The sequence below is a fragment of the Nonomuraea sp. NPDC050202 genome (assembly GCF_040656115.1).
In the GTDB taxonomy this organism is placed as follows: domain Bacteria; phylum Actinomycetota; class Actinomycetes; order Streptosporangiales; family Streptosporangiaceae; genus Nonomuraea.
Genome location: NZ_JBFALF010000045.1, coordinates 1 through 56,292 on the forward strand (window position 1 = coordinate 1; position 56,292 = coordinate 56,292).

The window sequence follows — 56,292 nt, forward strand, 5'->3', positions numbered from 1 at the left end:
AAGGTGACGCGCTCGGCGCTGCAGAACGCCGCCTCCATCGCGGCGCTCTTCCTGACGACCGAGGCCGTCATCGCCGAGAAGCCCGAGAAGACCCCTGCTGCCCCGGCCATGCCGGGCGGCGGCGACATGGACTTCTAGGTCTTTTTCTCGCCGCAAGCACGGTGCCGGCTCGTGAATCCATGCTGAGGAGGTACGCCGAATGCGCCAAGTCCGGCCGCGCGGCCACGCACCTCAGCCCGTGCGGGCCGACCAGTGGGCGAGGGCGCTACGGACGGCCAGTGTGGTGGGGTGGACGGTGCCGACGACGCGCTCCAGGTCGGGCAGCAGGGCGGCGAACTGGTCAAGCGCTGCGCCCGCGTCCCCCGCCTCCCCGGTCCAGGAGGCGAGGGAGTGGCGGGCCTTCAGCGTGACGGGATGGTCGGCGCCCATGAGCCGTTCCAGGTCGGGCAGCAGGGCGGCGACGTGATCACGCGCGCTGGCCGCGTCCCCCGCCAGCCCCGTCCAGGAGGCGAGAGCGTGCCGGATGTTCAGCGTGACGGGATGGTCGGCGCCCATGACGTGCTCGGCGATGACGTGGATGGCGGCGAGCTGGTCGCGGGCGCCTGCCGGGTCTCCCGCCCGTCCCATCCAGGTGGCGTAGGTGTGCCGGACGCGCAAGGTCATGCCGTCCTCGTCACCGAGGACCTTGCGCATGAGCGGGAGCAGCATGACGTACTGGTCACGTACGGCGGCGGCGGGCACCCCTGACGCGCCCGACCAGTGCGCCAGCTCGTGCCGGGCGATCAGGGTGTTGGGATGTTCGGGCCCGAGCACGCGCCGGCAGACCGGCACCAGGGCGGCAGCCTGATCGCGAGCGGCGACGGGGTTCCCGGCCTGTCCCAGCCACCGGATGAGCTGACGCCGGATACTCAGGGTCCGCGGGTGCTCAGGGCCCAGGGTGCGGGCGCGGCGCTCATGGATCTGCAGGCTCAGCATCTTCGCCGTACGGTAGTCGCCGCTCACCCCCAGATACCAGGCGATCTTGCACATGTCGGGATTGTCGAGCGGCAGGAGCGCCCGCGCGTGCGGCAGGAGTTGCGCGAAGCGCGGCCAGTTGACCGTGTCCTCCGCGTCAGCCTCCTCCTCCGCACCGGCCGGGAGCACCCCCTGTAACAGGGCGCACGCGGCTCTTCGCCACGCGGCCCGGGCGGCGGCCGGGAGGTTGTCGAGGGTGACCGCCTGCACCAGCCGATGGATCGAAACGTGATCGGCGGCCGGGATCCTGATCAGGCACTGTCGGCGGAGGAGGCTGATGGCGCGGTTGACGTCCAGCGTGGTGCCGGGGAGCGACCGCAGGACGTCGAGCGTCCGGCTGCGGTGGGTTCTGAGCTCGTCGGTGACGAGCAGGTCCTGAGGTCGACCTGCTTCCAGCGGGGTGAGGAGCAGCCGGTACGGGATGGCGTCCGGGGCGTAGCAGGCCAGGAGCCGGATGAGGGAGATCGCCTCAACGTTCGTCCCGGCCAGGGTGTCGAAGGCGAGCTGCCAGGTGGAGGCCACCCGGGAGGGGTAACCCCAGGGCTCCCCCTGGGCGAGGACGGTGCTGCGCTGATGCTGCAGGAGCCCGTGGTAGCCGGTGATCGTGGTCCCGGTGTCGGCCATGTAGGCTCCGGCCTGCTCCAGGGCCAGGGGCAGCGCTCCGAGCGCGGCGACCACGGCCGCCGCGCCGTCGCGGTCCTCCTGGCCGACGCGGGCCTGCAGGAACGCCATCGCGGGCTCGGTGTCCAGCACGTCCAGCTCCAGGCCTTGGTCGAAGGGCCAGGGGGCGGCCCGGCTGGTGACGAGGAGGTGCCCGGGCCCTGCCGGGGGCAGGTAGGCGCGCAGGGCCTCCGCGGAGGGCGCGTTGTCGAAGATCAGCAACCACTGGCCGGAGTAAGCGGCGAGCGCGGCGTGCACCTGGTCCACCGGGTCGGCCACGTCGGTCGGTTGCCGTACGGCCAGCAGCGCCGCGAGGTCGGCGAAGGCGGCCGACAGCAGGGCGGTGTCCTCGGCGGGCAGTTGCCAGACCAGCGTGTACTCGTGCAGGTATCGGTGAGCGTACTCGACCACCAGGCTGGTCTTGCCCACCCCCCCAGTCCGTGCACCGCGATCAGGTTCGGGGAGGTCGGTGCTCCGGTGAGGCGTTCGTGCAGCTCAACCAGGGTGCGATCGCGGCCGGCGAGCTGTGGCGGGCGGGGCGACAGGCGGACCGGCCGGGTGGGCGCCCGCGGGAGGGGCGGCTGCCGGACGGCCGCCGCGAGGTGACCGCCGGTGATGGCGATCTCGTCGGTGCCGCCCATGGTGCTGCTCCATGAGGGCACGCTCATCCCGCTCCGCCGCTGGGCCGCCAGGCGCAGTTGCGCGTACAACGTGGCCGTGGAGATGAGCAGCGCGCAGACGCCGGCGAACATGCTCACCACGCTGGCCCTCTTGTCGAGCATGTCCAGCACCACGCCGGGCTCGCCAAGGGCGTCGGAGAAGAACGCCCACACACCCACGCCCAGCAGTGTCAGCGACACCAGCGCCGCCGCCCTGGCCAGCACGCGGGGCCACCGGTGTTCGGCGGGCTCCGGTGGCGGAGGAGAGGCCGTCACCCCCTCAGCGTGAGCCCTGCTCCATCAAGAACACCAGTACGGCGTGGATACCGGTCGCGAAGAGCCCCGGCCGGGCAGGTGAGGATGCCCTTGGCGAAGCCGCGTACGTGGAAGCCTAGGTCGCGGTAGCCGGACATGTTCTCCGCGCCAGCGCCGAGCACCCCGATTACACCGGGGTCCGCGCGGCCACGGAGCCCGGGTGGGACCTCGGTGACCCGAAGGCGACGCGCGGCCCGATCCTGGAGCTGGCCGACACCGACGACCCGCCGGCGAGGTTGTTCTTCGGCAAGTCGTTCGAGCCGGTCGCGGCCGAGTACGAGGAACGGCTCGCCACGTGGCGGAAGTGGCAGCCGGTCACGCTGGCCGCGTTCCGTCAGATGCGGCTCAGGCGTCGAAGCGGCGGCGGGCGGATTCGATGTGGCCGAAGTACTCGTGGGTCCAGCCGCAGATCAGGTCGACCGTCGCCCGCAAGGCCTGGCCCGGCCCGGTGAGGGTGTACTCGACGCGCGGCGGCACCGTCGGGTACACCTTCCGCTCGGCCAGGCCGTTGCGCTCCAGCATGCGCAGGTTCTGGGTGAGCATCTTGTGGCTGATGCCCTCGACCTCATTGCGCAGTTCGCTGAAGCGCAGGGTGCGCTCGCCGAGAGCCTCGATGATCAGCAAGGCCCACTTGTTGGCGACGTCCGAGAAGATCTCCCGCGCCAGGGAGTCGGCGCGCCTCAGATCCGCCTCGTCCGACAAACCGCTGAGCTGCTTGGTCACCATCTGGTTCCCCAGTCACTGAAAAGTGCGTTCTTCCACGTCAGCGTCCACTCTCCTACAGTTCCTGAGTAACTACAAGAGAGCAATGGAGATCTCGTGGCTGTTTCGCTCATCAACCCTGACAGGCATGTCCAAGTCCCGCTCTACCACCACGTCGCCGTGGCGACCGGGAGCAGGCAGGTCCACATCGCGGGCCAGGTGGCCTGGGACGAGAACGGCGAGCTCGTCGCGCCGGGCGACCTCGCCGGGCAGGTCGCCCAGGTGTACCGCAACGTCGCCAAGGCGCTCGACGCGGCGGGGGCGACGTTCCACGACGTCGTCCGCTTCACGTGGTACGCCGCGGGCTGGAAGAGGGAGATGTACGACGCCTTCAACGCGGGCGTCGAACAGGCGGCACGCGAGTTCGACCTCGCCACGCCGCCTGCCGCGTTGATCGGCGTCGACGTCCTCTTCGAGCCGGGCATCCTCGTCGAGGCCGAGGTCACGGCGGTCATCGACTGAGCCGACGCGGGATGGCACCCTCGCCCGGCCGGCAGATCAGGGCGGGCCGGCGGATGAGGGCGCGCAGGTCACGCCTCCCGGATCAGGCCGGGCTGGTGAGCAGGGCGTGCAGGTCGCGGGCGTGGCGGACCAGCTCGCTGGTGCGGGGCCGGCCGGCCAGCTCGGCCACCACCGCCAGTTCGCCGCGCGCGGCCGCCCAACCGGCGACCTCGGCCCCGAGCCGCATCAGCCGCGTGTGCGCGCTGGTGGCCCGCTCCCCCGGACCCGGCAGGTACGCGGGCAGCAGCCCGGTCATCACCTGCCACACCTCACGGTGCGCACCCAGCCTGGCGGCTTCGGTGAGTGCGGCGATGGCGTCGGCGGGCCGGTCCTGGCCGCGTCTCAGCAGGACGGCCAGCTGACGGCCCAGCTCGGCGCCCGGCAGCCCGCCGGAGGCGGCCAGGAGCAGCAGTGGCCGCATCCCGTCGCCGCCGGGCCCCTCCAGCAGGTGGCGGGCCAGCAGCAGCGCCAGGCCGGGGCCGCCGGGGCCGTCGGCGAGCACCAGTCGGTCGAGGTCGCGTGCCGTGGGCTTGCTCATCGGCCAGTACGACATCAAGGCGTAGACCGAGTACGCGGCCGCCAGCTCCCGGTGCCCGGCGAGCACGGGCAGCAGCAGCTCGCAGATCTCGTCGCCCGGGCGTGGCACGAGCAGGCCCCCGAACAGCTCCGCGTACTCCGGCCCCAGCACGAGCTCGGCGCCGACGCGCGGATCACCCTGATGCGTCGTCCAGCGCAGCACCACCTCGGGGTCGGCCGGCCGGTCGGTGAGCCACCGGTGCACCCGGCGCCCGGCCGGCGCGGTGAGCCGCGCGGCCCGGCGCACCGCCTCGGCGGTCACGCTGCTGCGGCCCAGCCGTAGCAGCGCCTGCCCGAGGTCCAGCGGCAGCGCCTGCACGCCGTCGCGCTCGTAGCCCTCCAGCCGTTCGACCAGCGCCTCCGCGTCCAGCAGCCCGTTGGCCCGGGTGGGCGTGGCCAGCAGGTACGGCGGCATCCGGCCGTCCAGCAGCGACTGGTAGACCTCGGCGAAGCGGGCCAGCGGCATGAGCCGCCACACGGCGGCGTGTTCCGCCTTCGGGACGCGCCGCGCCGGGTCGGCCCGCCCGTCCGGCATGGCTCTGTGCTCGGCCCCCGGCTCGATCAGCTCGCGCGCCATGGCGGCGGCCCAGTCGGAGGTTTCCCACCACGGGACCCGCTGGTGCTTCCGGTCACCGCAGCGCGCGGCCAGCGGAGCCAGCTCGGCGGTCAACGAGTCCCGCTGCTCGCCCGACGCCAGCCGGACGAAGCCGTCGAGCCACCGCTCGGGCTGCATCCAGTCGAACTCGCGCAGCGAGACGCGGGCCAGGACATGGGCATGCGTGATCAGCGGCATCGGCCCCGGCTCGGGCACGGCCGGCAACGGCAGTGGCTGGAAGCGGGGGCGCGGCGGCTCGGGCACCGCTTCACCGCCGAAGACGCCGGCCAGCACGGCGCCCGGGCCGGGCGGCAGCATCGCCACGGTGTCCCTGATCGTCGCGGCCGCGTCGGGGCCGAAGCGCCCCGCGTGCTTGACGGCCAGCTTCACCGCCCGCTCCCGGGCCTCGGCCGACTCGCACACCAGCGCGGCGGCCAGCGCGGGCGCGTACGCGTCGACGTCCTCGGACGGCTCCTTGAGCACCCGGTCGAGCAGGGCCAGCCCGGCGCGTGCGAGCCTGCCTTCCGAGCGGAACAGCAGGCTCTCGACGGCCTCGGCCGGCGGCGTGGCCTTCGACCGGCGGAGCTGCCGTAACGCCAGGTCGGCGACGTTGGCCGCGGGGAGCGACAGCATCGCCGCGTAGTCGCGCACGTGTGGCGCGACCTCCTCGGCGGCCGGGTCGAGCAGGTCGTGCAGGGCCACGAAGAAGCGCAGGTCGGCGGCCTCGCCGCCGCGCAGGAAGCGGGTGCGGCAGCCGTCGAGCAGCGCCGCGCGCTTGATGCGGCCGTCGGCGGACAGCGTGGCCAGGGCGGGGCCCAGCTCGTGATCGCCACGCAGCAGCCGCCCCGCGCCCTCGGCCTCGAACAGCCTCGGCACCATGGCGTCGAGCAGTGGATCCGTGCTCAGCTCAGCCGGCGTCGCGGCGGCGATCCAGGCCAGGGTGAGCGGGTCGTGCCGGGGAGGCTCGGCCCCGGTCGCGCGCAGCAGCGCGAGCGCCAGCCGGACGCGCCCGTCGCCCGGCCTGGGCCGGGCTGCGCGCAGGCGCAGTGCCAGCCGGACGGCGAGATCCTCCTGCCAGGCGGCCGGCCTGGCGGCGACGACCTGGAGGATCGGCCGGACGTCGTCGAGGTCGGCCCGGGCCTCGCCGCGAACGAGCCGGGGCTTGTTGAGCCAGGTGGCGACGGCCGCGGCTCCGGCGATGGCGCCCGCTCCCGCCACCCGCATGGGCTCGATCCAGCGGACGCCCACGTGCTGGTGGTGCATCATCGCGAGCCCCTCGGGCAGCTCCCAGATGCCGATGCCCGCCTGCTCGGCCTGGACGGCCAGCTCGCGCCACCTGGCCTCGCGTTCCTGGTGGCGCTCGAAGGCGGCGCGCTCGCCGGCCCGCTCCGCCTCCGGCAGGTATCGGGGCAGCTCGCGCGCCACCTCGCGCCGCTGGGCGTCGTCGAACCCGGTCAGCAGGGCGGCGACGGCGGCAAGGTCCTCGGCGTCGATGGCCGCGCGGACCGCGTCCCAGGCGTTGGTCATGCCGGCGACAGTAGGGCACCCCACCGACAATCCCGCCCCGAGCGGTGACGCCCTCACCGTCAGCGGAGGTAGCCGTGCAGGAACGCGCGGACCCCCGAGGTCACGGTCTCGGTGATCTCCCGTTCCGTGGGTACGGCGCCCTGGTAGGACGGGTCGGCGACGGAGATCAGCAGCAGGAGGTGGACGGCGGCGCGGTCGGGGTCCTCGGCGTGCAGGAGGCCCTGCTCGGTCCATCGCCGCAGGTACCCGGCGAGCTCGCGGCGCACGCGGCGCGGGCCGGTCTCCTGCCAGGCGTCGATCGCGGCCTGCGGGATGTGCCCGGCCTCGGCGTTGATCTGCCGTACCAGTGCGAAGTGCTCGGCGTGCCCCTCGCCGACCGGTGCGGAGATCTCACGGCCGAAGTCGACGAGATCGGCCTCCAGGTCGGTCACCTTGCGCAGGTGGCGCTCGATCACGGCGAGCTGCGCGTCGGCGGCCCGCGCGGCGCTCTCCTGGATGACGGCCTGGAACAGCACGGCCTTGTCGGCGAAGTGGTTGTAGATCGTCCGCGTCGACACCTCGGCCGCGCGGGCGATCGCGTCGACGCTGGCCCGGGTGTAGCCGTCGCGGGCGAACACCGTCAACGCGCCGGACAGGATCGCCTTGCGCTTGTCTTCCCTGGTCACCGCAGCTCTCTCCCAAAAAATACATTGAGCGTTTTACTTTTTGCCACGCTCGTTGTACTTTACCGGACGTCGCGCACAAGAGCACGAGGAGACAGACATGATCAGGATCGCCATCGTCGTCGGCAGCACCCGTCCCCACCGCCGCACCGCGGTCACGGCCGACTGGGTCGCCGAGGTCGCCGCCCGCCACCCCGCCGTCACGACCGGCGAGGCCGCCTTCGAGGTGGTGGACCTCGCCGGCTACGGGCTGCCCGTGCTGGACGAGCCGGCGCCCGCCCTGTTCGGCGAGTACCGGCACCCGCACACCAACCGCTGGGCGGAGACCGTCGCCTCCTTCGACGGGTTCGTGTTCGTCACGCCGGAGTACAACCACTCGGCGCCCGCCGCGTTGAAGAACGCCATCGACTTCCTGTTCGCCGAGTGGAACAACAAGGCGGCCGGTTTCGTCAGCCACGGCGTGCACGGCGGCGTGCGCGCCGTGGAGCATCTGCGGCAGGTCATGACCGAGGTGCAGGTGGCCAACGTACGCACGCAGGTGGCGCTGTCGGCGTTCACCGACTTCGAGATCACCGACCCGGCCCAGCCTGGCGTGATCACCCCCGGCCCGCACCAGGAGCCGACCCTGGTGGAGCTGCTGGACGAGGTCATCGCCTGGTCCGGGGCGCTCAGGACGCTGCGCCACCAGGTGGCGGCGGCATGACGGGCCGCCGCGCGGGAACGCTGGCCGCGGTGCTGCTCGGCTTCCTGGCGCTGCCGATGCTGATGTCCGGCACCACCGTCGCGCTCCCCCTGATCGGCGCCGACCTCGGCGCTTCGGGAGCGGCCCTGCAGTGGGTGATGGTGGGGTACTTCCTGGCGGCCGCCGCCATGATGCTGGTGGCCGGATCGCTCGGCGACCTGTACGGCCGGCGCCGGGTCTTCGCCGCGGGAGCCCTCGTCTACACCGCGGGAGCGCTGGCCAGCGCGCTGGCCGGTGACATCCTGACGCTGAACGTCGCCAGGACCCTGTCCGGCGTCGGCGCGGCCGGGGTGATGACCGGTGGCGGCGCCGTGCTCGGCGGCGCCTTCACCGGCCGCGCCCGCACCCGGGTGTACGCGGCGATGGGCACGACGGCCGGCGTGGGCATGGCCATCGGCCCGACCCTGGCCGGGTGGCTGGTGGGCGCGCTCGGCTGGCGGGCCGCCTTCGCCGTCTTCGCCGGGGCCGGCCTGCTCATGCTGGCGGGTGCCGCCGCCATGGCCGATTCGCGGGCGGAGGACAGGCCGCGGGTCGATGTGGGCGGCGCGCTGGCCCTGATCGCCGCGCTCAGCTTGACCATGTTCGGCGTCAACCAGGCCGCGGCGGCCGGCTGGGCCGACGCCCTGGTCCTGGTGCCGCTGGTCGCGGGGCTGGCCATGCTGGTGATGTTCGTGCTGGTCGAGCGCCGGGTCCGCCATCCGGTGCTGGATCTGGGGCTGCTGCGCGATCGCCGCTTCGTGGCGTGGACGCTGGCCGGGCTGGTCCTGGCCGCCGGGCCCGCCGGGGTGACCGCGTACCTGCCGACCTATCTGCAGGGGGCGGGAGGCGTCTCCGTGCAGGCCGCTGGGCTGATCATGCTGGCGCTCACGACGCCCGTGCTGCTCCTCCCGCAGGTGGGCGGGCTGCTGATCAACCGCGGGGTGCCGGCTCGCGCGCTGGTCACCGCGAGCCTGCTGCTGATCGCGGCGGGGAACGCCTGGCTGACCACGCTGCGCCCCGACCTCGGAGTGGCGGGGCTGCTCGGCCCGCTGGCGACGCTCGGGACCGGGATGGGCCTGATGATCGGGATCACCGACGCGCAGGCGGTGAACCAGGTCGCCCAGGAACGGATCGGCATGGCCACCGGGCTGCTCAACACCGTGCGCGCGGGCGGCGGCACGCTGGCCACCACCCTGTTCGGCACCGCCCTCGCCACCGGGCTGCACGCCCGCGCCGACGATCCCGCACGCGCCGCGCGCATCCTCGCGGGCAGCCTCGCCAGCCCCGGCCGGGCCGTGGAGGCCTCCTGGCTCACCGGGGCCTGGCAGGTGGCGCTGTGGGGTGCGAGCGGGATCTGCGCGGTGGCCGCGCCGGCCGTGTGGGCGCTGCTCGCTCCGCCCCGCCCCGGCCGGCCCGCGGCCTCGGCCTCGGCCTCGGCCACCCCCGCTGCGCCCCGGCCACGGCCGTCGGCGCTGCCGTAGCCCGCCCGGCACCGGCAAGCCGGACCAGCCGAGGGCCTGGAGCAGCCGACGAGGCGGATCGGCCGGCGGTCTCACGATCAGCCGACGAGCTGGATCAGCCGGCGCGCCTCCTGCACCAGGCGGCTCGACCCCTTGCGGCCGGCGACCGCCGCCACCTCCGGCAGCTCCGCCCGTACTCGCGCGATCCTGGCCGCCCGCGCCCCCGCCGCCAGCAGATCGGCCGCCCCCGCGCGGGGACGCTCGCCCTCCTTGGGCAGCAGGCCCGCCAGCACGCCCGAGATCACCGCCCACACCGCCTCGTGCGCCCCCGCCTGGGTGGCGTCGTCGAGGACGGAGACCACCCGGTTGAGCTTGACGAGTTCGGCCGTGACCAGGGCCGTCACCGCCGCCGCCAGGGCCCCGGCCGGGGTCTCGCCGCGGGCGGCGAGGGTGAGGAAGGCGTCGGTGGCGGCGGCCCGCTCGGCCGGGTTGACGTGCCCCATGCCGCACACCAGGGCGTGGGCGGTGGCGGCGCCGAGGGGCCCGTCGCCGCGGGCGAGGGCGGTCAGCGCCTGCGTCTGCCGGTCGTTGGCGTCCATGGACCACGGCAGGTAACCGGCCAGGTGGGCCGCGGCCAGCTCCCGGTGGGCGGGGAGGGCGAGCGGCCACCAGGTCAGCGAGTACGTGTGTCCGTCCTGCACCTCGAACAGGGCGCGGATCTCCTCGGGCAGGCCCGGGGCCGGCGCGCCGAGCTCGGCCTCCAGCCGCGCGCCGTGTGCCGTCTCGCGCACGGTCACGGTCGCCTCGGGATCGGGCATGCCGCCGTCGCGCATCCACGCGGCGCACGTGCGGCCCGCCTCCGACGTGAGCCGGGCGGCCCGCTCGACGTCGGCGGGCGCGAACCGGCGGGGCAGCCGGAGCAGCGCCTGGGCCAGGTCGGCCGGCAGGGCCCGCACTCCGGCGGCCTCCAGCCGCTCCAGGCGGTCGAGCAGCGCGGCCGGGTCGAGGTGCCCGGTGCCCGCCGTGGGCGTGGCCAGCAGGACCGGATAGCCGGTGCCCTCCTCGAACGGGGTCACCAGCTCCAGGGCGCGGCGCCGGTAGAGCAGCTCCGGCGCGCCGGGAGCGTCGGGACGGCGCCGCCGCCCCGGTGCCCGCGCCGTCAGCTTCCTGCTCCGCTCGGGGGCGGCGAAGGCGAGGAAGGCCCGTGACACGGCGGTGAACAGGCTCTCGTGGATCTCGCCGCCATGGTGCCCGTACGCGCCCGGCGTGAACGGGTGCCACCACGGCCGCAGCGCCTGCCTGAGGCGTTCGGGGTCGCGGTGCGACCACTCGGCCAGGCCCGCGAGGAGGCGTTCGAAGGCCCACACGTCGGGCGGCCAGCGAAACCCCGCCAGCTCCAGGACGAGTTCCCCGGGTGAGGCGATGGGCGGCGGCAGCGGCGGGCACTCGCCCACCGGCAGCGGCGGGGCGGCGGGCGGGGCCGCCTCGGCGATGCCGCCCCCGTACGCCGCCGAGACCTGCTCCCGCAGCTCCGACGGCAGTTCCGCCGCCGCCTGCCGGACCGCCTCGCGCCCGGCGGGCCCGGCCTGCGGGGCGAGCCTGACGGCCAGGCGCACGGCGCGCTCCTGCAGCGCGAGCGTGTCCTGCGTGAAGATCGTCGAGAGGGCGTCCAGCACGGTGCCCACGCGGCCCGCCTCGCGCAGCACCGCGTCGCCCGCCCATGACACGGCCGCGCGCAGCAGCTTCTTCTCGGGCCGGAACGCCAGCGCCGCCATCGCCTCGGCGAACAGCTCCTCCTCCAGCCGTCCGGCCTCCTCCAGCCGCCGCAGCTGCGCCAGCGCCACGTCGGCCACCGCGACCGGGCCGGCGGGCAGCAGGCCCGCGTAGTCGGCGGCGTACCTGGCCGACTCGTCGATGTCGAGGTCGAGCCGGTCGTGCAGGCCCGCGAGCTCCGCCCGCGCCGCCGGGCCGTCGCGCAGCAGCCGCCTCACGACGGCGTCGATCACGGCCGCGCGGTCGAGCAGGCCGCCGTGGACGAGGTGCGCGACCGTCTCGACCACCTGCCAGAGCGGGGTCTGGGCGAGGGCGTCGATCTCGAGGATGCGGGGCCCGTACACGGCCAGCAGCGGGTCGCGGCCGGCCGTCTCCGGGCGCAGCCGGCGCAGCCAGCCCACGATGAACGGCTCGCCGTCCGGCGGCTCGGTGCCCGTCTCGCGGACGAGCGCGGCGGCGATGTCCCAGTGCCGCGGCTCCGGCAGGCGCATGCGGGCGGCGATGCGGCGGGCCACGTCGGCCTGCCACTCCACGGGCCGCCGCCGCAGCAGGCCGACGAGCAGCTCGGCTTCGTCGTCATCGAGCCATCGCGGCAGCTCGCGCCGGAACAGCCACGCCGCCACGGCCGACGCACCGCCCATGCAGGCCACGCCGGCCACCAGCAGCGGCCTGCCCTGCCTGGCCCACTCCTGCCACCCGGCGGTGCGCGCCGTGGCCGTCACGTAGCCGGGCAGCTCGGCCGCGACCTTCCTGCGGCCCGGCTCGTCGAGCGTGACCAGGTAGGCCGCCAGCCCGGTGGCGTCGCCTGCCGTGACCCTGGCCAGGGTCTCCTCCCAGGCGGTGGCGGGCGAGGGTGAGGGGCGGGCGCTCGAGTGCGCCACCAGCGCGTGTGCCATGACCCGGGACACTAGCGAGCGGCCACGACAATTCCGGGATCATGCGAGGCGAGACCGAAATGTGATATGATCATTTTGTCATGAACAGTCATGACACTTCCGTGCCGCGCACGATCCTCGCGGGCTATCCCGACAGTCCCGCCGCCCGGTTCGTCGCGGCCATGAACGCCGGCGATCCCACCGCGCTCGACCACGCCTACGAGGACGGCGCCGTTCTGGTCCCCGTGCCCGGCCATCCCGTCACCGGCCCGGCCAGGGTGGCCGCCAACCGGCAGCTCCAGAGCTTCGGCCTCCCGATCGAGGCCCGCCCCCGCCACGCGTACGTCGCGGGCGACATCGCCCTGCTCATCGTGGACTGGTCGATGCGCGGCACCGCTCGCGACGGCAGCGAGGTGGATCTGAGCGGCACGGCCACCGACGTCGTACGGCGCGGCGCGGACGGCCGGTGGCGCTACGTCATCGACAACCCCCACGGCACCGCCTAGGCCGAGCAATGAAAACCGTTGTCGGCAGCATGTCATACTAAATCCCCTCATTTGATCGCGCGTCGCGGGGAGGGTGATGACTCAGGCGGCGGAGCGGCGCGGCTCCGGGATGCCGTGGGCGTTCGTGGCGCTGGCCGGGCTGCTGGTGGCGGGCAGGTTCGTGCTGGCGCCGCAGGTGACGCATCCGGCGCTGCAAACCTGGGCCACGGTGTTCGTGGCGGTGTGCGTGCAGGCGCTGCCGTTCCTCCTGTTCGGGGTGGCGCTGTCGGCCGCGATCACGGCGTTCGTGCCCGCGTCCTTCTGGACGCGGGCGCTTCCCCGCCGCCCGTACGCGGCGGTGCCCGTCGCGGGCGTGGCGGGGGCGGTGCTGCCGGGGTGCGAGTGCGCGTCCGTGCCCGTCGCGGCGGGACTGATGGCGCGGGGCGTGGCGCCGCCTGCGGCGCTGGCGTTCCTGCTCGCCTCCCCGCGATCAACCCCGTCGTGCTGGTGGCCACCGCCGTGGCCTTTCCCGGGGAGCCCTCGATGGTGGTGGCGCGCTTCTGCGCCTCCCTGGCGGTGGCGGTGACGGCGGGGTGGATCTGGGCGCGGTTCGGGCGTGCGGAGTGGCTGCCCGCGCCGCGCGGGGCCGCCGGGCACCGGCATGGGCACGGTGGGCGGTGGGAGGTGTTCGTGGGGGCGATGTGTCACGATCTCATGCACGCGGGCGGGTTCCTGGTCGTCGGCGCGCTGGCGGCGGCGACGCTGAACGTGGTGGTGCCGCGCGAGTGGCTGACCGCCGTGGCGGGGGTGCCGGTGGTGTCGGTGCTGGTGCTGGCGTTCCTGGCGGTGCTGCTGTCGATCTGCTCGGAGGCCGACGCGTTCGTGGCGGCGTCGCTGACGGCGTTCTCGCCGACGGCGAAGCTGGCGTTCCTGGTGGTGGGGCCGATGGTGGATCTGAAGCTGATCGCGTTGCAGGCCGGCACGTTCGGCGGTGCCTTCGTACGGCGCTTCGTGCCGCTCACGCTGGCCCTGGCGATCGCCGTCAGCTTCGCGGCCGGGTGGGCGCTGCTGTGAGCGCATGGTGTCAGCCGTCGCCGGATGGGTGGGCGCTGCTGTGAGCGCATGGTGTCAGCCGTCGCCGGATGGGTGGGCGCTGCTGTGAGCGCATGGTGGCAGTCGTCGGGTGGATGGGAGCTGCTGTGAGCGGGCGGTCGCAGGCGAGCCTGCTGCTGGTGCTGGGAGCGACGCTGCTGGCCGTGTCGGCGTTCTCGCCGATGTACGCCAACTACGTCAGGCCCGGTTACCGGCCCGCGCTCGTGGCGACGGGCGTGGTCCTGGTGCTGCTGGCGCTGCCGGCGTTCGGCCGCCGGGAGCGCGCGCCGCGGGTCGCGTGGCTGCTGGCGGTGCCGGTGTTCGCGATCGTGGTGGTCGTCCCGCCGCCGCTCGGCTCGTACGCGGCCAGGAACGGCGTCGCCGCTCCCCCGCCCGCCACCGGCTACCGGGCGCTCGGGGAAGGCGTGACGGAGCTGACGCTGGGCGAGTTCACCGGCCGGGCCGCGTCGGGGGCGTCGCTGGCGGGCCGCCGCGTCAGCCTGACCGGGTTCGCGGTGCACGCGCCCGGCGGCTGGTACCTGGCCAGGATGCGGATGGCCTGCTGCGCCGCCGACGCGTTCGTGCTGGAGGTGGCCGTGGAAGGGGCCGGGGCGCCGCGCGAGGATGCGTGGGTCCGGGTGACCGGCACCTGGGTCCCGCGGGAGGAGCCCGCGATCAAGGCGGACGCGGTGGTGCCCGTCGCTCCGCCCGAGGAGCCGTACGAGCTGGTGTGAAGCGTTCTCCCGGGGTGATGCGCGCATGGCGCCGCGCTCATCGCCGCGCGTGCTCCGGCGCCGGGATCGTCCGCAGGAACGCCTCGATCGCCTCGTTGACCGCCTGCGGGTTGTCCTGGTTGGCGATATGGCCGGCGTCGGGGATGACGACCTCCTCGATGTTCTCGGTCGCGGCCCACCGGGGCATGGCCGAGGCGATGTTGCCGGTGCCGTCCCGCTCGCCGCGGATCAGGCACAGGGGCACCGGTGTGCGGTAACGGGGATCCGGGGAGAGGAACTCGACGGTTGCCCGCCACACCTGGAGGAACTCCTTCTTCGGCACCTGGCCGAAGGCCCGCCGGGCGTCCGTCCGCGCATACTGGGTGATCGCGGAGGCTTCGGCCATCAGCCGCGGGAGATTCCTGGCCGGCATCACCGACAACATCGGCGCGGCCGCCCGCACCAGCAGGCGTTCCTTCCAGGACAGCGGTGCCGTGTTCGACGTCGCGCCGATGACGACCAGGGCGCGGGCCAGGCCGGGATGCCGCTGGACGACGGCCTGGCTGAGGTTGCCCCCGAGCGACTGCCCGACGAGCACCGGCCGGTCCAGCGCCAGGTGATCGATCAGCGCGCAAAGGTCCGCCAGCGCCCGCTCGGCGGTGAACCGGACACCGGCCGGGCGCGACAGGCCGTGACCGCGCAGGTCCCAGGTGACGACGCGATACCCCCGGTCCCGCAGGTACTCCCGCTGGGCGTCGAACATCACGTGGTCGGCCCCGGCCCCGTGCGAGAACAGCAGCGGCAAGCCGTCACCGCCGCTGTCGGCGTAACGCAGGTCGCAGCCGTCGAGCGAGAGCGCGGACGGAAGATTCACCATATTCACAACATAGTGAACGAACGCCGGCGCGGACGCCGGCGGCCCACCGCGCGCCGCTCAGTGGCGCCAGTAGTCGCAGAACACGATGTGCCCTGTCAATTTAGGTTAGCCGCCGGCTCGTCGGACGAGCGGGCGGTCGTGCTGATCAACACCGTGACCGACCGCGACCGGCACGCCGGCGACATCACAGGTCACGTGATGACCCCGCTGCCCGGGACGGGCCTGCTGCACCTGACGTACGAGCTCGACGCCGACCTGCGTGCCAGCTACCAGATCCTCCCCTGCACCACGCTGCCGGGCACCGACAGGGACTCCTGGCTGAAGGTCATGCGCACCGCGCTGCCCGACCCCCGCAACCCCCGGACGGTCCCGAACTCCCCCGACCGCCACCCGGCGTCGCTGCTGGAGCTCCCCCAGGCCCCGCCCCAGCCCTACCGCGACGCCAGGCCCGGCGTTCCCCGGGGGCGCGTGACCGAGGCCGGGGTCGCGGGGCGGCGGGTGTGGGTCTACACGCCGCCGGAACACCGGACGGGGCCGTACCCGGTCGTGGTGCTGCTCGACGGCGAGGTGTGGGCCGGGCGCATCGGCCCGACCATCGACAACCTGATCGCCGACGGCCACCTCCCGCCCGCCGTCGTGCTCATGCCCGACTCCGTCGACCGGTCCACCCGGCACCGGGAGCTGGCCTGTCACGAGCCGTTCGTCCGCTTCCTCGCCGGCGAGCTGCTGCCGTGGGCGGAGCGCGAATGGCAGGCGAGCGCCGACCCCGGCCTCACCGTGATCGCGGGGCAGAGCTTCGGCGGCCTGACCGCCTCCTATGCCGCGTTCGTGGCTCCCGAGCGGTTCGGCAACGTGCTGTCGCAGTCCGGCTCGTACTGGTGGAGCGAAGACGACCCCGAGTGGCTGACCCGCAGATACGCGCGGGCTCCCCGGCTGCCGGTGCGCTTCCACGTCGAGGTCGGCGCGCTGGAGTGGATGCTGCTGGAGGAGAACCGCCGCTTCGCCGAGACGCTCGCCGAGGCGGCGATCGGGCCGCTGCGCCGGCAACTCCCCCGCGACCCGCTCCACGCCCGGTGCTGGTGGACGCCTTCGCCGTGATGGCCGCCCGCGCCGACGGACCGGGCCCGAACGGGAGGTCCGAAGTCCGCCAGCGCCGGCCGGGGGCAGGGGCGAGAGTGGTTGCCCATGAACAACACCGTGACGAACGAGCATGTCCGTATCGAGCCGAGCATCCTTTATTTCGGCACCCCCGTCGTGCTGATCTCGTCGTCGAACGAGGACGGCACCCCCAATCTGGCCCCCATGTCGTCGGCGTTCTGGCTGGGCTGGCGCGGCATGCTGGGGCTGGGAGCCAGGGCGAAGACCGCCGCGAACCTGCGCAGGACCCGCGAGTGCGTGCTGAACCTGCCGTCCGACGCGCTCGCGGCGGCGGTGGACCGGCTGGCGCTCACCACGGGCTCCGACCCGGTTCCCGAGCGCAAGTACGAGCGGGGTTACCGGTATGTGGGTGACAAGTTCGGGCACGCGGGGCTGACGGCCGTGCCGTCGGAGGTGGTGGCGCCGCCGCGGGTGGCCGAGTGCCCGGTCGCGATGGAGTGCGTGGTGGAGGCGGTGCATCCGGTGGCGGACGGCGGCACCCTCGCCTTCGAGGTACGGGTCGTGCGGGTGTGGGCGCACGAGGAGATCCGGCTCCCCGGGTCGGACGACCACATCGATCCCGACGCGTGGCGGCCGCTGATCATGAGCTTCCAGAAGCTGTACGGGCTCGGACCGCAGGTGCATCCGTCCAGGCTGGCGAGCATCCCGGAGCGGCTCTACCGGACGACCGACATCGACCGGGCCCGCTCGGAGGCCCCGGCGCCCTGAACCCCGCCCGGGCCACGGCACGTCAGGCGGGTGGGGTGACGTCCAGGACGGCCTTGCCCGCGACCCGCCGCTCCAGCAGCGCCTGCGCGGCCTCGGCGATGCGGCCCCAGGGGCCGCGCCAGCCGATCTCCGGCGAGAGCCGCCCCGCCGCGGCGAACCCGAGCAGCGTCGCGAGGTCCGGCCCGACCTCGTGAACGTCGCCGAACGTGCTCATCGTCTTGGCGGGCCCGATGGAGAACAGCGAGTACGGCTCGAACACCGCCGGCTCGCCGGACGCCCAGCCGATGTTCTGCACGCTGCCGCCGGGTGCCAGGAGCTGCCAGGCGGCGGCGAGCTGAGGCCCGCCCACGTTGTCGAGAATGAGGTCGACCTGCCGGTCGATGCCCTCCAGCCCGACCACGACCTCGTGGGCGCCCAGCTCGGCCAGGCCCTCGCCGCGTGCCGGCGAACCCACCGAGGCGATCACGTGGGCGCCGCCCAGCGCGGCGAGCTGCACCGCGTACCGTCCGACGCCGCCCGCGGCGCCGGTGACCAGCACCCGCCGGCCCAGGATGTCGCGGGTACGCAGCGTGCGCAGCGCGGTGAGGCCGGCCATCGGGAGCGCGGCGGCGTCGGCGAGGTCCACCTGGTCGGGCACCTCGGCGACCGCTGTGCTGTCCACGGCCATGCGCTGGGCCCAGGCTCCGGCCCCGAACGCGGCGACCCTGGTGCCTGCCGCCGGGCCGCTTCCGTCTGCGGCGGCGCGCACGACGACGCCGGCGGCGTCGTGGCCATGAACGGTTCCGGCCGGGCGGCGGCCCGCGAAGGCGACCTCGCCGCGGTTGAGCGAGATGTGGCGCACGGCGAGGAGCAGTTGGTGCGGCTGGGGTTCAGGGTCGGGAGCCGGGCCGAGGCGAAGGGAGCCGGGGGCGTTGGGGGTGACGATGAGTGCGCGCATGTGCGTTCGTCCTTCTTCTGCGGCGGTATGCGGACCGCTAGTCCGCTTGGCTGGACGGTAGCATAATCGGACCGATAGTCCGCATCGTTCGCGAGGGGTCCCATGGCCGGCCGCCGTACCGACGACACCGAGAGCACGGCGAGGGCAGCAAGCACGGAGGGCGTCACGCCGATGGAACGCACGGAAGGCATCACGCCGATGGAACGCACGGAAGGCATCACGCCGATGGAACACCGGGAACCCACGGACCCCACCGAACCAACCGAACCCGCCGAACCCACCGAACCCACGGAGCGCGGTGAACGCGGTGAACGCGCCGACGCGGCGCGGAACCGGCGGGCGGTGCTTCGCGCGACCGAGCAGCTCCTGGCGGAAGGCGGCGGGGACCACGTGTCGCTCGATCGGGTGGCCGCGCTGGCCGGGGTCGGGAAGGGCACGGTGTTCCGGCGGTTCGGGAGCCGGGCGGGGCTGCTGCAGGCGCTGCTCGAAGAGCGTTCGCGCGAGCTGCGCGAGGCGGTGGCGAGCGGCCCGCCGCCCCTCGGGCCCGGCGCGCCCGCGCGCGAGCGGCTGCACGCCTTCCTCGACGGGCTCGGCGCCATCGCCGAGGGCAACGCCGTCCTGCTGGCGGCACACGAGCAGGCGTGCGCGCAGGACAAGTACGGCGACCCGAGCTACCGGTTCTGGCATGCCCACCTCGGCGCCCTGCTCGCCGCCGAACGCCCCGACCTCGACGCGGACTTCCTGGCCCACGCCCTGCTCGCGCTCTTCGACGGTGACCTGATCCGCCACCTGGCGGCATCCGGCGACCCCCGCCGCTTCACCCGTTCCGTCCAGGAGACGGCGGCAGCCCTGCTCGGCCCGGCGGACTGATCCCGCCCGCGCCCACACCCACTCCCGGCAGGCCGGGCCGGCCGGCGTGCTGCCTGTCCGGCCTCGTCGCGCCACAGTCTCTCAAATGAAACATCTGTGCCGTTAATGTGCTACCGTTCTTAACGGGAGATCCGACCCGTTAAAGGATGGAATCATGGAATATCGGCAGTTGGGAGCGTCTGGTCTCAAGGTGCCCGCGCTGAGCTTCGGCGCGGGCACGTTCGGGGGCAGGGGTGAGCTGTTCGGCGCATGGGGCAACACCGACGTGGCGGAGGCCAGGCGGCTGGTGGACGTGGCGGTCGAGGCGGGGGTGACGATGTTCGACACCGCCGACGTGTACTCCGACGGCGCCTCCGAGGAGGTGCTCGGCCAGGCGATCAGGGGCCGGCGGGACGAGGTGCTCATCTCCACCAAGGCCGGGCTGCCCGTTGACGACACCCCCAACGGCGCCGGCACGTCCAGGCCCCGGCTGATCAAGGCGGTTGACGACGCGCTGCGCCGGCTCGGCACCGACTACATCGACCTGTTCCAGTTGCACGCCTTCGACGCGGCCACACCGGTCGAGGAGGTGCTGTCCACCCTGGGCGACCTGGTCGCGGCCGGCAAGCTCCGGTACGTCGGCGTGTCGAACTTCTCCGGCTGGCAGCTCATGAAGTCCCTCGCCGCGGCCGACCGGCGCGGCTACCCGCGTTACGTGGCGCACCAGGTCTACTACTCGCTGGTCGGCCGCGACTACGAGTGGGAACTGATGCCTCTCGGCCTCGACCAGGGCGTCGGCGCGCTGGTGTGGAGCCCGCTCGGCTGGGGCCGCCTCACCGGCCGCATCCGGCGCGGCAGGCCGCTCCCCGAAGGCAGCCGGCTGCACCGCACCGCCGCCTTCGGGCCGCCCGTGGACGACGAGCGGCTGTACGCGGTGGTGGACGTGCTCGACGAGATCGCCGGGGAGACCGGGCGGAGCGTGCCGCAGATCGCGCTCAACTGGCTGCTGCGCCGTCCGACCGTGGCCTCGGTCATCGTCGGGGCGCGCAACGAGCAGCAACTGCGCGAGAACCTGGGTGCCGTCGGCTGGTCCCTCACCCCCGACCAGGTGGCCCGGCTCGACGCCGCCAGCACCGTGACCGCGGCCTACCCCTACTACCCGTATCGCAGCCAGGAGGGGTTCGCCCGGGTGAACCCGCCGATCGAGCGACTCGTCCACCAGATGTGACTGCCGGGGTCACCGCCGCGCGGTCAAGCGGGCGGCGGTGACCCGCCCGCGCGGCCGGTAGGAGGCTCACCCGCGCCGATCGAGGCGGTCCCGCTCCACCTTGCCGGTCTGGTTCCGCGGTACGGACGGCACGAACTCGACGTCGCGCGGCACCTTGAACCCGGCCAGCTCCTCCTTGACCGCCCGCCTGAGCTCGTCCGCCGACAGCCGGGCCCCCTCCGCCGCCACCACGTACGCGGCCAGCCGCTGCCCGTACTCCTCGTCCGGCACCCCGAGCACCGCCACGTCCGCCACGCCGGGGACGCGGGCCAGGACGTTCTCCACCTCCTGCGGGAACACGTTCTCGCCACCGGAGACGATCATGTCGTCGTCGCGCCCGTCGATGAACAGCAGGCCCCGCTCGTCCCGGTGCCCGAGGTCGCCCGTGGCGAGCAGCCCGTCCGGTCGTCCTCCCGCCGCGAACGTCAGGCCGCCGCCGACGAGCACCCGCCCCACCTGCCCGGCCGGCTGCTCGCGTCCGCCGGCGCCCTCGATCCGCACGGTCGCGCCGCGCGGCGGGCGGCCGACGGTGTCGGGCGCGGTACGCAGGTCGGCGGGCGTGGCCAGGGCGGCCCAGCCGGCCTCCGTGGAGCCGTAGAGGTTGTAGAGCACCTCGCCGTAGGTGTCCATGAACGCGGTGGCCAGGTCCGGCCGCAGCGCCGAGCCGCCGGAGACCACCACGCGCAGGTGCGGCAGCGGCCGGGGCGCGCAGGCCAGCAGGCGCTTCAGCATCACCGGCACGGCCACCAGCGTCCCGGCCCGGTGCCGGTCGAGGGCGTCGAGCACGGCCTCGGGGTCGAAGTGGCGCATGAGCACGACCGGGCAGCCGAGCACGAGCGCGGCGGCGTACCAGAGCAGGCCGAGCCCGTGGAACAGCGGCGGCGCGATGAGCATCGGCTCCCCGCCGCGCACGGGGACGGTGGCCAGCATCGACAGGAACGGCTCGATCACGGCGGCCGGGGAGAGCCGCCGCGGCGCCCCCTTGGGCACCCCGGTCGTCCCGGAGGTGAGCAGCACCAGCCGCCCGGGCCGCCGCGGTACCGGTGCCGTCGCCGTGCCGTTCTCGCTGATCAGCGCGTCCAGGTCGCCGGTCCGGGGGCCGTCGAAGTCGACCCGGGGCAGGCTGGGGTCGGCGATGAGCGTGTGCACGCCCTCCCGCCGCAGCACGTCCCGCAGGCGCGGCCCGGCCAGCCCGGTGTTGAGCAGCAGCAGGTCGGCCCCCAGGCGGGACACGGCCGCGACCGCCTCGGCGAACCCGCGGTGGTTGGGCCACATGACCGCCACCGTCCTGCCGGGCCCCACCCCGAGGCGGCGGTGCAGGCCCGCCGCCAGCGCCGCGGCCCGGGCGTCGAGCTCGGCGAACGTGAGCGTCCCCGCCTCGTCCATGACGGCCGGCCGGTCGGGCCAGCGCGCCGCCGCGGCGGCCAGGCCCGTGGCGGGCGTCAGGTGGAAGTGCCGGTACGCCTCCACGACGCGGGCGAGCGCGGTGGGGTGCACCGGGCCCAGCAGCCCGTTGCGGATGAGTGCGGGGGCGGCCTCGAGTCCGAAGCCGCCCAGGTCGACCAGCCTTCCGAGCATCTGCGCACCAGGCCTTTCCTCACGACAGGAGGTACGCGTACCCGCCCATGCCGCGACGGAACCCGCCGCGCCCGCGTCACGTCACTGCTGGCCGGGACGGCGCGCCGCGGCCGGGGCGGGCCCGGCCGTGCCGTCGGTGAAGCGGCCCGGCCGGAACGGCGCCAGCAGCGCCGACTCCTCACCGAACACCTCCGCCGCGACCTCCGCCATCAGCAGCGGCGCCAGCGTGACCCCGCTGTGCGTGGCCACCGTGTACACCCGCCGCTCCGCGTCGGCGAACCCCGCCACGGTGAGCCCGTCCCCGGGCATCGCCCGCTGCCCCACCACGGCCCGCTCGACCACGGCCCCCTCGGTGGCGCGCAGCACGCCGGGCAGCAGCGCCATGATCTCGGCGAGGACCGGCTCGGGCACCGGCGCGGCGGGGTCGGCCGGCCCGTCCAGGGGCAGGGACTGCAGCAGCAGCCGCCCGCCCCCGTCGGGGCGCAGGTTGAGCGCGGCCGTGGTAAGGACGCGTGACAGCCTGGCGGGCACCGGCGAGGTCGTGACCAGGAACCCGTTGGTGACCGTGCCGGACACGGCCGGGTCCAGCATCGGCACCGTCAGCCCGGCCATGGCGGCGACGTGCTGGGTCCAGCGGCCGGTGCAGGTGACGACCGCGTCGCCGGCGAACGTGCGCCCGTCGGCCACCGTCACCTTCGCCCCCGACGCGGACGCCTCGATCGCGGTGACCTCCGCGCCGCACTCCAGGGTGGCTCCGCCGTCGCGGGCCTCGCCGAGCAGGCGCCCGAGCAGGCGCAGCGGCTGGACGTACGCCTCGCCGGGGAAGAACACGTACGCGGTGCCGGGGGGCGGCGGCACGAGGTCGGGCTCCAGGGCGAGGGCGCGCCGGGCTGTGACGCGTTCGACCGGGTAACCCATGCCGAGCAGCCGCGTGACGCGGGCCTCGAGCAGCTCCTGGTGCTCGTCGGTGACGGCGCACTCGAGGTTGCCCGTGGGGAAGAAGTGGTCGCCGGGCAGCTGGTGGTGGGCCCAGACGGCGGCGTGGTTGAGGTCGAAGTACGCCTGGGGCGTCTTGTTGTTGGCGTTGATCCACGCGACGGAGGTGGAGCTCGTGCCCGCCCCCGGGGTACGCGCCTCCAGCACCGTGACCTGGGCGCCGCGCCGGGTCAGGCCGGCCGCGACCGCGGCTCCGACCACTCCCGCGCCGATGACGACGACTCGCACGCTAGCTCCTTTCCTGGGTGTCGGCGCCGAACAGCTTGGCGACGCCGACGAAACGTTCGATGACGACCACGGCGACCACGGCGAACAGCACCATGAGGGTGCCGATGGCGGTGACGGTCGGGTCGTAGTCGTACTGCATGTAGTTGAAGATCCGTACGGGCAGCGTCTGCAGGTCGGTGGTGACCACGAACAGCGCCACCGTCAGGTCGTCGAAGGAGGTGATGAAGGCGAAGAACGCGCCCCCGATCAGCGCCCCGCGCACGGCCGGCAGCGTGACGTGCCAGAACACCAGGAACGGCGGGGCGCCCAGCCCGGCGGCGGCCTTCTCCGCCGACCGGTCCAGGCCCGCCAGCCCGGCCAGGACGAGCCGCACCGCGTACGGGACGGTCAGCACGAGGTGGGCCAGCAGCAGCGTGAACGGGCTGGAGGCCAGCCCCATCTGCGCGAACCACTGCAGCAGCCCGATGCCGAGCACGATCGTGGGCACCGCGAACGCGCTGGACAGCACCGCCTCCAGCGCGGCCCGGCCGGGGAAACGGTAGCGGTGGATGGCCAGCCCGCCGGCCAGCCCCACCACGGCGGAGACGGCCGCCGCGGCCAGCGCCACTCCGGCGCTGAGCGCGAACGACGACAGGAACTCCGGTTTGGCGAACACCTCGGCGTACCAGCGCAGCGTGATGCCCTGCGGCGGGAACGTCACGTACGAGGTGGCGGTCAGCGAGGAGGCGACGGTGACGGCGACGGGCGCGATGAGGAACAGCCCGACCAGCGTCGCGAACGCCGCGCCGAGCACCCGGGTCAGCCGGCTCATCCGAACACCGCCTCCCCGTTGCCCCGCCGCAGCAGCCGCGAGTAGCCGAGCAGCAGCCCGGTCGTGACGATCACCAGCACGAACCCGATCGCGGCCGCGTACGGCCAGTCGAGCGTGGTGGTGGCCTGCGTGTAGACGAAGTACGGCATGAGCTTCACCTTCGGCCCGCCCAGGATGGCCGGCGTGACGAAGCTGGAGGCGGTCAGGCTGAACACGATCATCGCCCCTGCCAGCATGCCGGGCGCGGACAGCGGCAGCGTGATCCGCCAGAAGCAGGTCCAGCCGGGCGCGCCGAGGCCCTTGGCGGCCGGCACGAGGGTCGGGTCGATCCGGTCCAGGCTGCCCATCAGCGGCAGCACCATGTACGCGAGCATGACGTGCACCATGCCGATCAGCACGGCCGTGTCGTTGTAGAGCAGCTGCGGCGGCGTGAGCCCGAGCCACTGGATGACGGCGGCGACGGGCCCGTTGGGGCCGAGCACGACCAGCCAGCCGTACGCGCGGATGACCATGCTGATGAGCAGCGGCGACAGCAGGAGCAGCGCCAGCCAGTTGCGCACCCGCGCGGAGCGGCCGCGCAGGTAGAGCGCGAACGGGTAGCCGACGAGCAGGCAGCCGGCGGTGGTGAGGGCGGCGACCTTGAGCGTGTTCCACAACACGTCCCGGTAGAAGGGATCGCCCAGGAAACGCGCGTAGTTGCCGAGTGTGAACGCGCCGGTCTGCGTCCTGAAGCTGTTGGCGACCAGCGTGAACAGCGGCGCCACGAACAGCAGCGCGAAGATGAGGATGGCGGGCAGCGCGAGCAGCAGGCCCGTGCGCCAGCGCGGGCGGCTCAGCCGCGCGCCGCCAGCGAGGCGTCCGACGGCCGCCATGAGCAGGTCACCTCCTCCCCTTCCCGCGGTACCCGGGAGTCGTACGGCAGCGCCGCCGTCACCTCGCCGGCCGGGGTGGTGACCACGCAGCGGATGCGCGAGCCGAGGAAGCGGGTCTCGCGGACGGTGCCGCGCAGCCCTTCCCCGCCGTGGCCGGCCTCGTGGCTCACGCGGACGACCTCGGGCCGCACGTACACGCGCACGGCGGCGCCCTTGGCGGGCGGCTCGCCGACCGGGGTAGCCGTCACGCTCTGACCGGCGACCTCGCAGGCGCCGCCGTCGAGCGCGGTGCCGTCGAGGGCGTTGACCTCGCCGATGAACTGGGCCACGAAGTCGGTGGCGGGCCGCAGGTAGATCTCCTGGGGCCGGTCGAGCTGGTGGATGACGCCGTCGGCCATGACCGCGATCCGGTCGGAGACGGCCAGCGCCTCCTCCTGGTCGTGGGTGACGAGGATGGCGGTGGTGCCGATGCGGCGCTGCAGCGCGGCGACCTCGTCGCGCAGCCGTACCCGGAGCTGGGCGTCCAGGTTGGAGAACGGCTCGTCGAGCAGCAGCAGGTCGGGCTGGACGACCAGCGCCCTGGCCAGGGCGGCGCGCTGCTGCTGGCCGCCGGAGAGCTGGCGGGGGTGCCGCTCGGCCATGCCGTCGAGGCCGACCAGCTCCAGCATGTCGGCGACCCGGCGTCTGCGCTCGGCGGCGCCGACCTTGCGCATGCGCAGCCCGAAGGCCACGTTGTCGGCGATCGTCAGGTGCGGGAACAGGGCGTAGGACTGGAAGACCATGCCCATGGAGCGGCGGTGCGGGGGGACGGCGGTGATGTCGCGGCCGTCCACCTCGATGAGCCCGCCGTCGGCGGTCAGGTGCCCGGCGATCATGTTCAGGGTGGTCGTCTTGCCGCAGCCGGACGGGCCGAGCAGGGTGAGGAACTCGCCGGGCTCGGTCTCCAGGTCCACGGCGGAGACGACCTCCTTGCCGCCCAGCACCTTGCGCACGCCGTTCAGGCGCAGCCGCCCGCGCCGCACCGCCGTCCCGGCGGGGGCCTGTGTCGTGCTGGTCACTGTTCGACCTCCTTGGTCCAGCGGTCGGTCCAGGCGGCGCGGTTGCCGTTGACGTCCTTCCAGTCCAGCGGCGTCATGCCGGCCGCCCGGTCGGGCCCGACGACCCGCGTGGCGAGCGCGGCGTCGAGGGTGGCGTCGGTGACGGTCGGCCCGTCGTACCCCTCGGCGGCGAGTTTCTGCTGGATGGCCGGCTCCAGCAGGGCGTTGACGAACTTCTGCGCCAGGTCGGGGTGCGGCGCGTTCTTGACGACGTTCGCGGTGGCGAGCAGCGGGATGGCGCCCTCCTCCGGGTAGGCGAACTTGATCGGGAAGTTCTTGTCGGCCAGCGTCTCCACCCGCGACCCGCCCCACACCGAGGCGACCGCCTGCCCCTGCAGGAAGTAGTTGGACACGTCGGCCGTGGTGTCGAAGGTGAAGGCGTTGGCGGCGACCTTCTTGATGCCCGCGAAGCCCGACTCGACCGTTCCGTCGCCCTCGCGGGCGGCCAGCATGAGCGCGCCCACGCCGTAGGTGTTGCTGATCGACGGCAGCACCACCTTGCCCTTGAGCTTGGGGTCGGCCAGGTCGGACAGCTTCTTGGGGGCGGGCAGCCCGTTGTCGGCGTACCACTTGCTGTTGTACGCCAGCCCGGTCGCGGTCATCGCGAACCCGACGCCGACGTCCCCGGGCAGCCGGGCGACCTTCTCCACCTTGGCCAGCCGGGTGACAGCGGCGGGGTCGAGCCCGGCCAGCAGCCCGGCCGCGGCGGCCTGCGCCTGCGGCCCGTCGTCGATGAGCGCGACGTCGATCTGCGGCGCGTCCTTCTGCGCCTTGAGCTTGGCGACGGTGTCGGTGGAGCTGCCGGCGATGTAGGTGACCTGGCAGCCGCACGTCCGCTCGAAGTCGGGCAGCACGGCCTGCTCGAAGGCCTGCTGGTACGAGCCGCCGTACCCGGCCACCACGAGCTTGCCGGCCGACGCGGTGGGGCTGGGCGGGGCGCAGGCCGTCAGCCCGATGAGGGCCAGCGCCGCGGCGAGCAGCCTTGTCATGAGGTCTCGATCTCCTTGTTCCAGCGGTCCGTCCAGGCGGAACGGCTCTTGTTGATCGCTGCCCAGTCGAGTTTGCGCAGCTCGGCGGCCCGGTCCTGGCCGACGACCTTGGCCGCCAGGTCGGGGGCGAGCTGGACGCCCTTGACGGTCGGGCCGTTGTAGTTGGACTCGGCCATGGCCTGCTGGGCCGACGGCTCCAGCAGCGCGTTGACGAACTGCTGGGCCAGGCCGGGGTGCGGCGCCTTGTTCACCACGTTGACGGTGGCGATCAGCGGCAGCGCGCCCTCTTCCGGGTAGACGAACTTGATCGGGAAGCCCTTCTTGGCGAGCATCTGCACCCGGGAGTTGCCCCAGACGCTGGCCACGGCCTGCCCTTGCAGGAAGTAGTTGGACACGTCCGCGGTGGTGTCGAACGTGACGGCGTTCGCGGCGATCTGCTTGACGCCCGCGAAGCCGGGGTCGATGCGGTGCTCGGAGCCGCCGCCGACCTTGGCCGCGATGAGCAGCGCGCCCAGCCCGTACGTCTGCGTGATGGACGGCATCACGAGCTTGCCCTTGAGCTCGGCGTCGGCCAGGTCGGCGAGCCGGGTGGGGGCGGGCAGGCCGTGCTCGGCGTAGTAGTCGGTGTTGTAGGCGATGCCGGTGGCGTTGAGCGAGAAGCCGACGCCGACGTCGCCGGGCAGGCGGGCCAGGTCGATGACGTCGGCCAGGTTCGTGACGGTCTTGGGGTCGAGCGGGGCGAGCAGGCCGGCCTCGACGGCCTGGTTCTGCACGCCGTCGTCGATGAGGGCGACGTCGATCTGCGGGGCGGCCTGCTGGGCCTTGAGCTTGGCGACGGTGTCGGTGGAGCTGCCGGCGATGTAGGTGACCTTGCAGGAGCAGGTCCGCTCGAAGGCGGGGATGACCGACTGCTTGAACGCTTCCTCGTACGAGCCGCCGTACCCGGCGATGACCAGCGTGTCCGGCGCGGCCGACGGGGTGGGGGCGCCGCAGGAGGCGAGGGCCAGGGCTGCGATGGCGAGCCAGAGCGGTCTGGGGTTCATGGCGACCTCCGAAGGGGGCGATTCGGGGTGAGGTGGTCGATGTGGCGCGTGGTGGTGCCGGTCTCGACCAGGTCGGCGACGATGTCGCCGAAGACGGGGGCCAGCTTGAAGCCGTGCCCGCTGAACGCGGCGGCGATCACGGTGCGGCCGCGCGTGCCGAGCAGGCCGTGGCCGTCGGGGGTGAAGGCGTCGGCGAAGGTGGCCACGCGGATCGGGTCGGGCCGCAGGCCTGGCAGGGTGGCGGCGACGGCACCGGCGACCTGCCTGACGTACGCGGGCGGGGCGGAGCGTTCCAGCGCGCCGGGCGAGTCGATGTCCCGCCACGGGACGTGCAGGTTGACCTTGACGCCTGCGCCGTCCAGCGAGGGGAAGCAGGAGTAGGCGGGGTCGCCGACGCGGATGGCGATCGGGCAGCGCCCCGGGTCGAACAGGGTCTCGTCGCGGCGCGGGAACCAGGTGGAGGTGATGGCCCTGGCGGCGATGGGCAGGTCCGGCAGCAGCCGGCTCGCCCAGGGGCCCGGGGCCAGGACGGCGTGGGTGAAGCGATGCTCGCCGCCGTCCTGCGTCACGACGGTCACGCCGGTGGTGTCCTGGCGAACCTGCTGGACGGGGGTGTAGCGCAGGACGCGGGCACCGGCGCGTTCGGCGGCGGCCGCGGCGGCGACGACGGCGGGCTCGGGCCGCAGGTAGCCGGCGTCGGGGTCGGCCACCATGACCTCGCCGTCGCGCAGCGGGTGCTCGGGCGCCCGCTCGGCCGCCTCCCTTCCGGTCAGCACCCGCACGGGCAGGTCGTGGGCGCGGGCGGCGGCCAGCACGGCCGCCACCGCGGGGTGCTCGCGCGGGCCGACCGTGATGCCGCCGACCCGGGTCAGCAGGCGGCGGCCCGCGCCGCGCTCCAGCTCGGCCCACAGGTCGCGGGCCTCGCGCAGCAGCGGCACGTATTGAGGACCCTCCTTGTACGCGGTGCGGAAGATCCGCGACTCGCCACCGGCGGCGCCGCGGTCGTGGCCGGGCGCGTAGGCGTCGAAGCCGACGGCCGGGATGCCGCGCTCGGCCAGCCGCCACAGGGCCATCGAGCCGACGGCGCCGGTGCCGACGACGGCGACAGAGGTCATGTTCCGCTCCTTTCGGGCATGGCTGGGGACCGTGGCGCCGACGGGCGCGACGGGTGGGTGGTCCGATCGGGGTGGGGTTGGATCAGGTGTGGTCGGGGGAGCCGCTCAGGTCGGTCTCCACGTAGAAGCGCTCGTTCCCGGGCGGGACGATCTCCTCCAGGAGCTCGGCGATCTCACCGCGGCGGGTCCACGTCTCGCGGGTCCAGCGGAAGACGGGCGTGCCCACGGGCAGCCCGAACAGCTCCGCCTCGTGCACGCCGAGCGCGTACGGCTCCACGTAGAGCCTGGCGCGTACCAGCTCGACCCCGCGGTCGCGCAGGTAGGCGTGGCTCGTCAGGGGCGCTAAGTCCTGGTCGAGCAGGTCGGGGGCGAGCCGGAAGGGCAGCACGTGCAGCTCGGTGTTGCTCACCTTGCCGTCCGCGCCGAGCTTGTGGCGCTCCATCTGGACGACCGCCTCCTCGTCGGGCACGCCCGGCAGCCGCAGGCGCGCCGCCCGCGCGGGCAGCACCTCGGCCGAGACCACGCGGTGGTCGCCGTGCGTCTCCGGCCCCTGGATCAGCAGGCCGGTGAAACGCAGCAGGTTGTGCTGCCCGACGGCCTGAGCCACGAAGCTGCCGCGCCTGCGGAAGCGGACGATGAGCCCGGCGTCGGCGAGGTCACGCAGGGCCCGCTGCACGGTGATGCGCGAGACCTCGAACTCCTGGCAGAGCTCGACCTCGGTGGGGATCCGGGTTCCCGGCCCCCACTGGCCGGTTCGGATACGCGCCTCCAGCGCCCTGCGGATCCGCACATGAAGCAAGAGGTCGCGTTCTGACATGACAAAATACTCGTCGTGACGATTAGTCATGTCAATAGGGGATTAGATATAACTTATCGGCGTTTGTCGTGGTGAACGGCTTTTTGCCTGGCTCAGCGGACGGCCGCGGTCTCCCGGACCCAGGGCAGCAGCAGCCGCTCCACCAGCACCAGCGCGTAGAACAACGCGACGCTCATGATGCCGAGCAACCCGATGGCGGCGAACGCCAGCGCCGTGTCCGAGCTCCCGCCCGCCTGCACGATCACGAACCCCAGCCCCGCGTCCCCCGCGCTGAACTCCCCGATCACCGCACCCACCGAGGCCAGCGGCATCGCCACCTTCAGCCCCACGAAGACCTGCGGCAACGCGCCGGGGAACCGGATCTTCACGAACGTCTGCCACCGCGGCGTGTCCAGCGACCTGGCCAGCTCCACCAGCTCCGGCGGCGTCGAGGCCAGCCCGCCCGCCACCGACAGCACGACCGGGAAGAAGCACACCAGCAGCGCCATCACCACCTTCGGCTGCTGCCCGAACCCCATCCACACCACCAGCAGCGGCGCCAGCGCCACCTTCGGGACCGCGTTGAAGGCCACCAGCAGCGGATAGAACATCAGCTCCGCCACCCGGAACGCCGCGATCGCCATCCCGATCACCAGCCCGCACACCACCGACAGCACGAACCCGAGCACCGTCTCGCCCAGCGTGATGCCGGCCTGCTCCAGCAGGTAACCGGGAATCCGCAGGAACGCCGCCACCACGCCGGCGGGCGACGGCAGGACGATCTCCGGGATCGCGAACGCCGACGCCACCAGCGCCCACGCGCCGACCGCGACGACCACGCCCAGCGTGGACCAGCCCGCAGCGGTCACCGCGTCCCGGCCGCGCTCCACCCGGCTCAGCCCTTGGGCAGCAGGTCGAACGAGACCACCGACTCCGGCGTCAGCTCCTCGTCGAACGCGCCGGCCGTGCGCAGCACGGTGATCGCGCGCTCCACGCGCTCCCTGGTCATCGCCCCCATCGGCGTGCCGTCAGCCGGGCGCACGTAGGAAGCCATCAGGGCCAGCTCGGCGGCGGCCACCTCGGCGTTCTGCGCGGGCTGCTTGCCGACCAGGATCCGCGCCGCCTCCTGCGGGTGCTCCACCGCGTACGCCAGGCCCTTGAGCAGCGCGCCGGTGAACCGCCTGACCAGGTCCGGCCGGCCGGACGCGACCGTTGCGGAGGTGGTCACGGCCGAGCCGTACAGGTCGGTGATGACGTCCCCGAACGGCAGGACCTTGATCTCCTTGCCCTTGGCGGCGTTGCGCACGGTGGGCTGGCCGACCACGTACTGGCCGATCGCGTCCACCTGCCCGGAGGCCAGGTTCGCGGCGAGCTGGGCGGGCTGCAGGCTGACCCACTTCACCTTCGACGCGTCCACCCCGGCCAGCCGGGCGTAGCTGGGGAACATCATGCTGATCACCGACGACGCGGTGTCGCCGACGGTCTTGCCCTCCAGGTCCTTCGGCCGGCTGATCCCGCTGCCGTCCAGCGCCATGAGCGCGGCCAGCGTGCGCTGGTGCAGCGCCGCCACCGCGACCGCGCCCTCCGCCTTGCCCCCGGCGGCGGCCATCAGCGTGGCCGTGAAGTCGACGGCGGCGAACTGCGCCCGGCCGCCGAGCACCGCGGCCAGGTTCTCACCGCTGCCCTGACCGGGCTGCACGGTCACCTCGATCCCGGCCTGTTCGAAGAAGCCCTTCTCCTGCGCGACATAGACATAGGCCTCGCGGCCGAACGCGCCGAACCCGGTCACCCAGGTGACCCGATCGGCCGCCGGCCGGGCCTGCGACGGCTCCTGCTCCCCCGAGCCACAGGCGGCGGGGAGGGAGAACGTCGCAACCAGAACGGTGATCGTGATGACGCGCGGCAGTCGCCTCATGCCCCAGATCATGACGGACCCTGGGCAGCGGTCAATATGCCCGGACCCGCGAGGTTGCAACTCGGCATACCATCGGGATCAGGAGGTCGCCAGGTGATCCGGCTACGCGGCGTTTCCCAGGTGTTCGGCGGACGCCGAGGCGCCGTGGAAGCGCTGCGCGAGCTCGACCTCGACGTGGCAGACGGCGAGTTCACCGCCGTCGTGGGCCGCTCCGGCTGCGGCAAGTCCACCCTCCTGCGCCTCATCGCCGGCCTGCTCACGGCCACCTCGGGAGAGGTACGCGTCGGCGGCGAGCCCGTCGTGAGACCGCGCCGCGACGTCGCCATCATGTTCCAGCGGCCCGCCCTGCTGCCCTGGCGCAGCGTGCTCGACAACGTGCTGCTGCCCGTCGAGATCTTCGGCTGGCCGCGCCAGGAGCACCGCACGCACGCGCACCGCCTGCTGGAGATGGTCGGGCTGGAAGCCTTCCACCGGCGGCTGCCGCACGAGCTGTCCGGCGGCATGCAGCAGCGGGTCGCGCTGTGCCGGGCGCTCATCCAGCGGCCCCGCGTGCTGCTCATGGACGAACCGTTCTCCGCCCTCGACGCGCTCACCCGCGAGGAGCTGTCGATCGAGCTGCAGCACATCCACATGGAGCACGCCGCCACGGTCGTCCTCGTCACCCACTCGATCGAGGAGGCCGTGCTGCTGGCCGACCGGGTCGTCGTCCTCACCCCGCGCCCCGGCCGCATCCTCACCGTCGTGAACGTGGACGTGCCCCGCCCGCGCACGCTCGGCCAGCACGCCTACGCCGCCGACCTGGCCCGCTGCTCGGCCGAGCTGCACGAGGTGCTCGGCGCTCGCCGCGCCGCCACCGAACCGCCCCCGGCTCCGCAACGGTAGACGGCACGGATCCGATCCGCGGACGTCAGCAGGTCCAGCGCCCCCGGTGGCGGCGAATACCGGTTGCCTGGCACCTGCTGTTGCCCGAATCATGTGCGTGTGGTGCGGATGGCCTTCGGCGTGGTGACGGGACGGGATCAGCAGGTACGGGACGCCGTCGGGCGGCCGGTGACGGACGAGCACCTTCCCGGGCCCGCTGCCGGTGACGGTGGCGATGGCGATGGAGGTGGCGGCGGGGCGCCCGTCGCCGTCGGCCCCGCGGGCGCCGACCCCGGCCCCGCCGTGACGGCCCTGGTCCGGCTCCTCCAGAGCGGCGACGACGGTGTGACGGCGGCCGGGGCCGGCATCGCGCTCTCCCCCGGCTTCCTCTCCGCCCGCCTCCACGGCGCACGCGGCGACCGGCGCGACGCCGTACTGGCCGCCCTGCGGCTCCTCGGCCTGGACGGCCTGCACCGCCTGGGCGATCGGGCGGGCGTCCTGGTCGCGCTGTTCGGCACGGAGGCCACCAGACCGCTGGCCGCCGCCGCGAGCCGGGCCATCGCCGAAGGCCGCTGGACCGCGCTCCAGCTCGCCTCCGCCGCCAGCGGCGTGCTGGGCGCCGAACAGCTCGTCCACCTCCTGACCGTGGAAGCCCCCGCGCTCGACCCGACCCCGCGGGCCGCCGCCTCCACCATGGCGGCCCACCTCGAACAGGTCCTCGCCCCCTACCCCCGCAAGCGGCGCCTCGACCTCCTCCTCGACCTGTGGCAGCAGGTCTCGGCCCACCAGGAACAGCTCCGGCTCAGGCAGCGGCGGCGCGCCACCCAGGGCAGGCAGAGCAGGCTCGAAGAGCTCACCACCCGCTACCGGGCCTACGACGACGCGCAGCTGGTCAAGCAGATCCGCCGCGAGCTCGGCCACGACCCGTCGATCGCCGAAGCCGCCCGCTGGCAGCCCCAAGCCTGGCAGGTGACCGTGTTCATGCGCCGCATCCTGGACGACGCCCTGGCCGCCACAGCCTTGCTGCGTACCGCCGTCAACGTGGGCGACCATGGCGTCGTCCAGGGCATGAACCGCTCCACCGCCCTGCTCACCGCCGCCGCCCGTGCCATCGGCCCCGAGGAGGCCCGCGACGCCGCCCGCCGCGTCCCCGGCCTCGCCGGGCTCCCCGCCCGCCCCGGCTGCTACGTCAGGGACCTGGCCGCCCAGCTCGGCAACCCCTCCGAGCCGTACGTCCGGCAGCGCCTGGCCAGAGCGGCCGAGTACGCCGAGATCGTCATGGACGTCGTCACCGACCGCCTCCTCGAGTACCAGGACCAGCTCGGCGGCTGGTCGCTGGGGAACCTGCGCGACTGGCGCGACAGCGTCGGCCATCTCAGCCACCGCGACCCCGCCCTCTGGGCCCAGCCGCCGGTCGCCGGCGGCCGCCCCCCGCTCATGGAACGCCTGGAGAGCCGCCCAGACGCAGCACCGGCCGAGGAGGAGACGGTGGGCGACCTGCTCTGGTACGCCGAGCTCGCCGACGCGCTCGCCCAGCTCAACGGCCACGACCAGGCCGATGTGGAATACGGCCCCGGCTACCCCTACGTCGACCACACCCCCGTCCCGGACGACGAGCAGCAGCTCGTCCCCTCGCTCGGCTCCATCCCCTCGGCCCTGGCGGGAGCAGCGCAGCTCGTCTCGTTCGGCGGACGACCCTCCCGGCAGTGCCGCACCTGGCCGGACCTCACCGACCGGCTCCTCGCCGGCCTGGGCATCACCCAGCGGCTCACCACCGCCTTCCACACCCCCGAACCGCTGCTCGCGCTCGACGGCACCCTCCTGCCCGGCACCCAGGCACGCCTGGAGTTCGCCCGCAACGCGCGCATGCTCGCCCAGTGGGCCACGTACATGGGCAACTGCATCGCCTCCCTCCCCTACGTCGAAGCCGCCGAGCAGGGCAGGTCGGCCCTGGTGGCGCTGCGCGACGAGAGCGGCCGGATCGTCGCCAACATCGAGCTCGAACGGCACGCCCGCGGCTGGCGCGCCAGCGAGATCCGTGCCCGGTTCAACGCCGACCCCGATCCTGACCTGCGCCGGCGGGTCCTCGCCTGGGCCGCCGCCCTTCCCCCGTCCGTTCCTGACGAGCCGGCCGGGCCGCCGGCCCGCGAGCACCTCCCCGAGCCCCGGCCGACCGGCCGACGCCGCGCCGACCGCACGTTCCAGGAGTTCAGCGGGCCCTTGGCGCGGCTCGCGGCCGACGCCCTGGCGGCCCAGGACACCTCCGACGCCCTGCACACCCTGCGGTCCCTGTACGCCCCCCGCCCGGCCACGCCACCCGCCACCGCAGCCGACGCAGGTGCAGGTGCTGCTGCCGGTACTGCTGCCCGCGCCGGCGCCATGGCCAGGGGCGGCGGCGCCGGGGCCGGCGCGCATGCCGGTCCCGGCCAGGCTCGGGACGTACTCCCGCACACCGAGCTCGTGACCGCGTTGCGCCGCCTTCCCGCCGACCGCGTCGAGCGCCGCTGCCGGGACGAACTGCCGTCGGTGGGCCTGGCGGCTCTGTGGCGGGCCACCGGGGTGCGCCCGCTCGAACGGGCCCTCGCCGCACTCCCCGCTGCCCAGCGCCCCTACCCGGCCGAACCCGGGGAAGGCCCTGACGCGACCGGGCCCGGGGAACGTCCCCGCCCGACCAGGTTCGGGGAACGTCCCCACCCGGCCGAACCCGGGGAAGGCCCTGACGCGACCGGGCCGGGGAAACGCCCTGACTCGCCCGAGTCCGGAGGCCGTCCGCAGCTCGCGCTTCTCCTGCTCGACGCTCCCCTGCCCGGCTCGCTCCGGAAGCTCGCCCGCTACGAGGCCGTCGCGCCCGCTCGCTCGATGGAGCTGGTCGCCCGCAGGATCCGCGCCGCCATCGGCCGCCTGGCGCGCACCGGGGATCCCGTGCTCGCCCAGCAGGTGACCCGCCGCGCCGACACTGCGGTGCTGTGCTCGCTGGTCGTCGCGGTCACGTCCTGGCCGCCGGATCCCCGCCTGCCGACCGTGGCGGTGAGCGAGCCGGGCAAGACGAGCGTGCCCGGTTTTCCCCGTTCGGACCTCGATGACCCGTCCGGGCCGTGGCAGCGCGCGCTTCCAGGGGCCGTGGAGCTCGGCGCGGACCTGGACACGTTCTGGGCGCGCGTCGCCGGTGAGGGGCTCCACGTCCCGGTCGCCTGGCTGGGGCACGGCGGCTGGAACGCGCTGTGGCAGCGCTCCGCCCGCTGAGGCTCACGCTGCGGCAGCTCGCTGCCTGGTGAGATGCATGCTGTGGCCGCGCGCTGCCTGCCGAGGCTTCATCGCGGCGGACGCCTTTACATTGTAGATTTCTAGCTGCGGCCCCTTAGGCTGAAAGCCATGGACATCGCCACGGCCGCCAAGCTCTGGGACGCCGACCCGGGCTGGCTGAACACCGCCTCCTACGGCCTCCCCCGCGCCGCGCCTTCGACGAGCTCCAGGCCGTGCTCACCGACTGGCGCCACGGCCGCACCGACTGGAAGCCGTGGGACGCCTCCGTCGGGCGCGCCCGGGCCGCGTTCGCCCGCCTCGTCGGGGCCCCTGCCGCCGAGGTGAGCGTGAGCTCGACGGTGTCGCAGATCATGTCCGTGGTGGCCACCGCGCTGCCGCCCGGCGCCAAGGTCGTGGTGCCGGAGATCGAGTTCACCAGCAACCTGTTCCCCTGGGCGGTGGCGGCCGAGGTCGAGACGGTGCCCGCGGACCGGCTGGCCGAGGCGATCACCCATGACACCGCCGCCGTGGCGTTCAGCCTGGTGCAGTCGGCCACCGGGTACGTGACGCCGCTCGCGGACATCGTCGCCGCCGCCCGGGACCATGACGCGCTGGTCATCGCCGACGCCTCGCAGGCGTGCGGCTGGCTGCCCGTCGACGTCGCGGGCGTGGACGCGCTGGCCTGCGCGGCGTACAAGTGGCTGATGGCGCCGCGCGGAGCGGCGTTCGCCTACCTGTCGCCGCGGCTGCGCGAGCGCATGCGCCCGCTGGCCGCGAACTGGTACGCCGGCGCCGACGAGGGCGGCTCCTACTACGGGCCGCCGCTGCGGCTGGCCGGTGACGCGCGGGCGTTCGACCTGTCGCCGGCCTGGTTCTCGTACGTCGGGGCCGCGCCCGCCATCGAGCTGCTGAACGAGATCGGCGTCGAGCACATCCGCGACCACGACGTCGCCCTGGCCAACCGCTTCCGAGCGGGCCTCGGCCTGCCACCGTCCGACACGGCCATCGTCTCGGTGGACGCGCCCGGCGAGCGGCTGGCGGCGGCCGGGATCCGGGCGGCCGTACGGGCGGGCAGGGTGCGCGCCAGCTTCCATCTCTACACGACGGAGGACGACGTCGATCGCGCACTCGACGCCCTGACCTGACCGAGGCGCCGTCATGACGCGCACCACCCCGACCCTCACCACGACACCAGCTCCCTGACGGCCGGGCCTCGGTGGCGTCATGGGTTCGCCGATGGGGTGCACCTGCTGGCCAACGCCGCCCTGACCGCCCTGCTCATCCCGTTCGGCGTGGCCACGTTCGGCGGGAGCGCCGAGGTGGGTTACCTGCTGTCCGCGCTGGGGCTCGGCTTCCTGCTCGGGGCGCCCGCCAGCCGCCGCCGTGCTGCTCGGGCTGCCGGGGGTGACGGTGCTGGTCGCCGTGCAGACGTACGTGCAGCGCGCCACCCCCGGCCACCTCCTCGGCCGCGTCACCGCCGTGTTCCTCACCGTGGAGGCGGCCGCCACCATGACCGGCGCCTTCGCGGGCCCGGCGCTGAGCGAGCCGGCGGGCCTGTCGGTGGCGCTCAACGCCGCCTGCGCGGTGACGCTCCCGTCGTCGGTGGTCACGCTCTGCCTGCTGCCGGCCTCGTCCCGCCCGCCCGGCTGAGCTGTGTCCCACCCCTCAGGTGAGCGCCGTCCCACCCGTTCAGGCGAGCCCCGCGCCGGACGCCCAGGAGAGCCCCGCGCCGGGCGCTCAGGTGAGCGGGTGCTCGAACCCGCGCTCCGACATACGCCTGGCCACCTCGACCAGGTCCGCCCTGAACTCCTCGACGCGCTCGTCGCCGAAGCGGACGGTGGGCCCGCTCAGCGTGAGCGCGGCAACGGTCGCCTTCGAGCCGCCGGTGACCGGGACGGCCACCGCCGACAGGCCGGGCTCACGCTCGCCGTGGCTGACCGCGTACCCGTCGCGCTCGGCCTGCGCGGCCCACTCCCGCAGCGTCGCCACATGCTCCTCCCCGTACGGCGAGGAGCGCGCCACCCGTTCGAGCAGCCGGTCCGGCGCGTCCTTGAGCAGCACCTTGGAGGACGCGCCCGCCCACAGCGGCAGCTCGTCGCCCACCCGCACCACGTGCCGCAGCGGCTGCGGGCTCTCCTGCTGCGCGATGCACACGCGGTGCACGTCCCGCAGCACGTAGAGGTTGACGGTCTCCCGCTGCCGCGCCCCGAGCTCCCGCATGAGCTGCACGGTCTCCGGCGGCAGCTCCCAGGCGTTGCGGGCCAGGTGGGCCCACCGCCACAGGGCCGGGCCCGCCGCGTACCCCTTCGGCGTGGCCCACAGCAGCCCCATGTGCTCCAGCGTCTGCAGCATCCGCAGGGCGGTCGTCTTGGCCAGCCCGGTCTCCTCCACCACCTCGCGGATCGTCAGCGTCCGCCGGTCCTCGGTGAGCAGCGACAGGATGTCGAACGCCCGCTGCACGCTGCGCACGCCGCCGGCGTCTTCAGCCTGGTTCGAAGGCACGGGATCCTCACTCGTCGGTCGAATGGTTACCTGCCGCTCACCCTCTCATGCGACCGGACCGCATGCGTTCGTCAGCGGAACTGCCGCGTGGGAGCCGTTCCGCGCAAGGGGCGAACCCGTCGCGCGAGCCGGTGGCGCGCGTGCGGCGGTGCGCCGTCAGCTCCGGCGGCCGGGAGCCAGCGCGGCCAGTTCGTCCGCTCGCCGGAGGTCCTTGGGGCGCCCCAGGGCGCGGCGCATCCGTATCAGGTCCTCCCGGGAGACGTAGTGAACTTCCAGGCCGTCCGGGCCCACCGCGGTGATCGCGCGATCGAGGAAGCCCTGGACGCGATGGTCACCCCAGGGGAGCTCCGGGGTGCAGCAGTCGCCGCCGGCGCCGGGCGCGGTGAACTGCACCTTGGGGCGGAGGAAGGAATCGGGGCGGATCGCCACGGGCCTGCCCGCTTCGTCGGCGAGCCGGGCGCCGACGGAGGCGAAGGCCGCCGCCAGGGCCGGGGCGTGCGCCGGGACGCCGTCCCAGAGCAGGTCCAGGTCACCGGTCAGTTCGGTGGACCCGTGCATGATGCCGGCCACCTGCCCGATCACCACAGCCCGGACGCCGTTGTCATGGAGGGCTTCCAGCAGGGGGAACGGGTCGAACCCGAGGGCGCCGTCCGTGCCGATCGTGCCGACGTCGTCGTCGGCGTCCTCGTGGCTCAGGCCGGTGGCCGCCCGGTTCAGGGTCAGTTCGCGGGTGCGTCGGGCGGCGGCGCGGAGCCGTTCCAGCGGTTCGTCGATCATCCGGCTCATGCAACACCAGGACGCGCTCGTGCCGCACTCGAATTTCCCCGCTTGGCATCGATTTCCGCAGGCAGGGCGTGCGGAGGGCCTTAGACGTACGGGATGGGGTTGCGGGTTCGACAGCCCTCGGTCGCACCTGTGACAGCGCACCGTAACCGGTCGCTACGTTCTGTAATCACCCCCACCGGCAAGACCAATCACGGAACACATCGCCCCCTCCACTCACAGAGAGGCACCTTCATGCGTCACTCAGCCCGCATCGCCACCGTCACCCTCGCCGGCGCCTTCGCGCTCGCCGCCGTCGCCGGCCCGGCGTCCGCCAACGTCCCCAGCGGCATCGAAGGCACCATCAGCACGCTCAACGGGAACAGCGTCCTCAACGGAAACCAGGTCCCGGTGTGCATATCCGGGGTCGAGGCGGCCGGCGTCGGGGTCAAGGTACCGGTGGGCTCGAAGGAGTCGTCCGGCTGCGTCCAGCACTGACCCGTCCCTCCGCAGTCCCTGCCCGGGACCGCCCATAAGCCCCGCAGCGCGGCGTTCGTCCTGGTGCTCACGGCCGGCGTCGATGTCCGGCACCACCGGACGCCGCGCTGCGGCCCGACAGCGTGTCCCGGGTCTCCGCTGCGGCGGCATGGAGCCGCGCAGCGGAGATTCCCCTGACAGCCCGTAGCGGTTCTTCAGATGCCGCCACCAGCCGCGGAACCTCCATGCGTCGAACTCCGTGATCGACGACGCACTGCCCGCCTTCATCGGGAAGCAGCACATCCCGGTCGGCCCGACGGTCGGCGCCGGTGGGCCGCCCGCGGTCTCGGCCGGGGTTTGTCGGTGCGGCCGCGTAGGGTTCCGGCATGGCCATGCTCATCGGACGCGAACGACCCGCCGCCATCCTGCGCGGCGAGGTGGAGCGTGCGCTGATCAGCCACGGAGCGCTGGTCCTCGTGACGGGCGAGGCGGGCATCGGCAAGAGCACGCTGGTGGCGAGCGCCGCCCGGGAGGCCGTGCGCGGGGGCGCCAGGCTGCTCACCGGCGCCTGCTGGGAAGGCGAGGGCGCGCCGGGCTACTGGCCGTGGGTGCAGGTGGTCAGGCAGCTCGCCCCCGGGGCCACGCCGCAGAGCCTGGCGGGCGCCGACGGGGAGGCGTTCCAGCTCTACGACGCGGTGACGGGCCTGCTGGTGGACGCCTCGCGGGAGCAGCCGGTGGTGGTCGTCCTCGAAGACCTGCACTGGGCCGACGCGGCGTCGCTGCGGCTGCTGGAGTTCGTGGTGGGGCACGCCTGGTTCGAGCGGCTGCTCGTGATCGGCACCTACCGCGACGCGGAGGTGGACGGAACGCTCAGCCTCCCCCTGGAGGCCAAGGCCACCACCCTGACGCTGACCGGGCTCGACCTCGAAGGCGTGGCGCGGCTGGTGGCCCGTACGACGGGGCTGGTCCCGGAGGCCGGCCTGGTCGCGGAGATCCATCAACGCACGGGCGGCAACCCGTTCTTCGTGGAGCAGACGGCACGCCTGTGGCAGGGCGGCAGCCCGCTGGCCACGATCCCACCGGGAGTGGGCGCGGCGGTCCGGCGGCGGCTGTCGCGGCTGGCGGGCGGCGTTCTGGACGTGCTGCGGATGGCGGCGGTGCTGGGGCGCGAGTTCACCGAGGACAGTCTGGTCACGGCCTTGACCCACACGTCGACACCGGCCCTCGGCATCCGGCCTGGCCCCGCCGCACCAGACCTCGGCATCCGGCCAGGTGACGCCGTAGCTGCGACAGCCGACGCGTCGGCCGGGGGCGCTGCACCTGGGCTCGCCGTCACTCGGCCGAATGGCATCACGGACACCCGCCCGCTTTCCGGCGGCGGCTCCCTACCGGCGCGCCAGGGCGGCGCCGCCCCAGCTTCCCGCGGATCCGTCCGCAAGTCGCTCGACCAGGCCGTGTCGGCCAAGCTCGTCGTCCCGCACGGCGCCGGGCGCTACGCGTTCGTGCACGACCTGGTACGCGAGACCCTCTACGCCGAGCTCGACGAGCCGAGCCGGGCCGCCCTGCACGCGTCCGCCCTGGTGGCGCTCGACACGGCGCTGCCCGCCACCCGCGCCCACCACGCCTACCTGGCCGCCGTACCCGACGCGGCCGATCTGCTCCTGGCCGCGGCCAGGGACGCCGAGGGGCGGATGGCGGACGAGGAGGCCGCGGGCCACTTCCGCCGCGCCCTGGACCTCACGCCCGCCTCCGACCTGCGCCGGCGGGCCACGATCGGGCTCGACCTGGGCGTGGCGCAGCACCGCGCCGGCGACACCGCCGCAGGAGTACGCAGCCTGGAAGCGGCCCTCGTACTCACCCGCCGCCTCGACACCCCCGACCTGCTGGCGATCGCGGCTCTGAAGCTGCACGACCTGTGCTACACCGGTCAGGGCCGCTGGACCGGCTTCGTCCACGAGGCCCACCAGAAGCTGGTGCGTCGCGCCGCTCCCTCCCTGCCCCCGCCGAGCACCCCACGGCCCGATCCGGCCACCGGCGCAAGCCTCGGCCCGGGCGCGGGCACGAGCTTCAGCGCGGGCACGGACCTGCGCACCGGCACAGTACTCACCGGCAAGGGCCCCGGCACGCCCGCAGACGCGGACACGCCCGCAGACGCAGGCACGAACGCGGGTGCAGGCACAAACGCGGACACGGGCACGGGCGCTGGCACGGGCACGGGCACGAATGCGGGCGCGGCCCTCAGCGCAAGCACGGGTGTGGCGGCGGGCGAACGCAAGGGTGGCGGTCCGGAGGTGTCGGCGGGGGCGGTGAGTGGCGAGGATCGGCTGAACGTGGCGGCGCGCGAGTTGACCGAGGTGGCCGCCGACCTGGCCAGGCAGGGCGAGGACGACGAGGCGCTCGGGTACAGCCTCCTGTCCAGGCTGGGCATCATCTGGGCCCCGGGCACCACGGCCGAGCGGCTGGCGATCACCGAGGAGCTGTCGGCGGTGGCCAGGCGCACGGGTGACGATCAGCTCGACCTGACCGCCCGTTCCTGGCGCATCGGAGCCCTGCTGGAGCTGGGTGACCCGCGTTGCCTGGCGGAGCAGCGCGCGTTCACCACCCGGGCGGAGTCCTCGGGGCTGGCGCTGTTCCAGCACGAGGCCGCCGTGCTGGAGGCCGCGTTCGCCACGCTCACCGGCCGCTTCGACGAGGCGGACGGCCACATCGACGCCGCCTACGACCTCGGCGAGCAGCCGGGCATCGGCAGGCGCGACCTGCGCTGGATGCAACGCTGGTCGGCCGCCCTGCTCAGGGGGCGCTTCGACGTGGCCGACACCGTGCTGGCGGAGATGCGGAGCGGGGGCAGCCAGCACTTCCCGCTCTACCAGGCCGTGACGGCGGTGCAGCGGGGCGGTGGCAGCGAGGCCGCCATGCGGCACCTGGCGCAGATCATGGCTGCGGGCGAGCAGTACCTGCGCTGGATGGCGCCGCTGTGGCTGAGGTTCCAGGCGCAGGCGGCCGCCCGTTCGAAGGATCCCGTGCTCTGCGAGCACGCCCGGGCCGCGATCTCCCCGTACGCCGGCCAGTGGGGCGTCACCGCGACCGTCGCCGTCGAGGGCCCGTACGCCCATTGGGCGGCCGTGCTTGACGCGGCCCAGGAACGCTGGGACGACGCGGTCGCCGGCTTCACCGCGGCCTACCGGGCGGCCGACGTCCTGGGCGCGCGGCCCTGGTCGGTCGAGTCGCGGGCCCGCCTGGCGGAGGTGCTGCAGGCCCGCGGCGACGACGCCTCCGCGCTGATCGAGCAGGTGGAGCGGGAGGCCGCGGAGCTCGGCATGCTGGTACGCCTGCCGAGCTCCGGAGCCGCCGCCTTCCGCTTCGACGGTGAGGTGTGGACCCTGACCTTCGCCGGCCGTACCGTGCACCTGCCCGACTCCAAGGGCCTGGCCGACCTGCGCGTCCTGCTCGCCCGGCCGGGAAGCGACGTGCCGGCGGTCGAGCTGCTCAACCCGCCGGGCGGCGAGGTGGTGATCGCGGCGCGGAGCATGGGCGGCGACGACGTGCTCGACGAGGAGGCCAGAGCGCGTTACCGCAGGCGGCTGGAGCTGCTGGACGAGGAGATCGACCGGGCGGTGGAGCTGGGCGAGGAGCGCCGCGCGGCCGAGTTCGACGCGGAGCGGCAGGCGCTGCTGGACGAGCTGCGTACCGCCGCCGGCCTGGGCGGCCGTCCTCGCCGCCTCGGGGACGAGGCCGAGCGGGCCCGCAAGGCGGTCACCAACCGCATCCGCAACACGCTCCGCCAGCTCGACCAGCGCCACCCTGAGCTGGCCGCCCACCTGCGCGCCTCGGTCTCCACCGGCTCGACCTGCCGCTATCTGCCGGCCTCGGAGGTGCGCTGGTCCACCTGACCGTTCGTGCCGGCCTCGCCGGAGCCGGCGCCGCGCGGCACCTCAGGCGAGGCCGCGCGACACCGGAGGCCGGCGGAGCCGTGGCGAAGGAGGGTCAGCGGAGCTTGGTGAAGAAGGTCGTGACGTCCTCGGCGAAGAGGGCGGGCTGTTCGGCGGCGAAGAAGTGCCCGCCCTTGTCGTATTCGGCCCAGTGCACAATGTTGTGGTCGCGTTCGGCCCAGGAGCGGATCGTGACGTCGCACGCCTTGGACACGAGCACGCCCGTGGGGACGGTGCCCCGGGCAGCGGCGGCCCAGTCACCGGCCCCGGCCCCGGCCCAGTCGCCCGCCTCGCCGGCAGCAGCCCACTCTCCAGAGCCGCCCGCTTCGCCAGCGGCATCCCAGCCCCCGGAGTTCCCCCAATCCGCGGCGCTCATGTTCTCGTAGTAGAACTGCGCCGACGACCCCGCCGTCCCTGTCAGCCAGTAGATGGTCACGTTGGTGAGCATGAGGTCGCGATCGAGCGACTCCTCCGGCAACCCCGCCACGGGCTCGGTCAGCTCCTTGAACTTCTCCATGATCCACGCCAGCTGCCCCACCGGCGAGTCGTGCAGCCCGTACGACACCGTCTGCGGCCGCTTGGACTGCGTCTGGAGGTACCCGTCGTTCATGTTCTCCATGGCCGACCAGCGCCGCCGCTCCTCATCCGACAGCCCGTCCATCTCCCCGTCCTGGCCGATCGGGAAGGTGAGTGCCGCGTTGAGGTGGATGCCGACGACGCGGTCGGGGGCGTGCTTACCCATCTCGGGCGCGATGAAGGCGCCGGCGTCCCCGCCCTGCACGCCGTAGCGGGTGTAGCCGAGCCTGGCCATCAGTTCCGTGAACGCCCGGGCGGAGCGGGCGGCGTCCCAGCCGGTCGCGGAGAGCGGGGCGGAGAAGCCGAAGCCGGGCAGTGACGGGATGACCAGGTGGAAGTCGCGCGAGAGCGGCTCGATGACGTCCAGGAACTCCACGAACGTGCCCGGCCACCCGTGCAGCAGCATGAGCGGCAGCGCGTCGGCCCGGCCGGAGCGGACGTGCACGAAGTGCAGGCGCTGGCCGTCGATCGTGGTGATGTGGTGCGGCAGCTCGTTGAGCCTGGCCTCGTGCGCGCGCCAGTCGTAGCCGGTGCGCCAGTACTCGGCCAGCTCCCTGAGGTAGCCCGCGGGGACCCCGCGCTCCCAGCCGGTGCCGGGAAGCTGGTCCTGCCAGCGGGTCATGGCCAGGCGGGCACGCAGGTCGTCCAGGTCCTGCTGCGGAATCTCGATCCGGAACGAGTGAATTGTCATGATATTTCCTCTCCTAAGCTCTTAAATGCGGAATGCGGCGGCGTGCTCGGCGGCCCACCGCGCGAACGTGCGCCCGGAGCGGCCCGTGACCCGTTCCACGGTCGGCAGCACGACGGAGGCGGCCTCCGGCTGGTTGGCGCCGAGCTGGACCCCGAACTCGATCAGGTCGTCCCCCATCCCCGCCGCCCGCATGGAGGCGCGGTACTCCTCCTCGGTCAGCTCCTCGAACCGGATCTCCCGCCCGGTGGCCGCGCCGATCAGCCGCACCCGCTCCTCCGGCGTCAGCGCCTCGGGCCCGGTCAGCATGTACGTCTCCCCCGCGTGCCCCTCCTCGACCAGCGCCGCCACGGCCACGGCGGCGATGTCGGCCTCGTGCACGACGGCGCCGGGATGGTTGCCGAAGACCCGCGCCACGCCCTCCTCCCGGATGGATTCGGCCCAGTCGAAGGCGTTGGCCATGAACTCGACGCACAGCAACTGCGTCCACCCCAGGTCACCGGCTCGCAGTGCCTCCTCGACCGAGGTCTCGTCGAAGCTGCTCAGCACGCTGACGCGCGTCACGCCCGCCTTCACCGCCAGCTCGACCAGCTCGCGCCCGTTCTCGAGCGGCGCGTAGTCATCGCCCCCGAACGTGATCAGGTGCAGCCCTGTCACGCCCTCCAGCGCCGGGGCCAGCGTCTCGGGCGAGGTCAGATCGCCGCAGGCCACCTCGACATCGCCGGGGAACGCGGCCTTGCCGGGGTTCCTGGTCAGCGCCCGTACGCGCGCGCCCCGCTCGACGAGTTGCCCCACGATGCGGCGCCCGACAGTACCCGTGGCGCCGGTCACGAGAATCGTCATCCGTGTTCTCCTGTCCGATGGTGTTCTCCTCTGTCGAACAGGAGGCGCTACACGCGAAATAGCACCCGCTAGACGGCGGAAACGCGGTGGAAACGCGGCGGGCGGTTGCATCGTGCCCACCCTGTGAAGATCCCGAGGAGAAGAGGCATCCATGACCGGACACGAGCCCCGGCCGTCCAGGCGGACCGCGCTCGGCCTGCTCGGAGCCGTCCCCCTGACCGCGAGCGGCGTGCTGGCCGCCTCCGGCGTCGCCGAGGCCGCGGCCGGCAGCTCCGGCAGGATCCCCGCCGACCTGCGCCCGGGCGGCGCCTTCGACCGCTATATCAAGGATCTGGCCGAGCGTGACCAGTTCTCCGGGACGGTGCTGCTGGCGCACCGCGGCCGGCACGTGCTGGCCCGCGCGTACGGCATGGCCGACAAGGGCAGGCGCATCCCCAACGAGATCGACACCATCTACGCCATGGCCTCGGCCTCCAAGCCCTTCACCGGCCTGGCCGTGGTGCAGCTCGCCGAGCAGAGGAAGCTCAGGTTCTACGACAAGGTCGGCGACCACCTGGACGGCTTCCCGGCGGAGATCGCCGGGCACGTCACCGTGCACCAGATGCTCACGCACACGTCCGGGATGACCGACCCCACCAACGACAGGCCGGAGCCGCACGTCTTCACCAGCATCGAGGAGCGGAACCGGGACATCGCCGCCCGCGCCAGGTCACAGAAGCTGCGCTTCACTCCCGGCACGAGCAAGGAGTACTCGAGCATGGGGTACGAGGTGCTCGGGGAGCTGGTGGCCGCGGTGTCGGGGCAGCCGTTCCACGAGTACGTCCGCGAGCACGTCTTCGAGCGGGCGGGCATGGTGGACTCCGCCTATTACACCAGGACCGAGTGGCTGGCCCGCGAGCGCATCGCGCACCCGTACATGCTGCAGGAGGACGGTTCGCGCGTCGACGGCGTGCGCCATCTGGACAAGGGCGGCGCCGGCGGGGTGAAGGGCAGCAACTCGGCGCGCGCGTTCATCGGGTCCGGCGGCGGGAACGGCTTCACCACCGCCCCCGACCTGGTGCGGTTCGCGCTCGCGCTGCAGCGCGACGAGCTGCTCAAGCGCGCCTACACCGAGCTGTACGTGAACGCGAAGGTCTCGGGCCCGCCCCTGCGGCAAGGCGGCCCGGCGGATCCGCGCCGCGGGGAGGCGTTCCACGCGTACGGGCCGACCGCGTCCATCTTCAACGACCGGCGCTACATCTCCCACGGCGGCGGCATCGCGGGCGGCTCGACGAACTGGAGCATCTACCTCGACATCGACTGGGTCGCGGTCGTCCTGTGCAACTACGACCTGCAGATCGAGCCGATCATCGAGGCGGAGCGCAGCCGGATCACGGCGTGAGCGGCTGCCCGCCGCCCGTCAGATAGTGCTGCACCACCGGCCCGATGTCGCGGGCGAGCGTGTCGACGTCGGCGTCCACCATGGGCGGGAACCGCAGCACGTACCGGGTCAGTGCCAGGCCGAGGAGCTGGGTGGAGGTGAGCGCGGCGCGGTGCTCGGCGTCGGGCGCCCCCGTCAGGCGGGCCACGAGCGCGGTGATCTGCGTGGCGAACACCTCACGCATCCGCTCGGCGGCCATCGGGTTCGTGCTGGCCGAGCGCAGCAGCAGGATCAGCACGTCGTCGGCCTGCTCACCTTCCCAGCGGGACAGGAAGTGCCGCACGACCAGCTCGCCCAGCCGCTCGCGCGGCGGCTGGGCGAGCCTGTCGAGCCGCAGGTCCACGTCCACGGCCGCGTTGAACAGCCCGGCCTTGCTGCCGTAGTAGCGCATGACCATCGACGGGTCCACGCCGACCAGCGAGGCGACCGCCCGGATCGTCATCGCCTCGTAGCCGCGCTCGACGAGCAGCTTCCTGGCGGCCGAGAGGATGGCGTTCCGGGTGGCTGCCGATCTCTCGGTGAAAGCCATGACAACGAGTGTAGGCCAACATGCGTACGACTCAGGCCGGTCAGCGGTGCTTGGCCGTCCATTCCGCGATGGCCTCGGCGATGACCAGGGGCTGGTCCTCCGGGGTGTGATGGCCCGCGACCTCCTCGCGCTCCACGATCTCGAGGGAGGCGATGGTGTCGCGGCACCAGGCGATGGTCTCGCGCGTCCACATGGAGCCGGGGCCGGGGCGGAAGCCGATCAGCAGCTTCGGCACCTCGGCGCTGGTGGCCAGCCACCGGCCGAACGCCTCGATCCTGGCCACCACGCCGGCGGGCTCGCCGTCCAGCGGCATCGAGCGGGCCCAGCGCAGCAGCGGCAGCCGGCTCTCCCTCGTCGGGTACGGCCGCAGGTACGCCTGGGTGTCCTCGTCGGCCATCGGCGTGACGACGCTGCCCGGCAGGCCGCGCAGGAAGGCGTTGTCGTCGAGCAGCATGGTCTCCCCGACGCCCTCCGTCTTGATCGACCGGAACAGCGGCTGGCCGCCTTCGGGGAACTCCTCCCAGGTCATCGGCTTGACGATGGCCTCGGTGAAGGCGATCCCGCGGACCCGCCCCGGGTGGCGGGCGGCCCAGTCGAAGGCGAGGGCGCCGCCCCAGTCGTGGCCGACGAGGAGCACGTCGTCCAGGTCGAGGGCGTCGAACCAGGCGTCCAGGTAGCGGGCCTGGTCGTCGTAGGTGTAGTCGATGGCGGGCTTGCCCGACTCGCCCATCCCGATCAGGTCGGGGGCCAGGCGGCGGCCCTGGCCGACGGCGGGCATGACGTGGCGCCACAGGTGGGAGGAGGTCGGGTTGCCGTGCAGGAAGACGATCGGCGCGCCGGAGCCGAGCTCACGGTGGGACATGGTGGAGTCGAGTACGTGCTGGATGGGCATGGCAGGGTCCTTTCAGAGGTTCAGGTGCAGGAAGCGGTCCACCGCGATCTCGATCACGACCCGGCCCGGCGGGCCGGGCGGCGGTGACAGGTAACGCCGGGTGTAGCGGCGGGCGGCCTCGGCGATCCGGCGCGGGTCGTGCGACACCGTGGCCGGGCCTTCCAGGGTGATCCAGCGGAACCCGGCGACCTGGCAGAGCGCAACCCGGCCGTCGCCCGGGGCGCCGGCCAGGTTGCGGGCCTTGCGGGAGGTGGCGACGGTCAGCACGCGGGCGAGGCCCGCCTCCCGGTCCCAGGTGAAGCGCACGGGCGCCACGTGCGGGGATCCGTCGGGCCGCAGCGTGGTCAGGGTCGCCACGGCCGGCTCGGCCAGGAACTCCTCCACCGCACGCGGCGGGCGGCCGCTCACGCCACCGCCCCGTCCGTGCGGCGGGACACGCCGGAGCCGGACGCGCGATCGCACGCGCCCGAGCCGATCGCCAGATCGCACGTCACCGAGCCGGACGCCCGGCCGAGCACCTGCGAGCCGGACGCCCTGGCGGGCGTCGTGGCCACCCGGGCGTCGGACCGATGGGCAGGTGCTCCGGCCGCCTGGAGGCGGGGCGGACGCGCGAGCGTCCTGGCCGGCTGGACTGTGGACGGACGGGTGAGCGGCCCCGTCATCGGAAGGCCGCGATGTTGCGGGTGGCCCAGGCGGCGAAGGTGCCCGGGACGCGGTCCAGGCCCTGGCCGCGGGGAGACCGCGGTGACCCGCTCCCCTGCCGTGGCGAGCAGCCGGACCAGCTCGCCTCCGACGTCCCCGGTGGCACCGGTGACAACGTACATGGATGCACTTCCCAGAAGTTAGTTAGTTGACTGACTCAGTCCCGAGAACATAGCGGGCATCGAGCGGCTTTGTCTATAGTTAGTCAGGTGACTGACTCAACACGGGCGGGAAAGCGGGAGCGGCTGGCCGGCGCCGCCGTACGAGTGCTCCATGAGCAGGGCGTCGAGAAGACCACCCTGGCCGACATCGCACGCGCGGCCGACGTGCCCGTGGGCAACGTCTACTACTACTTCAAGACCAAGGACCAGCTCATCGAGGCGGCCATCGAGGAGCACGGCCACCACCTCGGCGCCATGGTCGAGGCCCTGGAACGGCTCGGCACGCCGCAGGAGCGGCTCAAGGCGCTCATCCAGGGGTGGATCGGGGAGAGCGACCTCACCGCCCGGTACGGCTGCCCGACCGGCACCCTCGCCGCCGAGCTGGACAAGCGCGACGACGGCCTCGACCGGGCCGTCGCCAAGGTCATGGGGCGGCTCCTCGACTGGGTGGAGGGCCAGTTCGCGGCCATGGGGCGGGCCGACGCGCGGGAGCTGGCCGTCGCGCTGTTCGCCGCGTACCAGGGGGTCGCGCTGCTGACCAACACCTTCCGCGACCCCGGCCTCATGGAGATGGAGGGCCGGCGGCTGGAGCGCTGGATCGACTCGCTCACCCTCGCCTGATTCCGCCGCCCGGCCACCGGGACGTTCCCCGCGTGACAACGCGATGAAGCCGGCCTGAAGCCCGCGCCCCGTAGTCTCGCGTCCCGGGCCGGAACCCGCCGCCGCGGCGGCGCCCACGGCCCGCGCGCACGGCCCGCTTCACGGGGGTCTCCCACGCGCGGGGGCGGGAGACCCCACCGGCGGAAAAACCGCTCGTGTACGCAGAGTTATCGCTCCTACACTGTCCATTACTGGCACGGTGGTTTGCGGGCGGAGGGCCCCGGTCGGGAGAGGCAGGGTCTGCGGCGATGGGCATGGAGCTGGAAGGGGCCGAGGACATCGCGGTCGCCGGGGCGGAGCCGCCCCGCGGCCTGGAGTCGGTGACCCGTCACGAGGAGTTGGTGCGGCTGCTGGCGGAGCAGTTCGCGCGGGCCGACGTGTCGCTGCGGGAGCTGCAGGCGCGGGCCGACCGGGCGGGCGGCACCCGGCTGCCGCGCGCCACCTGCGCCGACATGCTGGCCGGGCGGCGGTTTCCGAAGAAGGCGGTGATGGTGGCGTTCCTGCGCGGGTGCCGGGTTCCCGAGCAGCGGCTTCCCGCGTGGGAGCAGGCGTGGGAGCGGGTACGGGTGGCCCGGCTCGCGACCATGGCGGCACGAGCGCAGGCGGAAGCCCAGGCGCAGCTCAGCGCCCTCGCCACCGCCACCCCACCCCGCCCGGCCACCCCTGCCGAGGCCGCCCCGCCCCGACCGGCCCCGCCCGCCGGGGCCGTCCCACCCCGGCCGCCCGCGCCCACCGAGGCTGCATCGGCCCAGCCGGACGCGCCGGCCGCAACGCCCCAGCCCGATGCGCCGGCCGCAACGCCCCAGCCGGACGCGCCGGCCGCAACTATCCAGGCGGATGCGCCAGCCGCAACGCCCCAGCCCGATGCGTCGGTCGCAACGATCCAGGCGGACACACCCGCCGCACCGCCCTGGGCGGAAGCGCCCGCCGTATGGACGCCGGACCGCTTCCAGACGTACGACGCGACGATGCCGGGCGGGCCGCCGGCAGGCGCGGGAACGACGCCGGAGGGGCCCGGCGTGCCGCCCGCCGTGATGCCGCCGCAGCCGGAGGCCCCGGCAGCGGGCGAGCAAGCGCAGGCGAAGACGGCCGGGCAAGCGCAGGAGAAGGCGCCCAGGCAAGCGCAGGAGAAGGTGGCCGGGCGAGCGCCGCGGAAGGCGGCCGCCCATCCCGGTCCGGAGGGGAACGGGCAGGAGCGGAACCGGTGGCGGTCGTTCGCGGTCGCCGTTCTCGCCTCGCTCACCGCCGCCGCGCTCGGGCTCCTGGTGGGCATGTGGGTGTCGCAGCCGGCCGCGTCCCACCCGCCGGGCCGCTTCGTCGTGGACGACGGCCGCGCGTTCGGCCCCGGTGGTTCGAGCCGGTTCACCGTGACCGTCGATCCGGCCAACACCGGGGTGCGGCTGATCCGCCGCCTCGACGCCGGCATCGGCAGGCAGCGTGCCGCCATCACGGTGAACGGTGTCCCCGCGGGCACCTGGCAGCCGCTGCCCGTGCAGCAGGCGTTCCGGTGGCAGGACCAGAGCGTGGACCTGCCGCCGGCGGTGAGCGCGGGCCGGCGCTCGCTGGCCGTCGTCAACACGTTCGTCTCGTCGGACCAGGACTTCAACGAGTTCCGGTACGTCGTCGAGCAGCGGCTCGACGGCGTCTGGGAGACCGCCGACACCCTCGACGTCGGCCCCCAGCACCTGGAGAGCGAGGCCGCCCACGGCTACGAGATCACCGGGCCTCAGACGTTCGCCGGGGTGCAGGAATTCGCCTATCCACCGTCGGAAAGGGACAGCTGACGCCGCCCGGCGAGGGCGCGGCCACTCAACCTTGGCGAGGGCGGGCGGCCGCTCGACGCTGGCGAGGGCGGGCGGCCGCTCGCAGCGCGAGCTCCGCCGCGAGGGGCGCTTCGACCCGGCCGGCCGGGCGAACGGGGGTCCACCGATCGGTGGATATCGGGACGGGCCTGCGCCGAAGATCCTCGATGCATGACAGTCATCGAGATCAGCGACCTGCGCAAGAGCTACCAGGGCCGTCAGGCCGTGAACGGCGTCTCGCTCACGGTGGAGCGTGGCGAGATCTTCGGGCTCGCCGGCCCCAACGGCGCGGGGAAGACGTCGATCGTGGAGTGCGTGTCGGGGCTGCGGCGTCCCGACGGCGGCACCGTACGGGTGCTGGGACTGGACCCGCACGGCGGCGACCGGCGCGCGCTCCAGCAGCGCATCGGCACGCAGCTGCAGGTGGCGGCGCTGCCTGACGCGATCAAGGTCGGCGAGGCGCTGCGCATGTACGCCTCCTTCTACGACGAGCCCGCCGACTGGCGGGCGCTCATGGACGAATGGGGCCTGACCGGCAGGAAGGGCAGCCGGTACGCGGGGCTGTCCGGCGGCTGGAAGCAGCGGCTGTTCATCGCCCTGGCGCTGGTGGGCAACCCCGAGGTGGTCCTGCTCGACGAGCTGACCACGGGCCTGGACCCCGACGCCCGCCGGACCACCTGGGGTCTGGTGCGCGCCATGCGCGACCGCGGCGTGACCGTCGTCATGGTCACGCACTTCATGGACGAGGCGGAAGCGCTCTGCGACCGCGTCGCGATCATCGACGGCGGCCGCGTGACCGCCGAGGGCACTCCCCGCGAGCTGATCGGCCAGGCCGGCGCGGGCTCGCTCGAGGACGCCTACTTCGCTCTCACCGGAAGGAACTGACCATGAAGGGTTTCGGGAACGTCGTCGCCGTCGAGCTCAAGCTCGGCCTGCGCGACCCCATGTCGGCCTTCTTCGCACTGGCCTTCCCGCTGATCATGTTGTGGGTCAAGCTGCGCGGCGGGAACAGGCCGCTGTCCAGCGGGGTGCCGACGGTGGACGCCACCGTCCCCATGCTGGCCGCCTTCGTCATCGGGCTGGCCGCCCTGGTGATCCTGCCCGCCACGCTGGCCGGGTACAGGGAGCGCGGCGTGCTGCGGCGGCTGCGCGCCACCCCGGCAGCGCCGGGCATGCTGTTCGGCGCGCAGTGGATCGCCCACATGCTGCTGGCGGTGGCAGGAACGGCCCTGATCGTGCTCGTCGGCGCCTTGGGGTACGGGCTGTCGGCCCCCGCGAACCTGGCCGGCGTGCTCCTGGCCTGGCTGCTCGGCGCGCTGAGCCTGGGCGCCATCGGCCTCCTGGTGGGCGCGCTCGTGCCCAGCGGGCGGGCGGCGACCGTGATCGGGCTCGGGCTGTTCTTCCCCATGGTGTTCCTGTCCGGGGCCGTCATCCCGCGCGAGACGATGTCGGGCTCCATGCGCGCGATCGGCGACCTGATGCCGATGGCGCCGGCGGTGCAGGCGATCCGCGACGGCTGGGCGGGCGCTCCTGCCTCGGCGGCTACGCTGGGAATCATGGTCGCGATCGCGGCGGTGGCGGGTGGCATCGCGCTGAGGGCGTACCGGTGGTGACGCTCGGGCGCTGGGACCGGGTCCTGGCGGCGCTGCCGTACCTGCTCGTCCTGCTTCCCGCGCTCTTCTCCCTGCTGCGGGAGTGGCGGGCGGAGGTCCTGGCCCTGGCGCTGTTCGTGGCGGCCTGGCACTGGCTGGTCGTGACCGCGCACCCCGGCTGGGCCGCCCGCCGCTGGGTGGTGATCGTCTACTTCGCCGTCCTGCTCGCCGCCGTCGCGGCGCTGGTCAGGATCGACACGGTGTTCACGGTGACGGGCGTGGGGACGTTCCTGCAGTGCTTCGCCCTGCTGCCGGGCCTGTGGGCGTACGCCGGGGTGGCGGTGACGGTCGGCGTGATCGTCGCCGCCCGTCCCGCCGACGGCCGGACCCCCGTGGAGCTGCTCGCCTCCTTCGTCGTGGGCGTGCTGATCTCCTGCATGGCCGGCCTGCTCTTCCAGACCGTCTCCGAGCAGAACGAGCGGCTCAGGCAGACCACCGCCGAGCTGGCCGCGCTCGCGGAGGAGAACGCCGGCCTGCAGGCCCAGCTCCTGATGCAGGCCCGCGAGGCCGGCGTGCTCGGCGAGCGCCAGCGGATGGCCAGGGAGATCCACGACACCATCGCGCAGGGCCTGACCGCGATCCTCACCCAGCTCGAAGCCCTCGGCGACGTGCCGGGGGCCGGTGAACGGCTGGCGACCGTACGGGCCCTGGCCAGGGAGAGCCTGACCGAGGCGCGCCGCTCGGTGCACGCGCTGCGGCCCGTGCCGCTGGAGGACGCCCCGGGGTTCGCCGCCGCCCTGGGCGAGGTGGCCGAGCGGTGGTCGCGGATCTCCGGCGTGCCCGCCGCCGTGTCCGTGACCGGCGACGCCCGGCCGCTGCACGCCGAGGTGGAGACCACGTTGTTACGGGTGGCGCAGGAGGCGCTGGCCAACGTCGCCAAGCACGCCTCGGCCGGCCGGGTGGTCCTGACGTTGTCGTACATGGACGACGTGGTCGCCCTGGACGTCCGTGACGACGGGGCCGGCTTCGTCCACGAGCCCGGGCGGTCGAGCGGCTTCGGGCTCATCGGGATGCGCCAGCGCGTGATCCGCCTGGCCGGCAGCTTCGAGATCGAGACCTCCCCTGGCCAGGGCACCGGGATCTCCGCCACCGTTCCCGCCATTCCCGCCGCTGCGAGGTCGTAAGCCATGCCGATTCGCCTGATCATCGTGGACGACCATCCGATCGTCCGCGACGGCCTGCGCGGGATCTTCGACACCGGCGACTTCGAGGTCGTGGGCGAGGCGGCCGACGGGCCCGAGGCTCTGGCGGTGGCCCTGCGCACCGAGCCCGACGTGGTGCTCCTGGACCTGCGCATGCCGGGGATGAGCGGGGTCGAGGTCATCCGGCGCCTGCGCGAGCGGCAGCCCGGCGTGCGGGTGCTGGTCGTGACCACGTTCGACGACGACGCCGACGTGGTGCCCGCGATCGAGCAGGGGGCCACCGGCTACCTGCTCAAGGACACGCCGCGCGACGAGCTGCGGCGGGCGGTGCTGGCCGCGGCCCGCGGCGAGACGGTCCTGTCGCCCACGGTGGCCGGCGTGCTGACCCAGAAGGCCCGCGAGACCCCGCGCCGGACGTTGAGCCCCCGGGAGGCGGAGGTGCTGGCCCTCATCGCCAGGGGGGCGACGAACCGGGAGATCGCCGGGCGGCTGTTCATCACGGAGGCGACGGTGAAGACGCATCTGCTGCACGTCTTCGCCAAGCTGGGGGTGAAGGACCGGGCGGCGGCGGTGGCGGCGGCGTACGAGAGCGGCCTGCTCAAGCCGGCCTCCCAGGGCTGACAAGGCCCCCCACCTGCACGGAAATCTCCGCATGATTACTCTGAGTGACGGGCATAACACTTCTCGTCCCGAAGAGGGGCTACCTGATCGGAAATATGCCCACATGTCGGGAGAAGTGGAGACATCGGCGATGCGGAACAGCGGCACCATTCTCATCAGCACCTGCACCGTGGGGCTGCTCCTGGCCGCCGGATGCACCTCGGCCCCCTCCACCAGCCCGCCGGAGAAGCAGCAGGTGCAGGTCCCGCCGCCCAAGCTGGCGATCACGCCGGTCGACGGGGCGAAGAAGGTGCCGCCGGACATCGGGATCGGCGTCAGGGTCGCCGACGGCAAGGTCACCGCGCTGGTCGTCGCCGACGCCAAGGGACGCGAGGTCAGCGGAAGCCTGGGCGCGGACGGGACGTGGCGGCCCCGGTGGCCGTTGAAGCCGTCGACGGCGTACACGGTGCGGGCGCAGGCCACCGGCGCCGACGGCAGGCAGGTGGTCACGAGGCAGGCCTCGTTCACCACGCTGAAGCCGAAGCAGGTGCTGGAGACCGGCATGTCGCCGCTGGACGGCGAGAAGGTCGGCGTCGGCATGCCGATCCAGCTCCTGCTGTCGAAGCCGGTGACCGCACAGGAGGACCGGGCCGCGGTCGAGCGGTCGCTGACCGTTCACATGTCGAAGCCGGTCGAGGGCGCCTGGAGCTGGGTGAGCGACCGGGAGGTGCAGTTCCGGCCGCGCGAGTACTGGCCGGCCGGCGAGCGGGTCACGGTGGTCGCCCACCTGGCCGGCCTGCGGATCGGGCGGAGCGTCTGGGGCGCCAAGGACCGTACCGTGACGTTCACCGTCGGCCAGGAGCACATCACCACGATCCGCAACAAGGCCCACCGGGCGATCGTGCGCAAGAACGGCCGGGTCGTCAGGACCATCCCGGTCAGCCTGGGCAAGCCGGGCTTCGAGAGCTACTCCGGCACCATGATCGCCCAGGAGAAGGCGGCCGACTTCCTCATGGACTCGGCCACCGTCGGCATGCCGGGCGAGTACCTCCATCACACCAAGTGGAACGTCCGGATGACCTACAGCGGCATGTTCTTCCACGCCGCACCGTGGTCGACGGGCGCGCAGGGCCGCCGCAACGTCAGCCACGGATGCGTGAACGCCAGCATGGCCAACGCCCGCTGGTTCTACAACTTCACCCAGCGGGGCGACATCATCGAGGTC

At 73.6% G+C, this 56,292-nt stretch carries 50 protein-coding genes and 1 pseudogene (1 of these 51 only partly in view); 25 read left to right on the plus strand and 26 right to left on the minus strand.

Features of this window, described 5'->3' with window-relative positions; genetic code table 11:
* Window positions 1–231: 231 nt before the first annotated feature.
* Complete coding sequence (locus AB0I79_RS54535; protein ID WP_357892331.1) at window positions 232–2,103, minus strand: tetratricopeptide repeat protein; 1,872 nt, start codon at window positions 2,101–2,103, stop codon at window positions 232–234.
* 186 nt (window positions 2,104–2,289) lie between these two features.
* Here AB0I79_RS54535 and AB0I79_RS54540 point away from each other — a divergent pair, with 186 nt between their 5' ends.
* On the plus strand, window positions 2,290–2,622 hold the full coding sequence (locus AB0I79_RS54540) for a hypothetical protein (protein WP_357892334.1): 333 nt from the start codon (window positions 2,290–2,292) through the stop codon (window positions 2,620–2,622).
* A 371-nt stretch (window positions 2,623–2,993) separates the two neighbouring features.
* Here the strand turns inward: AB0I79_RS54540 and AB0I79_RS54545 are convergent, their stop codons facing one another.
* Window positions 2,994–3,374: a helix-turn-helix domain-containing protein gene (locus AB0I79_RS54545; RefSeq protein ID WP_357892337.1), complete on the minus strand. Its 381-nt coding sequence runs from the start codon at window positions 3,372–3,374 to the stop codon at window positions 2,994–2,996.
* Between the two features lie 93 nt (window positions 3,375–3,467).
* Between AB0I79_RS54545 and AB0I79_RS54550 the strand changes: the two genes are divergently transcribed.
* On the plus strand, window positions 3,468–3,872 hold the full coding sequence (locus AB0I79_RS54550; protein WP_357892340.1) for a RidA family protein: 405 nt from the start codon (window positions 3,468–3,470) through the stop codon (window positions 3,870–3,872).
* A gap of 82 nt (window positions 3,873–3,954) precedes the next feature.
* Here AB0I79_RS54550 and AB0I79_RS54555 read toward each other — a convergent pair whose 3' ends face one another.
* Together AB0I79_RS54555 and AB0I79_RS54560 are read right to left on the minus strand one after the other, a co-directional pair.
* Window positions 3,955–6,609, minus strand: a complete 2,655-nt coding sequence (locus AB0I79_RS54555; RefSeq protein ID WP_357892343.1) for a hypothetical protein — start codon at window positions 6,607–6,609, stop codon at window positions 3,955–3,957.
* A 59-nt stretch (window positions 6,610–6,668) separates the two neighbouring features.
* Complete coding sequence (locus tag AB0I79_RS54560; RefSeq protein ID WP_357892346.1) at window positions 6,669–7,274, minus strand: TetR/AcrR family transcriptional regulator; 606 nt, start codon at window positions 7,272–7,274, stop codon at window positions 6,669–6,671.
* Between the two features lie 97 nt (window positions 7,275–7,371).
* Here AB0I79_RS54560 and AB0I79_RS54565 point away from each other — a divergent pair, with 97 nt between their 5' ends.
* Window positions 7,372–7,974, plus strand: a complete 603-nt coding sequence (locus tag AB0I79_RS54565) for an NAD(P)H-dependent oxidoreductase (RefSeq protein WP_357892349.1) — start codon at window positions 7,372–7,374, stop codon at window positions 7,972–7,974.
* Entirely contained in the window at window positions 7,971–9,473 is a 1,503-nt protein-coding gene (locus tag AB0I79_RS54570) for an MFS transporter (RefSeq protein ID WP_357892352.1), read from the plus strand. Before AB0I79_RS54565 ends, AB0I79_RS54570 begins: the two co-directional genes overlap by 4 nt.
* A 77-nt stretch (window positions 9,474–9,550) precedes the next feature.
* Here AB0I79_RS54570 and AB0I79_RS54575 read toward each other — a convergent pair whose 3' ends face one another.
* Window positions 9,551–12,121 (minus strand): DUF6493 family protein, encoded by a 2,571-nt coding sequence (locus AB0I79_RS54575; RefSeq protein WP_357892355.1) that lies wholly within the window; start codon window positions 12,119–12,121, stop codon window positions 9,551–9,553.
* 80 nt (window positions 12,122–12,201) lie between these two features.
* On the opposite strand from AB0I79_RS54575, the gene AB0I79_RS54580 reads away from it, so the two are divergent.
* The 3 genes and pseudogenes from AB0I79_RS54580 to AB0I79_RS54590 all read left to right on the plus strand — a co-directional run bounded on the left by AB0I79_RS54580 (window position 12,202) and on the right by AB0I79_RS54590 (window position 14,411).
* Window positions 12,202–12,606, plus strand: a complete 405-nt coding sequence (locus tag AB0I79_RS54580; protein ID WP_357892358.1) for a nuclear transport factor 2 family protein — start codon at window positions 12,202–12,204, stop codon at window positions 12,604–12,606.
* A 109-nt stretch (window positions 12,607–12,715) separates the two neighbouring features.
* Window positions 12,716–13,659, plus strand: a pseudogene (locus AB0I79_RS54585) (permease).
* A 125-nt stretch (window positions 13,660–13,784) separates the two neighbouring features.
* Window positions 13,785–14,411 (plus strand): TIGR03943 family protein, encoded by a 627-nt coding sequence (locus AB0I79_RS54590; protein WP_357892361.1) that lies wholly within the window; start codon window positions 13,785–13,787, stop codon window positions 14,409–14,411.
* 37 nt (window positions 14,412–14,448) lie between these two features.
* Here the strand turns inward: AB0I79_RS54590 and AB0I79_RS54595 are convergent, their stop codons facing one another.
* Window positions 14,449–15,267 carry an alpha/beta hydrolase gene (locus tag AB0I79_RS54595; RefSeq protein ID WP_357892364.1) on the minus strand — a complete coding sequence of 273 codons (819 nt, stop codon included), beginning with the start codon at window positions 15,265–15,267 and terminating at the stop codon, window positions 14,449–14,451.
* A gap of 87 nt (window positions 15,268–15,354) precedes the next feature.
* Between AB0I79_RS54595 and AB0I79_RS54600 the strand changes: the two genes are divergently transcribed.
* Together AB0I79_RS54600 and AB0I79_RS54605 are read left to right on the plus strand one after the other, a co-directional pair.
* On the plus strand, window positions 15,355–16,365 hold the full coding sequence (locus AB0I79_RS54600) for an alpha/beta hydrolase-fold protein (RefSeq protein WP_357892367.1): 1,011 nt from the start codon (window positions 15,355–15,357) through the stop codon (window positions 16,363–16,365).
* Between the two features lie 87 nt (window positions 16,366–16,452).
* Window positions 16,453–17,133: a flavin reductase family protein gene (locus tag AB0I79_RS54605; RefSeq protein WP_357892370.1), complete on the plus strand. Its 681-nt coding sequence runs from the start codon at window positions 16,453–16,455 to the stop codon at window positions 17,131–17,133.
* 22 nt (window positions 17,134–17,155) lie between these two features.
* On the opposite strand, the gene AB0I79_RS54610 is transcribed toward AB0I79_RS54605, so the two are convergent.
* Window positions 17,156–18,070, minus strand: a complete 915-nt coding sequence (locus AB0I79_RS54610) for a zinc-binding dehydrogenase (RefSeq protein ID WP_357892373.1) — start codon at window positions 18,068–18,070, stop codon at window positions 17,156–17,158.
* A gap of 171 nt (window positions 18,071–18,241) precedes the next feature.
* On the opposite strand from AB0I79_RS54610, the gene AB0I79_RS54615 reads away from it, so the two are divergent.
* Together AB0I79_RS54615 and AB0I79_RS54620 are read left to right on the plus strand one after the other, a co-directional pair.
* Complete coding sequence (locus tag AB0I79_RS54615; RefSeq protein WP_357892376.1) at window positions 18,242–18,940, plus strand: TetR/AcrR family transcriptional regulator; 699 nt, start codon at window positions 18,242–18,244, stop codon at window positions 18,938–18,940.
* Between the two features lie 154 nt (window positions 18,941–19,094).
* Window positions 19,095–20,147, plus strand: a complete 1,053-nt coding sequence (locus AB0I79_RS54620) for an aldo/keto reductase (RefSeq protein ID WP_357892379.1) — start codon at window positions 19,095–19,097, stop codon at window positions 20,145–20,147.
* 66 nt (window positions 20,148–20,213) lie between these two features.
* Here AB0I79_RS54620 and AB0I79_RS54625 read toward each other — a convergent pair whose 3' ends face one another.
* The 11 genes from AB0I79_RS54625 to AB0I79_RS54675 form a co-directional block, all read right to left on the minus strand.
* Window positions 20,214–21,764 (minus strand): AMP-binding protein, encoded by a 1,551-nt coding sequence (locus AB0I79_RS54625; protein WP_357892382.1) that lies wholly within the window; start codon window positions 21,762–21,764, stop codon window positions 20,214–20,216.
* A gap of 81 nt (window positions 21,765–21,845) precedes the next feature.
* Window positions 21,846–22,988, minus strand: a complete 1,143-nt coding sequence (locus AB0I79_RS54630) for an FAD-binding oxidoreductase (RefSeq protein ID WP_357892385.1) — start codon at window positions 22,986–22,988, stop codon at window positions 21,846–21,848.
* A 1-nt stretch (window position 22,989) separates the two neighbouring features.
* A complete protein-coding gene (locus AB0I79_RS54635) occupies window positions 22,990–23,799 on the minus strand; it encodes an ABC transporter permease (RefSeq protein WP_357892388.1) in 810 nt (269 codons plus the stop codon).
* Window positions 23,796–24,671 (minus strand): ABC transporter permease, encoded by an 876-nt coding sequence (locus AB0I79_RS54640; protein WP_357892391.1) that lies wholly within the window; start codon window positions 24,669–24,671, stop codon window positions 23,796–23,798. Before AB0I79_RS54640 ends, AB0I79_RS54635 begins: the two co-directional genes overlap by 4 nt.
* On the minus strand, window positions 24,632–25,729 hold the full coding sequence (locus AB0I79_RS54645; protein WP_357892394.1) for an ABC transporter ATP-binding protein: 1,098 nt from the start codon (window positions 25,727–25,729) through the stop codon (window positions 24,632–24,634). The genes AB0I79_RS54640 and AB0I79_RS54645 overlap by 40 nt, the downstream gene beginning before the upstream one ends.
* Window positions 25,726–26,757, minus strand: a complete 1,032-nt coding sequence (locus tag AB0I79_RS54650) for an ABC transporter substrate-binding protein (RefSeq protein ID WP_357892397.1) — start codon at window positions 26,755–26,757, stop codon at window positions 25,726–25,728. Before AB0I79_RS54650 ends, AB0I79_RS54645 begins: the two co-directional genes overlap by 4 nt.
* Complete coding sequence (locus AB0I79_RS54655; RefSeq protein WP_357892400.1) at window positions 26,754–27,800, minus strand: ABC transporter substrate-binding protein; 1,047 nt, start codon at window positions 27,798–27,800, stop codon at window positions 26,754–26,756. The genes AB0I79_RS54650 and AB0I79_RS54655 overlap by 4 nt, the downstream gene beginning before the upstream one ends.
* A complete protein-coding gene (gene solA / locus AB0I79_RS54660; protein WP_357892403.1) occupies window positions 27,797–28,915 on the minus strand; it encodes an N-methyl-L-tryptophan oxidase in 1,119 nt (372 codons plus the stop codon). The genes AB0I79_RS54655 and solA overlap by 4 nt, the downstream gene beginning before the upstream one ends.
* Before the next feature lie 82 nt (window positions 28,916–28,997).
* Window positions 28,998–29,732 carry a GntR family transcriptional regulator gene (locus AB0I79_RS54665; protein ID WP_357892406.1) on the minus strand — a complete coding sequence of 245 codons (735 nt, stop codon included), beginning with the start codon at window positions 29,730–29,732 and terminating at the stop codon, window positions 28,998–29,000.
* A gap of 92 nt (window positions 29,733–29,824) precedes the next feature.
* The gene (locus AB0I79_RS54670; protein ID WP_357892409.1) at window positions 29,825–30,601 is read right to left on the minus strand and encodes an ABC transporter permease; all 777 of its coding nucleotides are present in this window, start codon (window positions 30,599–30,601) and stop codon (window positions 29,825–29,827) included.
* 5 nt (window positions 30,602–30,606) lie between these two features.
* On the minus strand, window positions 30,607–31,626 hold the full coding sequence (locus tag AB0I79_RS54675; RefSeq protein WP_357892412.1) for an ABC transporter substrate-binding protein: 1,020 nt from the start codon (window positions 31,624–31,626) through the stop codon (window positions 30,607–30,609).
* A 93-nt stretch (window positions 31,627–31,719) separates the two neighbouring features.
* Between AB0I79_RS54675 and AB0I79_RS54680 the strand changes: the two genes are divergently transcribed.
* The 4 genes from AB0I79_RS54680 to AB0I79_RS54695 all read left to right on the plus strand — a co-directional run bounded on the left by AB0I79_RS54680 (window position 31,720) and on the right by AB0I79_RS54695 (window position 37,380).
* Window positions 31,720–32,508 (plus strand): ABC transporter ATP-binding protein, encoded by a 789-nt coding sequence (locus tag AB0I79_RS54680; protein WP_357892415.1) that lies wholly within the window; start codon window positions 31,720–31,722, stop codon window positions 32,506–32,508.
* Between the two features lie 99 nt (window positions 32,509–32,607).
* Window positions 32,608–35,730 (plus strand): hypothetical protein, encoded by a 3,123-nt coding sequence (locus tag AB0I79_RS54685; protein ID WP_357892418.1) that lies wholly within the window; start codon window positions 32,608–32,610, stop codon window positions 35,728–35,730.
* Window positions 35,731–35,963: 233 nt separating this feature from the next.
* On the plus strand, window positions 35,964–36,875 hold the full coding sequence (locus tag AB0I79_RS54690) for an aminotransferase class V-fold PLP-dependent enzyme (RefSeq protein WP_357892421.1): 912 nt from the start codon (window positions 35,964–35,966) through the stop codon (window positions 36,873–36,875).
* A gap of 238 nt (window positions 36,876–37,113) precedes the next feature.
* Entirely contained in the window at window positions 37,114–37,380 is a 267-nt protein-coding gene (locus AB0I79_RS54695; protein ID WP_357892424.1) for a hypothetical protein, read from the plus strand.
* An 87-nt stretch (window positions 37,381–37,467) separates the two neighbouring features.
* On the opposite strand, the gene AB0I79_RS54700 is transcribed toward AB0I79_RS54695, so the two are convergent.
* Window positions 37,468–38,232 (minus strand): IclR family transcriptional regulator, encoded by a 765-nt coding sequence (locus AB0I79_RS54700; protein WP_357892427.1) that lies wholly within the window; start codon window positions 38,230–38,232, stop codon window positions 37,468–37,470.
* Between the two features lie 156 nt (window positions 38,233–38,388).
* Window positions 38,389–39,009, minus strand: coding sequence for a hypothetical protein (locus AB0I79_RS54705; RefSeq protein ID WP_357892430.1), 621 nt, complete (start codon window positions 39,007–39,009; stop codon window positions 38,389–38,391).
* 240 nt (window positions 39,010–39,249) lie between these two features.
* Between AB0I79_RS54705 and AB0I79_RS54710 the strand changes: the two genes are divergently transcribed.
* Window positions 39,250–39,492 (plus strand): hypothetical protein, encoded by a 243-nt coding sequence (locus AB0I79_RS54710; RefSeq protein WP_357892433.1) that lies wholly within the window; start codon window positions 39,250–39,252, stop codon window positions 39,490–39,492.
* A gap of 365 nt (window positions 39,493–39,857) precedes the next feature.
* Window positions 39,858–43,361, plus strand: a complete 3,504-nt coding sequence (locus AB0I79_RS54715) for an AAA family ATPase (protein ID WP_357892436.1) — start codon at window positions 39,858–39,860, stop codon at window positions 43,359–43,361.
* Window positions 43,362–43,455: 94 nt separating this feature from the next.
* Here AB0I79_RS54715 and AB0I79_RS54720 read toward each other — a convergent pair whose 3' ends face one another.
* Complete coding sequence (locus AB0I79_RS54720; RefSeq protein WP_357892439.1) at window positions 43,456–44,667, minus strand: epoxide hydrolase; 1,212 nt, start codon at window positions 44,665–44,667, stop codon at window positions 43,456–43,458.
* 21 nt (window positions 44,668–44,688) lie between these two features.
* Window positions 44,689–45,507, minus strand: a complete 819-nt coding sequence (locus AB0I79_RS54725) for an NAD(P)H-binding protein (RefSeq protein WP_357892442.1) — start codon at window positions 45,505–45,507, stop codon at window positions 44,689–44,691.
* A 151-nt stretch (window positions 45,508–45,658) separates the two neighbouring features.
* On the opposite strand from AB0I79_RS54725, the gene AB0I79_RS54730 reads away from it, so the two are divergent.
* Window positions 45,659–46,888: a serine hydrolase domain-containing protein gene (locus AB0I79_RS54730; RefSeq protein ID WP_357892445.1), complete on the plus strand. Its 1,230-nt coding sequence runs from the start codon at window positions 45,659–45,661 to the stop codon at window positions 46,886–46,888.
* On the opposite strand, the gene AB0I79_RS54735 is transcribed toward AB0I79_RS54730, so the two are convergent.
* From AB0I79_RS54735 to AB0I79_RS54750, 4 genes are read right to left on the minus strand one after another with little or no spacing between them, the layout of a single operon-like run.
* On the minus strand, window positions 46,878–47,456 hold the full coding sequence (locus AB0I79_RS54735; protein ID WP_357892448.1) for a TetR family transcriptional regulator: 579 nt from the start codon (window positions 47,454–47,456) through the stop codon (window positions 46,878–46,880). The genes AB0I79_RS54730 and AB0I79_RS54735 overlap by 11 nt on opposite strands.
* A 40-nt stretch (window positions 47,457–47,496) precedes the next feature.
* Window positions 47,497–48,348: a haloalkane dehalogenase gene (locus AB0I79_RS54740; RefSeq protein ID WP_357892451.1), complete on the minus strand. Its 852-nt coding sequence runs from the start codon at window positions 48,346–48,348 to the stop codon at window positions 47,497–47,499.
* Window positions 48,349–48,360: 12 nt separating this feature from the next.
* Window positions 48,361–48,756, minus strand: coding sequence for a TIGR03618 family F420-dependent PPOX class oxidoreductase (locus AB0I79_RS54745; protein WP_357892454.1), 396 nt, complete (start codon window positions 48,754–48,756; stop codon window positions 48,361–48,363).
* Window positions 48,753–49,172 (minus strand): hypothetical protein, encoded by a 420-nt coding sequence (locus AB0I79_RS54750; protein ID WP_357892457.1) that lies wholly within the window; start codon window positions 49,170–49,172, stop codon window positions 48,753–48,755. The genes AB0I79_RS54745 and AB0I79_RS54750 overlap by 4 nt, the downstream gene beginning before the upstream one ends.
* Before the next feature lie 87 nt (window positions 49,173–49,259).
* Between AB0I79_RS54750 and AB0I79_RS54755 the strand changes: the two genes are divergently transcribed.
* The 7 genes from AB0I79_RS54755 to AB0I79_RS54785 all read left to right on the plus strand — a co-directional run.
* Window positions 49,260–49,832, plus strand: a complete 573-nt coding sequence (locus AB0I79_RS54755) for a TetR/AcrR family transcriptional regulator (protein WP_357892460.1) — start codon at window positions 49,260–49,262, stop codon at window positions 49,830–49,832.
* Window positions 49,833–50,119: 287 nt separating this feature from the next.
* Complete coding sequence (locus tag AB0I79_RS54760) at window positions 50,120–51,655, plus strand: hypothetical protein (protein ID WP_357892463.1); 1,536 nt, start codon at window positions 50,120–50,122, stop codon at window positions 51,653–51,655.
* Between the two features lie 189 nt (window positions 51,656–51,844).
* Complete coding sequence (locus tag AB0I79_RS54765) at window positions 51,845–52,558, plus strand: ABC transporter ATP-binding protein (protein ID WP_357892465.1); 714 nt, start codon at window positions 51,845–51,847, stop codon at window positions 52,556–52,558.
* Between the two features lie 2 nt (window positions 52,559–52,560).
* Window positions 52,561–53,286: an ABC transporter permease gene (locus tag AB0I79_RS54770; RefSeq protein WP_357892468.1), complete on the plus strand. Its 726-nt coding sequence runs from the start codon at window positions 52,561–52,563 to the stop codon at window positions 53,284–53,286.
* Complete coding sequence (locus AB0I79_RS54775) at window positions 53,280–54,449, plus strand: sensor histidine kinase (protein WP_357892471.1); 1,170 nt, start codon at window positions 53,280–53,282, stop codon at window positions 54,447–54,449. Before AB0I79_RS54770 ends, AB0I79_RS54775 begins: the two co-directional genes overlap by 7 nt.
* Window positions 54,450–54,452: 3 nt before the next feature.
* The gene (locus tag AB0I79_RS54780; RefSeq protein ID WP_357892474.1) at window positions 54,453–55,088 is read left to right on the plus strand and encodes a response regulator transcription factor; all 636 of its coding nucleotides are present in this window, start codon (window positions 54,453–54,455) and stop codon (window positions 55,086–55,088) included.
* A gap of 130 nt (window positions 55,089–55,218) precedes the next feature.
* Window positions 55,219–56,292, plus strand: the 5' portion of a protein-coding gene (locus AB0I79_RS54785) for an Ig-like domain-containing protein (protein WP_357892477.1). The gene runs 108 nt beyond the window's last position; only the first 1,074 of its 1,182 coding nucleotides appear in the window; it begins with the start codon at window positions 55,219–55,221; the stop codon falls past the right edge of the window.

Excerpts from the sequence above, each read along its gene's own strand:
- AB0I79_RS54610 (WP_357892373.1), bottom strand. The coding sequence starts at position 18,070 with ATGCGCGCACTCATCGTCACCCCCAACGCCCCCGGCTCCCTTCGCCTC.
- AB0I79_RS54675 (WP_357892412.1), bottom strand. The coding sequence starts at position 31,626 with ATGAGGCGACTGCCGCGCGTCATCACGATCACCGTTCTGGTTGCGACG.
- AB0I79_RS54725 (WP_357892442.1), bottom strand. The coding sequence starts at position 45,507 with ATGACGATTCTCGTGACCGGCGCCACGGGTACTGTCGGGCGCCGCATC.
- AB0I79_RS54735 (WP_357892448.1), bottom strand. The coding sequence starts at position 47,456 with ATGGCTTTCACCGAGAGATCGGCAGCCACCCGGAACGCCATCCTCTCG.
- AB0I79_RS54665 (WP_357892406.1), bottom strand. The coding sequence starts at position 29,732 with ATGTCAGAACGCGACCTCTTGCTTCATGTGCGGATCCGCAGGGCGCTG.
- AB0I79_RS54580 (WP_357892358.1), top strand. The coding sequence starts at position 12,202 with ATGAACAGTCATGACACTTCCGTGCCGCGCACGATCCTCGCGGGCTAT.
- solA (WP_357892403.1), bottom strand. The coding sequence starts at position 28,915 with ATGACCTCTGTCGCCGTCGTCGGCACCGGCGCCGTCGGCTCGATGGCC.
- AB0I79_RS54765 (WP_357892465.1), top strand. The coding sequence starts at position 51,845 with ATGACAGTCATCGAGATCAGCGACCTGCGCAAGAGCTACCAGGGCCGT.
- AB0I79_RS54720 (WP_357892439.1), bottom strand. The coding sequence starts at position 44,667 with ATGACAATTCACTCGTTCCGGATCGAGATTCCGCAGCAGGACCTGGAC.
- AB0I79_RS54615 (WP_357892376.1), top strand. The coding sequence starts at position 18,242 with ATGGAACGCACGGAAGGCATCACGCCGATGGAACGCACGGAAGGCATC.
- AB0I79_RS54705 (WP_357892430.1), bottom strand. The coding sequence starts at position 39,009 with ATGATCGACGAACCGCTGGAACGGCTCCGCGCCGCCGCCCGACGCACC.
- AB0I79_RS54555 (WP_357892343.1), bottom strand. The coding sequence starts at position 6,609 with ATGACCAACGCCTGGGACGCGGTCCGCGCGGCCATCGACGCCGAGGAC.
- AB0I79_RS54760 (WP_357892463.1), top strand. The coding sequence starts at position 50,120 with ATGGGCATGGAGCTGGAAGGGGCCGAGGACATCGCGGTCGCCGGGGCG.
- AB0I79_RS54730 (WP_357892445.1), top strand. The coding sequence starts at position 45,659 with ATGACCGGACACGAGCCCCGGCCGTCCAGGCGGACCGCGCTCGGCCTG.
- AB0I79_RS54540 (WP_357892334.1), top strand. The coding sequence starts at position 2,290 with ATGGCGATCTCGTCGGTGCCGCCCATGGTGCTGCTCCATGAGGGCACG.
- AB0I79_RS54780 (WP_357892474.1), top strand. The coding sequence starts at position 54,453 with ATGCCGATTCGCCTGATCATCGTGGACGACCATCCGATCGTCCGCGAC.
- AB0I79_RS54620 (WP_357892379.1), top strand. The coding sequence starts at position 19,095 with ATGGAATATCGGCAGTTGGGAGCGTCTGGTCTCAAGGTGCCCGCGCTG.
- AB0I79_RS54740 (WP_357892451.1), bottom strand. The coding sequence starts at position 48,348 with ATGCCCATCCAGCACGTACTCGACTCCACCATGTCCCACCGTGAGCTC.
- AB0I79_RS54575 (WP_357892355.1), bottom strand. The coding sequence starts at position 12,121 with ATGGCACACGCGCTGGTGGCGCACTCGAGCGCCCGCCCCTCACCCTCG.
- AB0I79_RS54640 (WP_357892391.1), bottom strand. The coding sequence starts at position 24,671 with ATGGCGGCCGTCGGACGCCTCGCTGGCGGCGCGCGGCTGAGCCGCCCG.
- AB0I79_RS54715 (WP_357892436.1), top strand. The coding sequence starts at position 39,858 with ATGGCCATGCTCATCGGACGCGAACGACCCGCCGCCATCCTGCGCGGC.
- AB0I79_RS54650 (WP_357892397.1), bottom strand. The coding sequence starts at position 26,757 with ATGACAAGGCTGCTCGCCGCGGCGCTGGCCCTCATCGGGCTGACGGCC.
- AB0I79_RS54770 (WP_357892468.1), top strand. The coding sequence starts at position 52,561 with ATGAAGGGTTTCGGGAACGTCGTCGCCGTCGAGCTCAAGCTCGGCCTG.
- AB0I79_RS54655 (WP_357892400.1), bottom strand. The coding sequence starts at position 27,800 with ATGAACCCCAGACCGCTCTGGCTCGCCATCGCAGCCCTGGCCCTCGCC.
- AB0I79_RS54605 (WP_357892370.1), top strand. The coding sequence starts at position 16,453 with ATGAACAACACCGTGACGAACGAGCATGTCCGTATCGAGCCGAGCATC.
- AB0I79_RS54635 (WP_357892388.1), bottom strand. The coding sequence starts at position 23,799 with ATGAGCCGGCTGACCCGGGTGCTCGGCGCGGCGTTCGCGACGCTGGTC.
- AB0I79_RS54565 (WP_357892349.1), top strand. The coding sequence starts at position 7,372 with ATGATCAGGATCGCCATCGTCGTCGGCAGCACCCGTCCCCACCGCCGC.
- AB0I79_RS54710 (WP_357892433.1), top strand. The coding sequence starts at position 39,250 with ATGCGTCACTCAGCCCGCATCGCCACCGTCACCCTCGCCGGCGCCTTC.
- AB0I79_RS54570 (WP_357892352.1), top strand. The coding sequence starts at position 7,971 with ATGACGGGCCGCCGCGCGGGAACGCTGGCCGCGGTGCTGCTCGGCTTC.
- AB0I79_RS54625 (WP_357892382.1), bottom strand. The coding sequence starts at position 21,764 with ATGCTCGGAAGGCTGGTCGACCTGGGCGGCTTCGGACTCGAGGCCGCC.
- AB0I79_RS54545 (WP_357892337.1), bottom strand. The coding sequence starts at position 3,374 with ATGGTGACCAAGCAGCTCAGCGGTTTGTCGGACGAGGCGGATCTGAGG.
- AB0I79_RS54750 (WP_357892457.1), bottom strand. The coding sequence starts at position 49,172 with ATGTACGTTGTCACCGGTGCCACCGGGGACGTCGGAGGCGAGCTGGTC.
- AB0I79_RS54595 (WP_357892364.1), bottom strand. The coding sequence starts at position 15,267 with ATGGTGAATCTTCCGTCCGCGCTCTCGCTCGACGGCTGCGACCTGCGT.